Origin of the sequence: Streptomyces sp. NBC_01214, from assembly GCF_026340975.1 — a bacterium.
GTDB lineage: Bacteria > Actinomycetota > Actinomycetes > Streptomycetales > Streptomycetaceae > Streptomyces.
Genome location: NZ_JAPEOS010000003.1, coordinates 57672 through 113192, shown reverse-complemented (window position 1 = coordinate 113192; position 55521 = coordinate 57672). Strand labels below are relative to the sequence as shown.

At 70.8% G+C, this 55521-nt stretch carries 55 protein-coding genes, 1 tRNA gene and 5 pseudogenes (2 of these 61 running past the window's edge); 25 read left to right on the top strand and 36 right to left on the bottom strand.

The features are described 5' to 3' along the window. The 3 genes from OG594_RS36945 to OG594_RS36935 form a co-directional block, all read right to left on the bottom strand. A protein-coding gene (locus tag OG594_RS36945; RefSeq protein ID WP_266608756.1) for an IS5 family transposase occupies window positions 1-639 on the bottom strand; the annotation gives its coding sequence in 2 pieces (ribosomal slippage) (window positions 1-300 and window positions 300-639; 801 coding nt in all) (it extends 161 nt beyond the left edge of the window). Between the two features lie 412 nt (window positions 640-1051). Beyond that, the gene (locus OG594_RS36940) at window positions 1052-2089 is read right to left on the bottom strand and encodes a CU044_5270 family protein (protein WP_266606768.1); all 1038 of its coding nucleotides are present in this window, start codon (window positions 2087-2089) and stop codon (window positions 1052-1054) included. Further along, window positions 2086-2715: an RNA polymerase sigma factor gene (locus OG594_RS36935; RefSeq protein ID WP_266606767.1), complete on the bottom strand. Its 630-nt coding sequence runs from the start codon at window positions 2713-2715 to the stop codon at window positions 2086-2088. Before OG594_RS36935 ends, OG594_RS36940 begins: the two co-directional genes overlap by 4 nt. Window positions 2716-3050: 335 nt before the next feature. Here OG594_RS36935 and OG594_RS36930 point away from each other — a divergent pair, with 335 nt between their 5' ends. After that, complete coding sequence (locus OG594_RS36930; protein ID WP_266606766.1) at window positions 3051-4235, top strand: IS701 family transposase; 1185 nt, start codon at window positions 3051-3053, stop codon at window positions 4233-4235. A gap of 104 nt (window positions 4236-4339) precedes the next feature. On the opposite strand, the pseudogene OG594_RS36925 reads toward OG594_RS36930, so the two are convergent. Beyond that, window positions 4340-4885: pseudogene (locus OG594_RS36925) on the bottom strand (transposase family protein); the annotation flags it as partial. Window positions 4886-5288: 403 nt separating this feature from the next. Between OG594_RS36925 and OG594_RS36920 the strand changes: the two are divergent. Then, complete coding sequence (locus tag OG594_RS36920; protein WP_266606765.1) at window positions 5289-6050, top strand: site-specific integrase; 762 nt, start codon at window positions 5289-5291, stop codon at window positions 6048-6050. Then, window positions 6050-6376: a helix-turn-helix transcriptional regulator gene (locus tag OG594_RS36915; RefSeq protein ID WP_266606764.1), complete on the top strand. Its 327-nt coding sequence runs from the start codon at window positions 6050-6052 to the stop codon at window positions 6374-6376. Before OG594_RS36920 ends, OG594_RS36915 begins: the two co-directional genes overlap by 1 nt. Window positions 6377-7879: 1503 nt before the next feature. Here OG594_RS36915 and OG594_RS36910 read toward each other — a convergent pair. After that, window positions 7880-8107, bottom strand: a complete 228-nt coding sequence (locus OG594_RS36910; protein WP_052877024.1) for a hypothetical protein — start codon at window positions 8105-8107, stop codon at window positions 7880-7882. A gap of 169 nt (window positions 8108-8276) precedes the next feature. Further along, complete coding sequence (locus OG594_RS36905; RefSeq protein WP_266606763.1) at window positions 8277-8906, bottom strand: helix-turn-helix domain-containing protein; 630 nt, start codon at window positions 8904-8906, stop codon at window positions 8277-8279. Between the two features lie 81 nt (window positions 8907-8987). On the opposite strand from OG594_RS36905, the gene OG594_RS36900 reads away from it, so the two are divergent. The 4 genes and pseudogenes from OG594_RS36900 to OG594_RS36885 all read left to right on the top strand — a co-directional run. Continuing rightward, window positions 8988-9740 carry an MBL fold metallo-hydrolase gene (locus OG594_RS36900; protein ID WP_266606762.1) on the top strand — a complete coding sequence of 251 codons (753 nt, stop codon included), beginning with the start codon at window positions 8988-8990 and terminating at the stop codon, window positions 9738-9740. A 23-nt stretch (window positions 9741-9763) separates the two neighbouring features. Then, the gene (locus OG594_RS36895; RefSeq protein ID WP_266606761.1) at window positions 9764-10408 is read left to right on the top strand and encodes an NAD(P)-dependent oxidoreductase; all 645 of its coding nucleotides are present in this window, start codon (window positions 9764-9766) and stop codon (window positions 10406-10408) included. A gap of 3 nt (window positions 10409-10411) precedes the next feature. Then, window positions 10412-11677 (top strand): multidrug effflux MFS transporter, encoded by a 1266-nt coding sequence (locus OG594_RS36890; protein WP_266606760.1) that lies wholly within the window; start codon window positions 10412-10414, stop codon window positions 11675-11677. Between the two features lie 347 nt (window positions 11678-12024). Then, window positions 12025-12170: pseudogene (locus OG594_RS36885) on the top strand (DUF4240 domain-containing protein); the annotation flags it as partial. Between the two features lie 285 nt (window positions 12171-12455). Here the strand turns inward: OG594_RS36885 and OG594_RS36880 are convergent. Continuing rightward, a protein-coding gene (locus tag OG594_RS36880) for an IS5 family transposase (RefSeq protein ID WP_266606759.1) occupies window positions 12456-13276 on the bottom strand; the annotation gives its coding sequence in 2 pieces (ribosomal slippage) (window positions 12456-12928 and window positions 12928-13276; 822 coding nt in all). A gap of 191 nt (window positions 13277-13467) precedes the next feature. Between OG594_RS36880 and OG594_RS36875 the strand changes: the two genes are divergently transcribed. Then, window positions 13468-13764: a hypothetical protein gene (locus OG594_RS36875; protein ID WP_266606758.1), complete on the top strand. Its 297-nt coding sequence runs from the start codon at window positions 13468-13470 to the stop codon at window positions 13762-13764. A gap of 189 nt (window positions 13765-13953) precedes the next feature. Then, window positions 13954-14076, top strand: coding sequence for a hypothetical protein (locus tag OG594_RS36870; protein ID WP_266606757.1), 123 nt, complete (start codon window positions 13954-13956; stop codon window positions 14074-14076). Between the two features lie 111 nt (window positions 14077-14187). On the opposite strand, the gene OG594_RS36865 is transcribed toward OG594_RS36870, so the two are convergent. Continuing rightward, window positions 14188-14261 (bottom strand) — tRNA-Pro (locus OG594_RS36865). Between the two features lie 108 nt (window positions 14262-14369). Here OG594_RS36865 and OG594_RS36860 point away from each other — a divergent pair. After that, a complete protein-coding gene (locus tag OG594_RS36860; RefSeq protein ID WP_266606756.1) occupies window positions 14370-14843 on the top strand; it encodes a DUF309 domain-containing protein in 474 nt (157 codons plus the stop codon). Here OG594_RS36860 and OG594_RS36855 read toward each other — a convergent pair. The 4 genes from OG594_RS36855 to OG594_RS36840 are packed head-to-tail and all read right to left on the bottom strand — an operon-like array spanning window position 14840 to window position 18138. Then, window positions 14840-15232 (bottom strand): VOC family protein, encoded by a 393-nt coding sequence (locus OG594_RS36855; RefSeq protein ID WP_266606755.1) that lies wholly within the window; start codon window positions 15230-15232, stop codon window positions 14840-14842. The two genes, OG594_RS36860 and OG594_RS36855, sit on opposite strands and share 4 nt — an antisense overlap. Window positions 15233-15236: 4 nt before the next feature. Next, on the bottom strand, window positions 15237-15869 hold the full coding sequence (locus OG594_RS36850) for an LUD domain-containing protein (RefSeq protein ID WP_266606754.1): 633 nt from the start codon (window positions 15867-15869) through the stop codon (window positions 15237-15239). After that, complete coding sequence (locus tag OG594_RS36845; RefSeq protein WP_266608754.1) at window positions 15866-17365, bottom strand: lactate utilization protein B; 1500 nt, start codon at window positions 17363-17365, stop codon at window positions 15866-15868. The genes OG594_RS36850 and OG594_RS36845 overlap by 4 nt, the downstream gene beginning before the upstream one ends. A gap of 17 nt (window positions 17366-17382) precedes the next feature. Further along, entirely contained in the window at window positions 17383-18138 is a 756-nt protein-coding gene (locus OG594_RS36840) for a (Fe-S)-binding protein (protein WP_266606753.1), read from the bottom strand. Between the two features lie 18 nt (window positions 18139-18156). Here OG594_RS36840 and cobF point away from each other — a divergent pair, with 18 nt between their 5' ends. Next, on the top strand, window positions 18157-18909 hold the full coding sequence (cobF, locus tag OG594_RS36835; RefSeq protein ID WP_266606752.1) for a precorrin-6A synthase (deacetylating): 753 nt from the start codon (window positions 18157-18159) through the stop codon (window positions 18907-18909). On the opposite strand, the gene OG594_RS36830 is transcribed toward cobF, so the two are convergent. After that, window positions 18896-20056, bottom strand: coding sequence for an aminotransferase class V-fold PLP-dependent enzyme (locus OG594_RS36830; protein WP_266606751.1), 1161 nt, complete (start codon window positions 20054-20056; stop codon window positions 18896-18898). The genes cobF and OG594_RS36830 overlap by 14 nt on opposite strands. Beyond that, window positions 20053-21039 carry a LysR family transcriptional regulator gene (locus OG594_RS36825; protein WP_266606750.1) on the bottom strand — a complete coding sequence of 329 codons (987 nt, stop codon included), beginning with the start codon at window positions 21037-21039 and terminating at the stop codon, window positions 20053-20055. The genes OG594_RS36830 and OG594_RS36825 overlap by 4 nt, the downstream gene beginning before the upstream one ends. 124 nt (window positions 21040-21163) lie before the next feature. Here OG594_RS36825 and OG594_RS36820 point away from each other — a divergent pair, with 124 nt between their 5' ends. Next, entirely contained in the window at window positions 21164-21508 is a 345-nt protein-coding gene (locus tag OG594_RS36820) for a nuclear transport factor 2 family protein (protein ID WP_266608752.1), read from the top strand. Here the strand turns inward: OG594_RS36820 and OG594_RS36815 are convergent. Together OG594_RS36815 and OG594_RS36810 are read right to left on the bottom strand one after the other, a co-directional pair. Beyond that, window positions 21505-22365 carry a hypothetical protein gene (locus OG594_RS36815; RefSeq protein ID WP_266608750.1) on the bottom strand — a complete coding sequence of 287 codons (861 nt, stop codon included), beginning with the start codon at window positions 22363-22365 and terminating at the stop codon, window positions 21505-21507. The two genes, OG594_RS36820 and OG594_RS36815, sit on opposite strands and share 4 nt — an antisense overlap. Window positions 22366-22440: 75 nt before the next feature. Continuing rightward, on the bottom strand, window positions 22441-24108 hold the full coding sequence (locus tag OG594_RS36810) for a glycoside hydrolase family 71 protein (RefSeq protein ID WP_266606749.1): 1668 nt from the start codon (window positions 24106-24108) through the stop codon (window positions 22441-22443). Between the two features lie 445 nt (window positions 24109-24553). On the opposite strand from OG594_RS36810, the gene OG594_RS36805 reads away from it, so the two are divergent. Both OG594_RS36805 and OG594_RS36800 read left to right on the top strand, forming a co-directional pair. Then, window positions 24554-25015, top strand: coding sequence for a hypothetical protein (locus OG594_RS36805; protein ID WP_266606748.1), 462 nt, complete (start codon window positions 24554-24556; stop codon window positions 25013-25015). 49 nt (window positions 25016-25064) lie between these two features. Then, a pseudogene (locus tag OG594_RS36800) lies at window positions 25065-25285 on the top strand (SUMF1/EgtB/PvdO family nonheme iron enzyme); the annotation flags it as partial. Here OG594_RS36800 and OG594_RS36795 read toward each other — a convergent pair. The 7 genes from OG594_RS36795 to OG594_RS36765 form a co-directional block, all read right to left on the bottom strand. Then, a complete protein-coding gene (locus OG594_RS36795) occupies window positions 25266-26042 on the bottom strand; it encodes a hypothetical protein (protein ID WP_266606747.1) in 777 nt (258 codons plus the stop codon). The pseudogene OG594_RS36800 and the gene OG594_RS36795 sit on opposite strands and share 20 nt — an antisense overlap. A 229-nt stretch (window positions 26043-26271) precedes the next feature. Further along, window positions 26272-28491 carry an NADP-dependent isocitrate dehydrogenase gene (locus tag OG594_RS36790; RefSeq protein ID WP_266606746.1) on the bottom strand — a complete coding sequence of 740 codons (2220 nt, stop codon included), beginning with the start codon at window positions 28489-28491 and terminating at the stop codon, window positions 26272-26274. 223 nt (window positions 28492-28714) lie between these two features. Continuing rightward, window positions 28715-29068 carry a DUF805 domain-containing protein gene (locus OG594_RS36785; protein ID WP_266606745.1) on the bottom strand — a complete coding sequence of 118 codons (354 nt, stop codon included), beginning with the start codon at window positions 29066-29068 and terminating at the stop codon, window positions 28715-28717. Window positions 29069-29482: 414 nt separating this feature from the next. Further along, the gene (locus tag OG594_RS36780; protein ID WP_266608748.1) at window positions 29483-30298 is read right to left on the bottom strand and encodes a chitosanase; all 816 of its coding nucleotides are present in this window, start codon (window positions 30296-30298) and stop codon (window positions 29483-29485) included. 130 nt (window positions 30299-30428) lie between these two features. Then, entirely contained in the window at window positions 30429-31511 is a 1083-nt protein-coding gene (gene corA / locus OG594_RS36775) for a magnesium/cobalt transporter CorA (protein WP_266606744.1), read from the bottom strand. 104 nt (window positions 31512-31615) lie between these two features. Continuing rightward, window positions 31616-32008, bottom strand: a complete 393-nt coding sequence (locus OG594_RS36770) for a molybdopterin-binding protein (RefSeq protein WP_266606743.1) — start codon at window positions 32006-32008, stop codon at window positions 31616-31618. A gap of 66 nt (window positions 32009-32074) precedes the next feature. Continuing rightward, on the bottom strand, window positions 32075-32983 hold the full coding sequence (locus OG594_RS36765) for a LysR family transcriptional regulator ArgP (protein ID WP_266608746.1): 909 nt from the start codon (window positions 32981-32983) through the stop codon (window positions 32075-32077). Window positions 32984-33052: 69 nt separating this feature from the next. Here OG594_RS36765 and OG594_RS36760 point away from each other — a divergent pair, with 69 nt between their 5' ends. The 3 genes from OG594_RS36760 (at window position 33053) to OG594_RS36750 (ending at window position 36061) form a co-directional block, all read left to right on the top strand. Next, window positions 33053-33676 carry a LysE/ArgO family amino acid transporter gene (locus OG594_RS36760; RefSeq protein WP_266606742.1) on the top strand — a complete coding sequence of 208 codons (624 nt, stop codon included), beginning with the start codon at window positions 33053-33055 and terminating at the stop codon, window positions 33674-33676. 123 nt (window positions 33677-33799) lie between these two features. Then, the gene (locus tag OG594_RS36755; protein WP_266606741.1) at window positions 33800-34813 is read left to right on the top strand and encodes an NUDIX hydrolase; all 1014 of its coding nucleotides are present in this window, start codon (window positions 33800-33802) and stop codon (window positions 34811-34813) included. 57 nt (window positions 34814-34870) lie between these two features. Beyond that, the gene (locus tag OG594_RS36750) at window positions 34871-36061 is read left to right on the top strand and encodes an MFS transporter (protein ID WP_266606740.1); all 1191 of its coding nucleotides are present in this window, start codon (window positions 34871-34873) and stop codon (window positions 36059-36061) included. Between the two features lie 42 nt (window positions 36062-36103). Here the strand turns inward: OG594_RS36750 and OG594_RS36745 are convergent. Further along, window positions 36104-36214 (bottom strand): annotated as a pseudogene (locus tag OG594_RS36745) (transcriptional regulator); the annotation flags it as partial. Window positions 36215-36268: 54 nt separating this feature from the next. Between OG594_RS36745 and OG594_RS36740 the strand changes: the two are divergent. After that, the gene (locus OG594_RS36740; RefSeq protein WP_266606739.1) at window positions 36269-36574 is read left to right on the top strand and encodes a hypothetical protein; all 306 of its coding nucleotides are present in this window, start codon (window positions 36269-36271) and stop codon (window positions 36572-36574) included. A 15-nt stretch (window positions 36575-36589) separates the two neighbouring features. On the opposite strand, the gene OG594_RS36735 is transcribed toward OG594_RS36740, so the two are convergent. The 4 genes from OG594_RS36735 to OG594_RS36720 form a co-directional block, all read right to left on the bottom strand. Further along, complete coding sequence (locus OG594_RS36735; RefSeq protein WP_266606738.1) at window positions 36590-38035, bottom strand: glyceraldehyde-3-phosphate dehydrogenase; 1446 nt, start codon at window positions 38033-38035, stop codon at window positions 36590-36592. Between the two features lie 143 nt (window positions 38036-38178). Then, on the bottom strand, window positions 38179-39777 hold the full coding sequence (locus tag OG594_RS36730; RefSeq protein WP_266606737.1) for a phospholipase D-like domain-containing protein: 1599 nt from the start codon (window positions 39775-39777) through the stop codon (window positions 38179-38181). 123 nt (window positions 39778-39900) lie between these two features. Continuing rightward, window positions 39901-40836, bottom strand: coding sequence for a hypothetical protein (locus tag OG594_RS36725; RefSeq protein WP_266606736.1), 936 nt, complete (start codon window positions 40834-40836; stop codon window positions 39901-39903). After that, complete coding sequence (locus tag OG594_RS36720; protein WP_266606735.1) at window positions 40833-42248, bottom strand: phenylacetate--CoA ligase family protein; 1416 nt, start codon at window positions 42246-42248, stop codon at window positions 40833-40835. Before OG594_RS36720 ends, OG594_RS36725 begins: the two co-directional genes overlap by 4 nt. Before the next feature lie 449 nt (window positions 42249-42697). Here OG594_RS36720 and OG594_RS36715 point away from each other — a divergent pair, with 449 nt between their 5' ends. From OG594_RS36715 to OG594_RS36695, 5 genes and pseudogenes are all read left to right on the top strand, one after another. After that, window positions 42698-43438: an IclR family transcriptional regulator gene (locus OG594_RS36715; RefSeq protein WP_266606734.1), complete on the top strand. Its 741-nt coding sequence runs from the start codon at window positions 42698-42700 to the stop codon at window positions 43436-43438. A gap of 154 nt (window positions 43439-43592) precedes the next feature. Then, on the top strand, window positions 43593-44039 hold the full coding sequence (locus OG594_RS36710) for a hypothetical protein (RefSeq protein ID WP_266606733.1): 447 nt from the start codon (window positions 43593-43595) through the stop codon (window positions 44037-44039). A gap of 604 nt (window positions 44040-44643) precedes the next feature. Then, the gene (locus tag OG594_RS36705; protein WP_266606732.1) at window positions 44644-45375 is read left to right on the top strand and encodes a hypothetical protein; all 732 of its coding nucleotides are present in this window, start codon (window positions 44644-44646) and stop codon (window positions 45373-45375) included. Between the two features lie 308 nt (window positions 45376-45683). After that, the gene (locus OG594_RS36700) at window positions 45684-46475 is read left to right on the top strand and encodes a hypothetical protein (RefSeq protein WP_266606731.1); all 792 of its coding nucleotides are present in this window, start codon (window positions 45684-45686) and stop codon (window positions 46473-46475) included. A 285-nt stretch (window positions 46476-46760) separates the two neighbouring features. Further along, window positions 46761-46925 (top strand): annotated as a pseudogene (locus OG594_RS36695) (N-acetyltransferase family protein); the annotation flags it as partial. A 143-nt stretch (window positions 46926-47068) separates the two neighbouring features. Here OG594_RS36695 and OG594_RS36690 read toward each other — a convergent pair. The 6 genes from OG594_RS36690 to OG594_RS36665 all read right to left on the bottom strand — a co-directional run bounded on the left by OG594_RS36690 (window position 47069) and on the right by OG594_RS36665 (window position 50887). After that, window positions 47069-47260 carry a hypothetical protein gene (locus tag OG594_RS36690; RefSeq protein ID WP_266606730.1) on the bottom strand — a complete coding sequence of 64 codons (192 nt, stop codon included), beginning with the start codon at window positions 47258-47260 and terminating at the stop codon, window positions 47069-47071. Between the two features lie 118 nt (window positions 47261-47378). Next, window positions 47379-47645 carry a metal-sensitive transcriptional regulator gene (locus OG594_RS36685; RefSeq protein ID WP_266606729.1) on the bottom strand — a complete coding sequence of 89 codons (267 nt, stop codon included), beginning with the start codon at window positions 47643-47645 and terminating at the stop codon, window positions 47379-47381. Between the two features lie 65 nt (window positions 47646-47710). Continuing rightward, window positions 47711-48283: a rhodanese-like domain-containing protein gene (locus OG594_RS36680; RefSeq protein ID WP_266606728.1), complete on the bottom strand. Its 573-nt coding sequence runs from the start codon at window positions 48281-48283 to the stop codon at window positions 47711-47713. Window positions 48284-48377: 94 nt separating this feature from the next. Continuing rightward, on the bottom strand, window positions 48378-49124 hold the full coding sequence (locus OG594_RS36675) for a sulfite exporter TauE/SafE family protein (protein WP_266444692.1): 747 nt from the start codon (window positions 49122-49124) through the stop codon (window positions 48378-48380). Continuing rightward, complete coding sequence (locus tag OG594_RS36670; RefSeq protein ID WP_266444689.1) at window positions 49121-49480, bottom strand: rhodanese-like domain-containing protein; 360 nt, start codon at window positions 49478-49480, stop codon at window positions 49121-49123. The genes OG594_RS36675 and OG594_RS36670 overlap by 4 nt, the downstream gene beginning before the upstream one ends. 39 nt (window positions 49481-49519) lie before the next feature. Continuing rightward, the gene (locus OG594_RS36665) at window positions 49520-50887 is read right to left on the bottom strand and encodes a rhodanese-like domain-containing protein (protein ID WP_266606727.1); all 1368 of its coding nucleotides are present in this window, start codon (window positions 50885-50887) and stop codon (window positions 49520-49522) included. 151 nt (window positions 50888-51038) lie between these two features. Between OG594_RS36665 and OG594_RS36660 the strand changes: the two genes are divergently transcribed. Next, window positions 51039-51434 carry a DUF302 domain-containing protein gene (locus OG594_RS36660; RefSeq protein WP_266444684.1) on the top strand — a complete coding sequence of 132 codons (396 nt, stop codon included), beginning with the start codon at window positions 51039-51041 and terminating at the stop codon, window positions 51432-51434. A gap of 582 nt (window positions 51435-52016) precedes the next feature. Further along, a complete protein-coding gene (locus OG594_RS36655) occupies window positions 52017-52508 on the top strand; it encodes an OsmC family protein (RefSeq protein WP_266444682.1) in 492 nt (163 codons plus the stop codon). Window positions 52509-53654: 1146 nt separating this feature from the next. Here OG594_RS36655 and OG594_RS36650 read toward each other — a convergent pair. Next, a complete protein-coding gene (locus tag OG594_RS36650; RefSeq protein WP_266606726.1) occupies window positions 53655-54545 on the bottom strand; it encodes a glycosyltransferase family 2 protein in 891 nt (296 codons plus the stop codon). Further along, window positions 54542-55521, bottom strand: partial view of a tetratricopeptide repeat protein gene (locus OG594_RS36645; RefSeq protein WP_266606725.1) — the 3' portion only. The gene runs 382 nt beyond the window's last position; 980 of the gene's 1362 nt are visible here — the last part of the coding sequence; its start codon lies off the right edge, out of view — the gene reads right to left on this strand; it ends in the stop codon at window positions 54542-54544. The genes OG594_RS36650 and OG594_RS36645 overlap by 4 nt, the downstream gene beginning before the upstream one ends.

Below are 55521 nucleotides of genomic sequence, written 5' to 3'. Positions count from 1 at the left end.
AGGACTCGATGCCTCTGCGGGCGATGCGGTGCTTGATGCCGCGTTCGCGTAACCATTTCCGCAGGTGGGCGTAGTCGTAGCCCTTGTCCGCATGGAGCTTGCCGGGCTTGCGTCGTCGGCGTCCTCGGCGTGAGCGGATAGGCGGTATGCCGCGAACGAGGGGCTCAAGGGCCTGACTGTCGTGCAGATTCGCGCCCGAGATGCCGACGGACAGGGGCAGCCCCGTCCGCTCGGTGATCAAATGGATCTTCGACCCGAACTTGCCCCGATCGACAGGATTCGGACCCGTCAGGTCCCCCTTTTCAAGGCCCTCATGTTCACCGAGTCGATCGCGCAGCGGGACCAGTCCAGCTCGCCGCGGGCGCCGAGCTCATCGAGGACCAGGCGATGGAGCTTGGCCCACACCCGGGTCTTGCTCCACTCCGAGAAACGACGGTGAGCTGTCGCCCCGGACGGGCCGAACGAGGCGGCGGGCAGCTGCTGCCAGGTACAACCCGACGTGGCCACGAAGACGATCGCGGCAAGCACCTCCCGGTCACCGTGGCGGCGCCGCCCACCGCCCTGAGGCCGCGACGGCGCCTCCGGCACCACTCGCTGGAACAACTCCCACAACTCATCCGGCACCAGCCGTTCAACGATCCCCACCACAACCGACAGCCTACCCGCGAAGCCCAAATGAGATAAATTCTTACAGGGCTAGAGTTCGGAGGTCCAGGCCCCCACGTACCCGGTCGGACGCAGCTACAGCTGAGGCTTTGGATGCCGTTGGCCGCTGCCCCTCAAGGCCGAAGAGGTATCGACGGTTGTGAGGACCGGGGTCAGTGCATGCCTTCTGCCGTCGATGGCGATCGACAGCAGAAGGCATGCCTCGGCCTTGCCGTCGGTCTCCCGCTCGGCCGTCGGTGAGCCCGCTTCGACGAGAATCGGTCGTCTGCGGGTGCATCCGAACGCCGACGTCCTGACGGTCTCCGGACGCTGGATCCGAAAGTCGGGGAGTCGGACACCTACAGGATCGGGACAGCGAGAATGCCCCCGCCCGACCCCTATGGGTTCAGTTCTCCGGTTCGTCGCCAGCGTGGTCGACGATGCCGGCCTTCAGGACGGCCGTGGCGAAGTCGTAGCCCTTGCCGTTCCCAGCGCCCGGGGATGGGTCGCCCGTGGGCGGGAGGCCGTCGGCGCCGATGGGCGGGAGCTCCGCTAGCAGCACTTGCCGCACGCCGAGAAACACGCCGGTCGTCCTGTCGAAGATCAGTGACACCCGCAGGTTGCCGTTCCTGCCAACCACCGCGACGCCGTGCCGCCCCGCCGCGTCGACCTCATCGGCGACCACCCTCGTGCCCGGGATCCTCGCGGCCGTCTCCATGAGCGATCCCGCGACGGTCGGCGGCGCGGTCACGTTCATGAAGATCATCTGGATGTCCCCGAAGGCGAGCTGATGGCGCAGCTCGTCCGTGATCGGCATCCCCACCACCTGCTTGGACCGGTCGGCGGCGAGGAGCTGCTGCAGAAGCCGGTCGGGGTCGGTGGGCAGCGCGGCGACGAACTCGTAGGTCGGGGCGAGGAAGCCGGCCTGCGTGGGGACGTTGCGGCCTGCCCCCAGCGTGGCAGGCCAGGTGACCCGGCCCTTCTCGTCGCCCGGTCCGGACATCGTCGGATCCGCGATCAGGCCCTTGGACCTGCCGTCCACCGCCATCCACATCGTCCGTTCGTGCCTCGACTCGCGAGCCCCGTCCTGGACCATCCGCTGGTAGGTGAACTGGGTGTTCTTCGCGCCCGGGTCCGGGCGGCTCGCGGCGGCCTTGGCGGCCCGGCTCAGCAGACCGGCGGCATCCGTCGGCTCCGACACCGGCGTGGCCGACCCGGTCGGCGCGGCGGGGGCAACGGCCGGGGCGGCGCTGCCGTCGTTTCGGCCCGGGCCGACCAGCGTGACGGCAGCCACCGCGACCACGGCCAGTGGCGACGCGACCCACCACACCAGCTTGCGTCGCGAACCCGTCACCTTCGTCGTCTGTCCGGCGATCTCGCTCATCAAATGCTCCCTCAGCAGCCGGTGGCGGTCGGCAGTGAGCAGCTCGGGTGTGTCGTTCATCGGTTCTCCCCCTGCATCGACCGGGCGGCAACAAGGCCGCCATCCCGTACCTGTCCGGGACCGGTCGCCGGTTCCCGACGGTTCGTCAGTTCTTTTTCAGCGAGCGCGCGCAGCCGGGTGCGGGCCCGGGAGAGGCGGGATCGGACGGTGCCGACCGGAACGCCGAGCGCCTCGGCTGCCGAGGCGTAGTCGAGCCCCACCCAGACGCAGAGCCGGAACACCTCCCGTTCGGAGCGGCGCAGGCTGGGCAGCGCGCGCCGTACCGCCGCCAGCTCGGCGCCCGCGTCGATCCGGGTCACCAACCCCTCGGCGAAGTCCTCCACCGGCTCACGCTCGGCCAGCCGCGCCATCGCGGCCTGGTGCCGCCGGGTGGCCCGTGCGGTGTTGTGCAGCACGTTGGTGGCGATCCCGAACAGCCAGGGCCGCAGGCTCTCGTCCCCCTCGTGGAGTTTCCCGCGCAGCCGCCAGGCCTCCAGAAAGGTCAGCGACACCGCGTCCTCGGCCGCCGCCCAGTCGCCCAGGGTGCGCAGCGCGTAGGCGTAGACGGCCTGCGCGTGCGCGTCGAACAGCTCCCCCAGGGCACTCCGGTCCCCCGCGCGCAGACGCGCCCGTTGTGACAGTTCCATGCCCTTTCCTGTCCGCACCGCCCACCGGGTTCCTGTGAGGCACGTCACATCTCTTGATGGGTGCCGCAGCGCCGGGCTGAGCTTGCTGTTTAACCTCGCCGCGAGATGGGTCGGACGAGCGACTCTGTGAGCCAGCGGAGCCATGCGAGAAGAGGGACCTCGCCCACACCGGCCTGACCATCCAGCCGCCACACCCCACCGAACTTACGAAAAGATCAGTTAAGACGTCATCTCATTTGGCGAGTCTGCGGTAGCAGACTCGCCAAATGAGATGACGTCTAATACTGCAACGGTGCTTGCCGTGACTGGTGGCCAGGTTGCTCGTTGGCCTGGTTATGGGTGGAGATCGTGGCGATGTCGGGTCGTGGGCGGCGGGTCTGGTCGAGTTGCATGAGCGTTTCGTGCATCGGTTTGCCAGGTCGGAGCCGCGGGAGTCGGCTCTTGCCTATATGCGGAGGCTGATAGCTCCGCTGGAGCGCAAGAACGGTTGGACGCTTGCCGAGGAGGCTGGTCACGCGGCTCCCGACCGGATGCACCGGCTGTTGAACCGGTGCGACTGGAACGCGGACGAGGTACTCGACGACGTTCGCGGCTATGCGGTCGAGCATCTCGGCGACCCTGAGGCGGTCCTGATCGTGGACGACACCGGGTTCCTGAAGAAGGGCGTCCGCTCGGCCGGGGTCCAGCGCCAGTACTCGGGAACGGCGGGCCGGACCGAGAACTGCCAGGTCGGTGCCTTCCTCGCCTATGCCCGTGCTCATGGCCGCACATTGATCGACCGCAGGCTGTATCTGCCCACGTCATGGACCGATGACCGAGAACGATGCCGGGCCGCCGGCATCGAGGACACCATCGCGTTCGAGACGAAAGTGGTCATCGCCAAGGCCATGGTCCGCCGGGCGATCGCCGAGAAGATTCCGTTCCGGTGGGTGACCGCGGACGCCGCCTACGGCTTCTCCAAGGGCTGGCGGACCGAGCTCGAGCGGGCGGATGTCTTCCATGTCATGGCCACCACCCGGCACGACACCGTGGTCTCCCGCTGGGCGATGGACCACCCCGTTCACGACCTGTTCAACGGCCTTGCGAGGCAGAAATGGAAGCGCCGTTCCTGCGGGAACGGCGCTCATGGCCTGCGGGTCTACGACTGGGCGAGAGTGGAGGTGAGGCCCTGGCACCGCGAGGACCGCCGGCACTGGGTGATCGCCCGCCGAAGCGTCGGCCGGCCGGACCAGATCTCCTACTACATCGCCTACTGCCCGGCCGAGACCACCCTCGACGAACTCATCCACGTCGCGGGCAGCCGGTGGGCGGTCGAGGAATGCTTCCAGACCGCCAAGCAGGAATGCGGCCTGGACGACTACCAAGTCCGCCGCTACCCCGGCTGGCACCGCCACATCACCCTCGCCATGGCCGCCCACGCCTGCCTCACCGTCCTGAAGGCCCGCGAGGCCGACACGGGGAAAGCAGAAACGGATCCTCCCAGCTCATACCCCTCACCCTCCCCGAACTCCGACGCCTGATCACCCGCCTCACCCACCGCCGACCAGCAACCGTCCAGCACTTCATGCACTGGTCCTACCGGCGCCACCGACGACAACACCAAGCCCGCGTCAGCCACTACAAATCCCGGGTAGCCACCGTCGGCGATCGTGGTGGTCTTGCCGACGGCCGCCTTGGCGCCGGATTCTTCCCACGCCTTGCAGTCGTTGCGGTTCCCGGCGAGCGGCCGGCCGACCACGACGACCAGGCGGGTGTCGGCGTCGATAACAACCTGGTGGTTGGTGGAGTACCGATAGTTCTTCGACCGCTCGGCGATGCTGTGGTCGCGGGTGGGGACCAAAGTGCCGTCCACGATGAGCACGGTGTCCTTGGCGAACCGCTTGCGGGGCTGGAGCGCGAACATCGGCCCGAGGTGGTCGATGATGCGGTCCGCCGCCGACTTGGACACCCCGAACAACGGGGCGATCTGCCGCATGGTCAGGTTCGTACGCCAGTACGCCGCGACCAGTAAGGCCCGATCCTCCAGCGGAAGGCTCCACGGCCGGCCCTTGCGGACCACATCCGCACCCTCACGCCGCAGAACCGTCACCAGCTTCCCGAAGGCGCGCGGGCTCAGCCCGGTGAACAGGGCTATCCAGGACGGCTCCGACGCCGTGATCACACCAGCCACACCAAGATCATCTCACTCGTGACCAGCAGTTACGGACAGCCCTTAGGGACGCTGACCTCGGAACCACGGTAGCGGCCTCCTCGGCGGGCACCTGCGGGTCTCACTCCATCGAGCGATTGAACTACGAAGACGCCCCCGAGTCGCATCTGGTGCGAAATTCTCGCGTCAGATGCGATGGACGGAGGGTGATGGCGGATGGGTAGGGACGGTCCGTTCCAGGGTCTGCTCGGCTGCACCTGATCGACGGTCTGCCGTTGCTGCGGTCGGACGAGCAAGTCTTCAAGGCGATGATCAGAGGCTGGCGCAACCAGCAGCTCGCCCGGAATCTCTCAGTGGGGTACGTCAATGACCAGGAACGCACGGTCCGGGCGTTCACCCGGCACGCCGATGCGATGCCGTGGCAGTGGACGCCGCAGCACGTCGACGAATGGTCAGCCGATCTGCGAGCCGTGCACGGCTGCGCCGCTCCACCCTGCGCAACTACCAGCGCTCAGTGCGGCAGTTCTGCGACTTCCTGACCAACCCAGCCTACGGCTGGAGCGACGAGTGCCTGCGGCACTTTGGTACCCACCCAGTCCAAGTGGTCTACGACTGGAACGCCGCGACGCACGCCGACGAAGCCGAGGGCGAGCCAGAACGACGGGCCTTCACCAAGCCTGAGCTGGAGGCATTCTTCGATCACGCCGACGAGGAGGTCTTGCGCGTTCGCGGCCAGGGCCGCAAGGGCTGGCTGCCGGCCTTCCGGGACTCCGCCTTGTTCAAGGTCGCGTACGCCTACGGCCTGCGACGCAATGAGACCCGAATGCTGGATCTCACCGACTTCGGACGCAATCCGGAGGGCCGGGAGTTCGGTGGGTACGGAACCCTGCTGGTCCGCTATGGCAAGGCCCAGAAGGGGTCGCCGCCCAAGCGCCGCAGCGTGCTGACCGTCTCGCACTGGACGCCCGGCACGATCGAGGAATGGATCAGCGAGGTGCGTCCCGGGATGCGGCACTCGACCAGCCGGGCCCTCTGGCCATCCGAGCGAGGGCCGCGGCTCGGGCTTCAACGCCTGGACTCCCGCTTCGCCGCCTACCGGGATGCCATCGGCCTGGATCCTGCGCTGGAGTTCCACTCGCTGCGCAGGGCCTACATCACCCACCTGATCGAGGGAAGGACCTCCTGATGCCACGACAGATCAGCTACCGGTGGCGCCTGCGCGAGCTGATGGCCGCCCGCGGCACGTTCACCGTCGCCGAACTGTTGCCGCACCTGAGCGAACGCGGCATCACACTGTCCTCCTCCCAGGTCCACCGTCTGGTCTCCGGCATCCCGGAACGACTGTCCCTGCCGGTGTTGGCCACGCTCTGCGACATCCTCGACTGCACGCCCACCGACCTGATCGCCACCTCGGCCCAGAACCTCCCGGCCCTCCGAGCCGCCGGCGAAGAGGCGCCGATTAACCTCGCTGCCCGCCGACCCACACGGGTCCGGCTGACGCCCGAGGGGTGAGCGGTGACGCCGGAGGAGTACGAGCGGTAAATGATCCGCGATTGTGCCCGCTGCGGCCGTCGCGCCTCGAAGTCCGCCGAGTGGTCGGACGGTCCGATCTGTCGAACCTGTTACGACCGCGCGATGCGGGTCCGTGGCCGCTGCCCCTGCTGCGACACCGACCGGCTGCTGCCCGGGCGGGACACCGACGGCGCACCGATCTGCCGTGACTGCGCGGGCATCGTCCGCGACTTCTTCTGCGACCGCTGCGGCTTCGAGGGGCTGCTGCTTGGCGGACGCCTCTGCGAACACTGCACCCTCGCCGATACGCTCGCCCGCCTCCTCGACGATGGCACCGGCCGCGTCGCCCCGGAGTTGCTGCCGTTGGTCAAGATCCTGCTGGAGATGGACCGGCCCAAGAGCCGGCTCATCCGGCTGCGCAACCCCAACGTCGTCCGTCTCCTCCAGGGCCTGGCCACGGGCAGTATCCCGCTCGCCCATGACGGCCTGCACCAGGAAACCCCCTGGCGAACCGTCACTCACCGGCGTGATCTGCTGATGAACAGCACTGTCCTCCCGCGGGTCGACCGGCAGCTCCTGCTCTACCAACGCTGGCTGACCGAACGACTTGCCACCATCGAGGAACCCGAACACCGGCAGCTTCTCCGCCACTTCGCCACCTGGCACCAGATGCGGCGCCTGCGGGCCAAGGCGGAGAAGGGACCGCTGGGACGCTCCCAGAGCAAGCCACACCAAGCAGGAAGTCACCCAGGCCGGCGCCTTCCTCGCGTGGCTCGCCGGCCGAGGACGGGCGATCGGGCAGTGCCAGCAGGCCGACATCGACGCCTGGCACACCGAGTGCGTGGCAACCCGCCGTCCGACCCAGTCGTTTCTGCGGTGGTGCATGAAGAGCGGCCGGATGCCCCGCCTCACGCTGCCGCCCGCGGTCATCACTCAGGATTCGGAACCGCTGCACCAGCACCGCCGGCTCGCGATCCTCCGCCGGGTCCTCAACGACGACTCCTTGCCCCTGCGGGCCCGGGGTCACCGCCGCCCTCGTTCTCCTCTACGCGCAGCCCGTCAGCCGCATCGTCCGCCTCACCGCCGACGACGTCATCGACGACGAGACCGTCGTCACCGTCCGGCTGGGAGACCCGCCGTCCCCGCTGCCGGAGCCCGTCGCCGACCTGATGCGGGCCTACATGCGGTCTCGCCAGCACCTGCCCTACGCCAGCAGTAGGAGTTCACAATGGCTCTTCCCCGGTCGTCAGCCCGGACAGCCGATGAACCCGGTCAGCCTGCAAGTCCATCTGCGTGAGATCGGCGTCCCTCCGCAGCGCGGCAGGACCTCCGCGATCCGTCAGCTCGTCCTCCAAGCCCCGGCCCCCGTCATCGCAAGGGCACTCGGCTATCACGACAAGCCCGCCACCCGCCTGGTCACCGAGGCTGGCGGAACCTGGAGCCGATACGCCTCCGGTGACCACACACGGTGAGTTCTCGTTCCACTCCAGCTGGCATGTCTCGTCACTCGGGGAAAGTGAAGCCCAGTTCGCGCAGGCGGGGCAGGCAGGCTTCGAGGCACTGCTCCACCGACGCAGCATCGGTACGCACGAGGATGTCGTCACGCAACGGGGCGCCACTGGCCACGAACGTCCAGGGCTTCCGCCTCTCTGCCATCCGCTCAGCATCAGCCTTGAACAGCACGGTTATGCCCTGTTCGGCCAGCGCCTCCATGATCGCGACAATGTCCACCGGTGACCCCTCCAGAAGCGGCTCGAACACACCACGGTGAACCTATCCGTCCGAGGACGGACCACGAACACCGGCCTCGCCACCCAGAGTGACCAACCAGAGCCGTCCAAGCTGGAACACGCGACACCTCAACATGCGGGCCTATCGGTCTACCAGTCTCACACCCGGATCAGCGGGGCAGGATGCGCAGTACTGCCTCGCGTTCGCCGCTGAGCCGCAGGCCTTGCTGTACTGCGGCGCTCAGATCGAGGTCGCCGAGCAGGGTCGCGGCCAGCAGGTGCGGCGGTCCGGTCAGTGACGCGGTGGGGTGGTCGACCCGGCCGGCGTGTGTGTGCACCGAGCCGTCCTTGACTTCGATAACCAGGTCCTCGCTGCCGTCGGCGTGCAGTTGCAGGGCGATTGCCGGTTGGTCGGGGCGGTGGTCGGTCAGTGCCCGGGCGGGCATGTCCAGCCAGTGGGTGCGGAAGGTGTCGCTGCCGCCCGGCTCACGCAACAGCGGCATGCCCCACTGGCTCAGCTCCCGCAGCACCGGCTCCAGCTCGCGGCCACGCTCGGTGAGGGAGAACAGGGTGGTGGCCACCGGCGGCGGGGCGGCCTCGCGGTGGATCAGGCCGGCTTCCTCGAGTTCGCGGAGCCGGTCGACCAGCAGGTTGCTGGCGATCCCGGGCAGCCCGTTGCGCAGGTCGGTGTGCCGGCACGGACCCAGGGCGAACAGTTCACGGACGATCAGCAGGGTCCATCGGTCGCCGATGGTGTCCAGTGCTTTTGCGATGCCGCAGTACTGCCCGTAGGTGCGCATGCCACCACCCTACATCGCGGTGTTGAGATTCAAAAGTCTCTTGTTGACTTTCTCAACAAAATCGGTCTAGCGTCGCTGCCCATGACCCCCACCCTTTCCGTGCGTCGGCTGGCCTGGGCCGGCGTCGAGATCCGTCTCGGCGACACCCGCCTGCTGATCGACCCGCTCGAGAACGTCGCTCCGCTGGCGCCGGTGATGGGGCCGCCGCACCGGCCGGTCGACCCGGTCGATACCCCGCCCGGCACCCACGCCCTCATCACCCACCTGCACCCCGACCACTACGACCACGACCTGATCGCCCGGATCGCGGCCACCGGCACGATCGGCTGCCACACCCCGAGCGCGGCGGCGCTGCACGAGGCGGGCATCACCCCCGTTGCCCAGGACCTGGGCCAGTCACGCCGCATCGGAGAGCTGACCGTCACCCCGGTGACCTCGCTGGACTGGCGCGGCAACGACTGTGACCAGGTCGCCTGGGTCGTCGAAGGCGCCGGCCGGCGGGTCATCCACTGCGGCGACACCCAGTGGCACGGCAGCTGGTGGCAGATCGCCCGCGACCACGGCCCGTTCGACGTCGCGTTCGTCCCGGTCAACGGCGTCATCGCCCACTTCGAGGGCTACGCGGCCAACGTCCCGGCGACCATGACCCCCGAGCAGGGCGTCGAGGCCGCCGTCGCACTCGGCGCCGGCACCGTCTGCGCCATGCACTACGGCCTGTTCCACAACCCGCCGTTCTACACCGAACAACCCGACATCGAGCAGCGCTTCCAACACGCCGCCGACGAGCGCGGCATCACCGCGGCCCTCATCGCCGACGGCCAGCCCGTCCTCTGACCATCAGAAACAAGGAGCAACACATGAAGATCGTCCTGTTCGGTGCCAGCGGCAACATCGGCCGGCCCGCCACCGAGGAACTACTGCGTCGCGGCCACACCGTCACCGCGGTCACCCGAGCCGGCCACGTCGACGGACTCGAGCACAAGGCCCTGACCGTGACCACCGGTGACGTCACAGACGCCGCCGCGGTCGCCGGCCTCGCCGCCTCCCACGACGCCGTACTGTCGGCCGTCGGCCCCCGGATCGGCCAGGAGAACGACCGCGCCACGATCGTCGGTGCCGCCCGTGCGCTGATCGACGGACTCCGCCGAGCCGGCGTCACCCGCCTGGTCACCATCGGCGGTGCCGGTAGTCTGCGCACGCCGACCGGAGCCCGGGTCATGGACGACCCGGACTTCCCCGCGCTGTGGAAGGCCAATGCCGAGGCCCAGTCCGAAGCGCTCGACCTCTACCGCGGCGTGCACGACCTCGACTGGACGTACGTGTCGCCCGCCGCAGTCATCGGAGCGGGCGAGCGGACCGGGGCCTACCGCAGCGCCGGGGACACCCTGCTCACCGACGACGACGGCAACAGCCGCATCTCGTACGCCGACTACGCGATCGCCTTGGCCGACACGATCGAGAGCGGCACCGCGATCCGCCGCCGCATCACCGTGGCGTACTGAGCCATGAGCAACGACGCCGCCGGCCGGCACACCCGATTCATCGTCCTGCTCGCAGCGCTCGTGGCCCTGGGACCACTGTCCATCGACGGCTACCTGCCCGGACTGCCGGACCTCGCCGGCGACCTGCGCGCCAGCGCCGCGGCCACCCAGCTCACCATCACCGCCTGCCTGGCCGGGCTGGCCATCGGGCAGCTGATCGCCGGGCCGCTGAGCGACACCTACGGCCGGCGGCGTCCGTTGCTGGCGGGCCTCGCCCTCTACACGATCGCCAGCGCGCTCTGCGCGGTGGCGCCCGACGTCCGGACCCTCGTCGGCCTACGCCTGGTCCAGGGCATCGGCGGGGCGTTCGGCATCGTCATCGCCAACGCCATGGTCCGCGACCGCACCTCCGGAACCCGCACCGCACGTCTCTTCTCCACACTGACCTTGATCACCGGCCTGGCGCCGGTGTTCGCGCCGGTCCTCGGTGGCCAGCTACTGCGCGTCACGGCCTGGCCGGGGATCTTCGTGAGCCTGGCCGTACTCGGCGCCGTGATGCTGGCGGCCTCCGCCGCAGGACTGCCGGAGACCCGGTCCTCCGCGTCACGCCAGCCGCTGCTGGCTGTCGTCGGGCAGCTGCTCAGCGACCGGGTCTTCACCGGGTACGTCCTGGCCAACGGCCTGGTCTTCGCGGCGATGTTCGCCTACATCTCCGGCTCGCCGTTCGTCCTGCAGGAAATCCACGGCCTGTCACCGCAGCAGTACAGCGCCGTGTTCGCCGTCAACGCCGCCGGACTCATTGCGGCCGCCCAGATCAGCGGCCGGCTGGTGGCCCGGGCCGGCGCCCGCGTGCTGCTGCTCGCCGGTCTGCTGGGCGCAACAGCCGGTGGCACCACGGTCCTGGGCGCGGTGCTGACACGGGCACCCCTGCCCGTGCTCCTGATCGGCCTGTTCGTCCTGGTCTCCAGCGTGGGCCTGGTCATGCCGAACGCCGCGGCCCAGGCCCTGGCCGACCACGGCGGACACGCCGGGTCGGCAGCCGCTCTGCTCGGCTTCAGCCAGTTCATGTTCGGCGGGGCACTTGCTCCGCTGGCCGGCGCGGGTGGCGCCACCGACGCCTTGCCGATGGGAATCATCGTCGCCGTGCTGCCGGCGCTCGCTCTGCTCACACTCGGCGTCCTCACCCGGTCGATGCCCGGTGAGCGCACTCGCAGGCCGGCTCGCCAAGGACCTGCCGGGCACCGGCGACCGCGCCGGCACATCGATCGCAAACGAGCCGGCATCCAATGAATCGGGCCAGCGTCTGGCGAACAGGGTGATTCCGCGATCAGCGTCACAGACGTACGACGACGGTCGGGTGCAGCGACGCGTGGAACGCGAAAGATCGGCGTCCCGCCGCAACGAGGCAGGACCTCCGCGATCCGCCAGCTCGTCCTCCAAGCCCCGGCACCCATCATCGCGAAGGCACTCGGCTACCACGACAAGACCGCCACCCCCCTGGTCACCGAAGCCGGAGGAACCTGGAGTCGATATGCACATGGCGACCACACACGCTGACAGGAGCGACGTGGCTGCTCTGGTGAGCCAAGCTCCCGCGACCGGCCCGATGGCAGTACCAGGTGACAGGCTCTGCCTCCATGAACAAGCAGCAGTTCTGGCAGCTCATTGAGGCAGCCCGCAATCAGGCGATCCTTTCTGGGCCGCTGCTTACCTTGCCAACGGTGGGTGCTCTGACGACGGCTTCGACTACTTCCGCGGCTGGCTGATCGCTCAGGGCTGTGAACGTCACAAGACGAGGTCCAACAGCGGAGAACGAGACTCCCGGATCACTGTCGGTCATCTCATCGGGCCATGCACACACCTCGGCTGACGAATGCGCGACACCTCAACATGCGCGCCTACCAGTCAACCGCCGTCACTCGATCAACCGAACGGCCGGGCAACCACTCCTCGATCGTCATGTGTCGGCCAGGAGGCGCGCCGCTGCTTCAGCGAAGCGGTCAACAGCGCCTTCTAGCTTGGCAAAGAGGTTTCGAACGGTATGCCCCGGGCGGTCTTAGACCGTGTCCTATGTGGTGAGGCGGACGAGTCGCCTGTAGCAGCAGATGGCCGCGGCGAGACCGAGGAAGGCCAGGTAGTTGCGGGGATGGCGTTCGTAGCGGTGGTTGAGTCTGTGGTAGCCGGTCAGCCAGGACATGGTCCGTTTGATGACCCACCGGCGGCGCCCGAGCCGTTCTGATGACTCGATGCCTTTGCGGGCGGCGACGCGGACGCCGACCCGCTTCCCACAGAGCCATTTCCGCAGTTCAGGTATGTCGTATGCCTTGTCGGCATGGAGGCGCTGGGGCTTGAAGTGGCGGCCGCGGTGGGGGTCGTGTCTCGTTGGGTGACCGAGCACCAGGGACTTCAGTGCCTGGCTGTCGTGGGTGCTGGCGGCCGAGACGCCGGCGACCGGGGGCAGTCCGGCCGCGTCCGACAAGACGTGCAATTTGGAGCCCGGCTTGCCCTGCTCCACGGGACTCGGGCCTGTGAGTTCGCCCCTTGTTTGGCCCGTACGTGGGCGGAGTCGAGGACGGCGCGGGACAGGTCGAGCAGGCCGGCGTCGTCGAGTCGGTGCAGGATCTCCTCGTGCAGTCGGCCCCAGACTCCGGCCCGTGACCAGATCAGGAACCGGCGATGGGCTGTCGACTTCGATATCCCGAAACACGGCGGCAGTGCCCGCCAGGCACAGCCGGAGACCAGCACGTAGATGATCGCCGCGAACAGCGTCTCATCAGGCGTGTCCTGCGTTCCACCGCCCTGCGGTCGAACCTTCGACGGCGGGATCAGCGGCTCCGCGATCTCCCACAACCCGTCCGGAACAATCCAACTCCACGTACCCCGCCCCATACCGAGGTCAACGACACCTCACCACAAGGACACGGTCTTAGTGCGCATTTCAACGGTTCGAGTTTCAGGAACGCCATCGCCGAGATGTGTGTTCGGTGCCGCCGTGTAAGCCTGGAAGTGACGCGTTGCAACTTCGCGGGGTGCCCTAAAGCCAGCGTGATGACCGCTACTAGTGGCACTGGAGGATCGCAATGCTGAACAGCACCGACAGCAAGGCAATTCAAACCACTCGGGCCTGGGCCGGCCTCCTCGTCGTGCTCTTCGGCGATGTCGGCATCGCGCTAGCCGCGATTCTGGTTGCGCTCCATCTCAAGGAAGGCCCCGAGGCGGCAGTAGCCATTCTCACCAGCGCATTTACCGCAATAACTGCGATGACTTCGGCGTACTTTGGGATTAGAGCGGCCGCAAATACAGCTCAATCCGCTGTAGCTGGAATTCAGTCTGGCGGCGGGCAGGGCACTCAAGGCAAACAACTGGGTGGACAATAGTTGACCTCTCGGGGATGTACGTCCCGCGCACTCGACTCCGCCACCGGCTGGGGGCCGGATGAGGGCGGATGGCCCTCGGAGGGCATATGGGCCGGCCGAACCCCAATGACCGCGCGTGTCGCGCTCTGGCTCTCCCCGCGCGCCTGTCGTGGGCGGCGAACAGCGGAATATCGACACCGTCGTCTGCGCGTGGGCGGGGCACGGCGACCCGTCGTTCACCAAGCGGTCTCCGTCCACCCCGACCCCCAGAGCCTCGAGGTCGAATCGGACGAGCTGGGCGAGCTGGGCGAGCTGATGGCCGGCGCGGCGTGATCGTCAGCGTCCGGGACGAAAAGTGACACGACAGCCCCAGATAACGCACAAGAGCCCTGCCTCACCGAAGTGAGACAGGGCTCCGAGATGCGACTCGAGGCGAACCTCTCGTCGGGACGACAGGATTTGAACCTGCGACCCCTTGACCCCCAGTCAAGTGCGCTACCAAGCTGCGCCACGTCCCGTTGTGCCTGCGACCTGGGGTTTCCCCCTGCTCGGCGGCACATGCAGAACATTACCCCACGGCGAGGGGTGTGCATGCACGGGTAATCGGTGCGGGGGAGGATGGGGTGGTGAACGCACGGGATCGAGACGTCGACGGGCGGGCGCGCAGTGCGCGTCCCAGGGATGGGCTGGGGCGACCCCTCGCCTACGGGGTGGCCGGCGTGGAACGGCAGCCCGAGGGGGTGGTGCGCTCCCCCGCGGAGACCGTGCGGGAGGCGCAGCGGCTGTTGGACGCCGGGATGCCGTTCCATGCGCACGAGGTGTTCGAGGACGCCTGGAAGTCCGGCCCCGAGGCCGCGGCCCCGCTGTGGCGGGGGCTCGCGCAGCTCGCCGTCGGGTTGACGCACGCCGCGCGCGGCAACGCCGTGGGCGGGTCCCGGCTGCTGCGGCGCGGGGCCGCCGGGATCGAGGGGCTGGACGGGCGGCCGTACGGGGTCGACGTGCCGGGCCTGGTCCGGTGGGCCGGGGAGCTGGCCGGCCGGGTGGCGGACGGTGGCCCGGCCGTCGATGCCGCGCGCGAGGCGCCGAGGCTGGGAAGCTAGGCGGCGGGCTGGAGGAGGTCCCAGCGGTTGCCGTACAGGTCTTCGAAGACGGCGACGGAGCCGTACGGCTCGTGGCGCGGCTCCTCCAGGAAGCGGACGCCCTCGGCGGTCATCCGGGCGTGGTCGCGGGCGAAGTCGTCGGTGTACAGGAAGTGGCCGACGCGGCCGCCCGTCTGGTCGCCGACCCGGGAGCGCTGGGCCTCGTCCTTGGCCCGGGCCAGCAGGAGCGCGGATTCGGTGGCGCCGGGCGGGCGGACCACGACCCAGCGGGAGCCGTCCGGGCGGGCGGTGTCCTCGGCGAGGTCGAAGCCGAGGGCACGGGTGTAGAAGTCGATGGCCTCGTCGTAGTCGTTGACGAGGAGGGCCGTGAGGGCGATGTGCGAGGGCATGCCCTCATTGTGTGCCCACGAGGACCACTTCCAGGGTGCGGGGGCCGTGGACGCCCTCCACCCGGTCGAGTTCGATGTCGCTGGTGGCGGAGGGGCCGGAGATCCACGTCAGCGGGCGGGCCGGGTCGAGGAGCGGCAGGGCCTGCGGGACGGAGTCCACCACCTGGTCCGGGACCCGGACCACGCAGATGTGGTGGTCCGGGATCAGGGTGATGCGCCGCCGGCCCTGGCCGGGGCCGCCGTCGAGGACGATCGTGCCGGTCTCGGCGACGGCCAGGGCGCAGCCGGTGACCACGCTGTCGACCCGGTCCAGCTCGTACGGGGTGGAGGCCGCCCGGTCGGGTACGCGGGTGGGGCCCCCGGCCGGGAGCCAGTGCGGGGGCAGGCCGGGCGGGACGAGCACCGACCGGGCGCCCCGCGCGCCCAGGAGCCGCGCCAGCAGCGCGGGCAGCGCCTCCGCATCCGTGCGGTGGACCAGGGCCCGGTACTCGGCGAGGTGGGCGGCGAGCAGGTCCACCCGCTCCGCCGGGGTCCGGTCGCCGTGGACGGGGAGGTAGTCGCGGGGGATCGCCACCGCGGGCGCGTCGTCGCGCAGCGCCCGGCGGATCCGGCCCAGGATGCGGTCCTTGCTGCTCATCGCGGGTCGCTCCGTTCCCGGTCCCACCAGTCGCGGAAGGACTGCGCCGCCACGGTGGGCAGTTCGCGGCTGTCGGTCCAGGCCCGCCCGGCTCCGGGGAGCCGGCGGGGCGCCAGCCGTCGCGCCCTGGCCAGCAGGCGCTCCCCCGCGCGCAGGGCCCCCGGGTGGTCCAGGAGCAGCCGGGCGGCACGCATGGCGGCCCGTTCGGCGGTGTGGCCGTCGGCGGGGCGGAGCGTGACGCGGATGCCGGCGCGGGTCACCGGGCCGCCCTGGGCGACCCGTTCGCGGAGGTGGACGAGGACCTCGGGGATGTCGATGGCGACCGGGCAGACCTCGTAGCAGGCTCCGCACAGGGTGGACGCGTAGGGCAGCGAGGCGTCGACCGCACTGCCGGTGCCGCGGAGTTGGGGGCTGAGGATCGCGCCGATGGGGCCCGGGTAGACGGAGCCGTAGGCGTGTCCGCCGGCACGCTCGTAGACCGGGCAGACGTTGAGGCAGGCGGAGCAGCGGATGCAGCGCAGGGCCTGGCGGCCGGTCGCGTCGGCGAGGGTGTCGGTGCGGCCGTTGTCGAGGAGGACGAGGTGGAAGGCGGCGGGCCCGTCGCCTTCCGCCCCTCTTGAAGGGCCCAGACCGGTCCACATCGTCGTGTACGGGTTCATCCGCTCGGCCGTCGAGGAGCGCGGCAGCGTCTGGAGGAAGATCTCCAGGTCGCGGAAGGTCGGGACGACCTTCTCGATGCCGACGACGGAGATCAGCGTCTCGGGCAGGGTCAGGCACATCCGGCCGTTCCCCTCGGACTCCAGGACGACCATCGTGCCGGTCTCGGCGACCATGAAGTTGGCCCCGGACACGCCGACCTTGGCGCGCAGGAACTTCTCGCGCAGGTGCAGGCGCGCCGCCTCGGCGAGTTCCCGCGGGTCGTCGCCGAGCGGTTCGGGCGCCGGCCGGCCCCAGGCGGCCATCTCGGCGCGGAAGACGTCGCGGATCTCGGCCCGGTTGCGGTGGATGGCCGGGACCAGGATGTGGGAGGGGCGGTCGTGGCCGAGCTGCACGATGAGTTCGGCGAGGTCGGTCTCGTACGCGGCGATCCCGGCGGCCTCCAGGGCCTCGTTGAGCCCGATCTCCTGGGTGGCCATGGACTTGACCTTGACGACCTCGCGCTCGCCGGTCGCGCGGACCAGCTCCGTGACGATCCGGTTGGCCTCGGCCGCGTCGGCGGCCCAGTGGACGGTGCCGCCGGCCGCCGTGACCGCTTCCTCCAACTGCAGCAGGTAGCGGTCGAGATGGCGGAGGGTGTGGTCCTTGACGGCCTTGCCCGCGGCGCGCAGCCGGTCCCAGTCCGCGAGTTCGGCGACGGCCCGCGCCCGTTTGTCGCGGATGGTGTGCGTGGCGTGCCGGAGGTTGGCGCGCAGCACCTCGTCCCGTACGGCCTCCCGCGCGGCGGCGGGGAAGGTCTGGAAGTCGGGAGAGTCGGGGAAGTCGGGGAAGCTGGGCATGCCCAGGTACGTACCGGTCACGACAGCGGTTCCTCCTCGGTCGCGGCCAGGATCTCGGCGAGGTGCAGGGTCCGCAGCGGGCTGTCCGCGCGGCGCAGCAGGCCGTCCAGGTGGGCGAGGCAGGAGTTGTCGGCGCCGCACAGCACCTGGGCGCCGGTGCCGGCCACTGCCGTGATCTTGTCGGTGCCCATGGCGGTCGAGACGTCCGGGTTCTTGACGGCGAAGGTGCCGCCGAAGCCGCAGCACTCCTCGGCGCCCGGCAGCTCGACCAGGTCCAGGCCCTTGACCGCGGCCAGCAGCCGTCGCGGCCGGTCCCCGAGCCCCAGGGAGCGCAGGCCGTGGCAGGAGGGGTGGTAGGTGACGGTGTGCGGGAAGTACGCGCCGACGTCGGTCACCCCGAGCACGTCGACCAGGAATTCGGTCAGCTCGTACACGCGCGGCGCGAGCGCGGCGGCCGCCTCGGCGAGCTCGCTGCCGCGGCCCTCGGCCGCCGCCTTGCGGCCGATGCGGGGGTAGTGCTCGCGGATCATCGCGGCGCAGGATCCGGAGGGGGTGACGACGTACTCGTGTTCCGCGAAGGCCCGCGCGGTGCGCCGCACCAGTGGTTCGGTCTCGTAGCGGTAGCCGGTGTTGTACTGCGGCTGCCCGCAGCAACTCTGGGCTTCCGGGAAGTCCACGCCGACCCCGAGCCGCTCCAGGAGGCGTACGACGGCGATCCCGGTTCCCGGGTAGAGCGCGTCGTTGACGCAGGTGACGAACAGCGCGGCTCGCATGATGGGCACAATAGCCCGGTGAAGAAGTTCTCAGTGATCGGCATAGGCGCGGGCGACCCGGACCATCTGACCCTCCAGGCGGTCAGGGCGATCGGCGCGGCGGACGCATTCCTCATCCTGGAGAAGGGCGAGGAGAAGGCGGATCTGACCGGGCTGCGGCGCGCGATGCTCGACGCGCACGCCCGCCCCGGCCACCGGCTGGTGGAGGGCCGCGACCCGGACCGGGACCGGACGCCCGCCGACTACGCCCCGACGGTGGACGGCTGGCGCAGCGCGCGGGCCGAGCTCTTCGAGCGCTTCATCGCCGAGGACCTGGCGGACGGCGAGACCGGGGCGTTCCTGGTCTGGGGCGATCCCTCCCTCTACGACTCCACGCTCGCGATCCTCGACGAGGTGCTGGAGCGCGGCCGGGTGGCCTTCGAGCACGAGGTCGTGCCCGGCATCAGCAGCATCTCGGCGCTGCTGGCACGGCACCGGACCAACCTGAACCGGGTCGGGCGCCCGGTCCAGATCACCACCGGCCGCCGGCTGGCGGCGGGCTGGCCGGACGACGTGGACGACGTGGTGGTGATGCTCGACGCGCGGCACGCCTTCACCGCCCATCTGGACCAGGACCTCTTCATCTATTGGGGGGCCTACGTGGGCACCCCGGACGAGATCCTGGTCTCGGGCAAGCTCGCGGAGGTCGCCGGACGGATCGAGGAGCTGCGCACCGAGGCCCGTGCCCGCAAGGGTTGGATCATGGACACGTACCTGCTCAGGCGCGGCTGAGGTAGGTCGGGAGGACGGCGGCGAGGCGTTCGTACTCCTCGGGCCGGTTGTAGATCTGGCCGCAGACGCGGATGCCGCCGCCGCCCGGCCAGGGCCAGATCAGCACCCGGATGCCCTGCTCGGCCGCGATCCGTTCGCGCAGCTCGCGGGCCCGCTCCGGGGTGTCGGCGACCCCGGGCGGCAGGCGCAGGGTGCGCATGGCGAGGGCCTCGCCGTGCGGGAGCGGGGTGAGCCCGGGGAGCTCGGCGAGCAGGGCCGCTCCGTGGGCGGCCAGCGCGCTGTTGTGGGCCCGGACCTTGGCCGCGTCGAGGCGTTCGAGCAGGTCCAGCCCCTCGGGGGCGGCGAGCCAGCCGGTGTAGTCGGCGGTGGCGCGGTTCTCGACGGAACGCGGGAATCCGTGCTGGTCCTCCCAGGACGGTACGAGCGCCCTGATCCGGGGGCGGTGCTGCGGGGCGACGGCCAGGACCGCGCTGCCGGAGGGCGCGTAGCCCCATTTGTGGAGGTTGCCGAACCAGAAGTCGGCGCCGCCCGCGAGGGGGTCGGCGAGCATGCCCAGGGCGTGGGCGCCGTCGACGACGGTGGTGATCCCGCGTTCGCGCAGGTCGGCGAGGAGCCGGGGGGAGGCGATGATGCGGGCGGTGGGCGAGCTGACGTGGTCGAGCACGGCCACCCTCGTACGGGGGGTCAGCGCGGCCAGCACGGTCTCGCGCACGGCGTCCTCGTCGGGCAGGTGGGGATCCAGGGCGACGGTGGTGACCGGGGCGCGGCGGGCGGCGGCCGCGACGACGGTGCCGTAGCCGTGGTCGGTGACCAGGATCTCGTCGCCTTCGGCGAGGGGGACGGCGTCCAGGGCGAGGTTGGCGCCCTCGGTGGCGTTGGCGATGAAGGCGATGCCGTCGGGGTCGGCGCCGAGGTGTGCGGCGATCCGGGTACGGGCCTCGGCGAGGCGGTCCGGGACGGCGATGAAGAAGGCGTCGGGGTCGGCGTGGACCTCGGTGCGGAACGCGGCCTGGGCCTCCTGGACGGGGAGGGGCACCGCGCCGAAGGAGCCGTGGTTCAGGTGGGCGACGCGGGGGTCGAGGCGGAACAGGGCGGGCCCGCCGGGGAACTCCTGGGCGGACCCGGCGGGACGTATCGGCTCGGTCACTGCTCCTCCGGGGATGCGGCGCGGCTGTCCTCCGGATCATCTCCCGGCGCCGCCGGCTCCGGTAGACCGCCGTCGTGCGTCGCGTCAGCGTGGGCACCGCCATGGGTACCACCGAAGGCGCGGCGTCCGTACGCGAGCAGCTCGCGCGCGGCGGGGCCGGGCGCGGTGCGCCAGACCAGGCAGAGCAGGGCGGGGATGTCGATGTCGTCGATGACGCGGGCGGTGAGCCGGTCGCGGTAGGCCTCGGCCATGGATGCACTGAGGACGGCGACGCCCAGCCCGCGCGCGGCGAGGTCGGCCATCGCGTCGGCGGCCCCCGCCTGCAGGGCGACGGTGGGCTCGAGGCCCTGAGCGGCGCAGGCCTGGTCGAAGACCGCGCGCAGGCCGGTACCGGTGGGCATGCAGATCACCGGATGGTCGCCCAGGTCGCGCAGGGTGACGCGGGGCCGGTGCACCAGCGGGTGTCCGGGCGGGACGGCGATGACGAGCCGCTCACTGACGATCGTCAGGGCCTCCAGCCCGGCCGGGGCGGCGGTCGCCGCCCCGATGAGCGCCACATCGACCGTACCGGCGCGGACCCCCTCGGCGAGCCGGTCGGAGTCGTCCTCCAGCAGGGCGATCTCCACGCCGGGATGGGCCCGGTGGAAGGCGGCGAGGGCATCGAACAACGGGGTGACGGTGCAACCGACGACCATGCCGACCGTGAGCCGGCCCCGGATGACGCCCGCCACGTCCCCCACCGCCTGGCCGACCGCCTCCGCGGCGGCGAGCGCGGCCCGGGCGGGTGCGAGCGCGGCCGCTCCGGCGGGGGTGAGGGTGGCGGTGCGGGCCGAGCGGTCGAACAGTTCGGCGCCCAGTTCCCGCTCCAGCCGGCGGATCTGGGCGCTGACCCCGGACTGGCTGATGTGCACGCGCTCGGCCGCCCGGGTGAAGTTCTGTTCTTCGGCGACGGCGACGAAGTAGGCGAGCTGCCTCAGTTCCATGACGGGAGATTCTAGTTGCCAGAAGATCCATCTGTTGGACTTCTGGTACGGGATGGGGCCAGCCTGGAGGTACGAAGCGCAGCGGAGGGAACGACCCGTGGAGGAAGTCGTGTACGAGAAGGCCATGCACCCCGAGGACATCACCCGCCTGTTCGTCGAGCGTTCCAACGCCGGCGACGCGGCTGGGGTCGCCGCGCTCTACGAGGAGGACGCGGTGATGGCGTACCCGCCCGGGGAGCGGACCGTGGGCCGCAAGGCGATCCGGGCCCTGTGGGAGCAGGTGCTGGCCCACCGCCCGGTCTTCGAACCCGAGGAGCCGCTGCCGACGCTGGTCAGCGGTGACGTCGCACTCACCTCGACCCCGCCGAAGGACGGCTCCGGCGCCCGCGCGCAGGTCGTCCGGCGCCAGCCCGACGGCAGCTGGCTGCGCCTGCTCGACCAGCCCGAATTCGCCCCTCCGGCCGGCTAGGCCGACCGGGCCCCGCGGGCCCCGCGTGCCGACCGGGCCGACCGGGCCGAGCGGGGTTGCGCGCGCAGGTCCGGCAGTCGGGCGCAGTCTCCGGATTCGGCCAGGCCCTCGCCCAGGGCCAGGAGCGAGAGGAGCTGCACGGGTCGGCCGGCCGTGGCCGCGGCCTCCAGTTTGTGGTGGCCGTCGAGGAGGAAGTGCGTCAGGCCCCAGTGCCGGTAGTGGTCGCTCCCCGGCCCGATCGCGGGCTCGCACACGTCGAGCGTCGAGACCGCCACGGCCGTCGGGACCGTTCCCCGCGCCATCAGATCGACGTACTCCGCGACGCGCTCCCGGTCGTTCCACGTCGGGGGCACCATGGGGACGACGAACTCGTAGAGGTGGGCGGAGGCGTCGACCGCGGTATCGAAGGTGCGGTAGTACGGCGTGTGCGGGTACTCCGGGAGGCCCCAGAACTGGTCGAGCCCCCAGGTGGCCACCTGCTCGCCGCCGAAGTAGTCGCCGTCCCCGCCGGGGACGACCCGGCGGGGTTCCACGCGGAGCAGCAGCGGGAGGTACTCGCCCTCCGGCAGCAGCGCACCGAACGCGGCGATCACACCGCCGTCATCGAGATCGGCCAGGGGGCCGGTGAGGTGTTCCCCGATTCCCTTCAGCGACAGCGTCTGCTGGGCGGTCGGCAACCGGCGGAACAGGAACGGGCAGGTTCCGCACCAGAAGCTGAGTTCGAAGGCGGGTTCCCCGTCGACCGTCAGCAACCTGCGCCCGGGCCCGCCCCCGGTCTCCCTCCGTTCCGCCTCGAACCGCAGCCGCGCATCGGGGGCCGGTACGCCGAGCCTGCGCGGTCTGCCCGCTTCGATCATCACGGGCCGACCGTACGGGACGGATCGGCGCCACCTGCTGCCGGGTGCGGCAGGAGCACCGGTCGTCAACTCTCCCTAGGAGTCGCGTCCGCTGGTGGCCGCGTAGTACTGGAGGTCCTGCACCTCAACCTTGTGGTCCACCCGGTACGGCAGGTCGACCTTCACGCCGGCCTTCCCGTCCCGGACGACCTGCGCCGAGCTGGTGCCCGCCTTCAGCGGCAGCAGCTGCGAGTGGATCCCGGCGGGGGCCTCGTGACTGCCGTCTACGGTGCCGACGGCAGTCCGGACGGCTGCGGCCCCGGTGAGGAAGCTGAGCACCTCCACCTTGTCCCGGGGCGGGGCGCTCCCCTTGCGGAGCGACATCACCAGCGACTGGTCGCCCGTCGGGTCGGCGTCCGCGAATTGCGTGCGCGCGGAGAGGTAGAGGGTGTCCCGGACGATCTCCGGCCAGCTGCCCGTCTTGAACCTGGTCAGGTAGTACGAGGTCAGGTCCAGGTACGCGTAACCGTTGTGCAGGGAGGGGGCGAACTGACTGCCCTCCGAGTAGTCGTTCCAGGTGGTGAGCTGCACCCAGTCGGCGCCGTCCTCGATGGCGTGCGTCCAGGTCGAGCGCAGGGTCGCGGTGTTGCCCGCCTCGTCGTAGATGCCCTGGTTGGGGCGCGCGTCCTGGACCGACACCGGCTGCATCCAGATCTTGCCCATGTCGTGGGCCCGCTGGACGTCGCGCGTGGAGCTCTCCTGGCCGACGTAGCTGCGACTGCCCCACTCGGAGAAGCCGTGGCTGATCGGGGCGAACTCGCCGCTGTGGGCGCCGAAGTCCAAGAAGAGCGGGACGAAGGCGGTGCGGATGCCGTGCGCGGACTTCAGTCGGGCGATGACCTCGTTCCACCAGGCCACGCTCTTCTCCTCCGCCTTGAAGGGGGAGACCACGAGGCGGCCGTCGGGGAGCCGGTGCGCGGCGGAGGCGTCGGCGAGCGTGGCGATCGCCTCGGCGAGCACCGCCGGGTCGTCGGTCTTCAGCGAGGTCATGTCCGGCATCAGCATGATCTTGAAGCCCGGGTCCACCGAACGGGCCGCCGCCATCAGCAGGTTGCAGCGGTCCCAGTTCTTGCCGGAGAGGGAGAGCAGGTCGAGGGTGAAGCCGTCGATGCCCGCCGCGCGGGCCGTGCGCACCTCCTGCTGGAGGTTGGCGTACTCCCAGTCGCCGCTCTTCGGGGTCACGGGCAGCGGCCGGTCGCGCAGCAGGCCGCCGTACCGGTCGTGCTTCCCGTTCTCGCCATCGGGGTTCAGGTAGTTGCGGGTGTAGTAGTCCCGGTCCGCGGCCGCGTTGTCGAGGGAGAGCGGGTAGGGGGTGAAGTAGTGGGCGAACACCAGCTTCTTGCCCGCCGCGCCGGAGCGCAGGGCGGCCGGCTGGGGCATGTCGAAGGGCAGGGCTCCGGTGGGGCGTTCGGCCCCGGAGTCCACCGCTTCCTTGGGGTTGCCCTTGGCGGCCGCGCCCTCGGTGGGCGCCGGGGGCCCGGTGGGCGAGGGGGTGGCCGCGCCGGGTGTGACGGGAGCGCTGCTGGTCGCGGTGGCCGCCGGCAGGCCCGCGCCGGGGGCCGAGGCGTCCTGCACGGAACCCGCGTCGCGGGGGTCCCAGGCGATTCCGGTGGCCGCGCAGACACCGACGAGGAGGAAGCCGGAGAGCAGCGCGGCGAGGAGCGACCTGCGGCCCCGGAAGGCCGGCCGGCGCCGGTGCGACACCGGTCCGGACGCCTGGCCCGCGCCCGATGCCCGCCTGCCGGCACGATGCTGTGCTCGCCGGTCCGTTCGCCGGTCCGCTGTCATTCTGGTTCCTCCCGCGCATACGCCCCTACGAGGGGCTGCACAGCAGTAGAGCCCAATCCCGGCTTCCGGACAACCGTTCCCAGGAGCCGGAGTTCGGTGCGTACGTCACACGGACCACGGGAACTACGCCGCCCGTCCCGCCGCCCGTCCCGCCGCCCGTCCGGTGGCCCGGACGAAGTCCCCACCTGGGGCGCAGCGAACGCGTTCTTCGGAATGCGACATTCCCCTAGCCTTACGGCGCAAGTGGCGCATAATCATCGTCACGCGGCTCGAAAAAACCCTCTTGCCGCACTTGGTCACGCATGCAATGGGGGGCATCGTGCCGATGGGGGAATCCGGGGCCATGGGGGAAGCCGGGTCGATGAGGGAAAAAGGGTCGACCGGAACGCTGCCGGCGACGTCCGCCGAAATGTCCCGGCTGCTCACCGCCGTGCGGCGGGGGCGCGTCCTGACCGTGGCGGGAGCCTTCCGCGAGCCGCGGAGCCTGCTGGTACGGGAGATCGCGCGGCGGATCGCGTCCAACTTCTACGACGGGGTGGCCGTCGTCGCCATGAACCCGCAGCACGGCGGCTACGGAGTCCGTGAGTTGACGGCCGAACTGGGCTGCGTACCCGGTATGCCCGCACCGGCCTGCGGGACGGCGAACACCGCCTCGTGGCTGGCCGAACGGGACATGCTGCTCGTTCTGGACGGCGCGGAGCAGCTCGGCCCGGACGCGCTGGCCTGGCTGCGGAACTTACTGACCGTGGCGCCGGGGCTGCGGATCCTGGCGGCCGGGCGGTCCCCGCTGGCCTTCGAGCAGGAGCGGATCCACCGGCTCTGATCCACCGGCTCCGGTGCGAGGGCTCCCTCGCGAGGGCCCCGATCCGCCGGCTCCGGCCAAGGCCTTCCAGCCCGACGGATACGGCCCCTACCAGACGGTCGGCAACGTGTGGGAGTGGTCCGCCGACCGCTTCTCGCCCGCCGACCCCAGCGGACCGTGCGCGGCGGCTCCCACATGTGCCACGACTCGTACGGCAACCGCTACCGGGTCGCGGCGCGCACCCGCAACACCCCGGACGGTTCCGCCGGGATCAGCCGAGCTGCCGGCTGAGCTGGCGCCACACCGGGGCCGGGCAGCGCCCCTGCGGCCGGGACTTGAGGAACATCCCGTATTCGACCCGGCGCGGCGGACGGCCGAACTCCACCCAGTGCGCACGGCCGGAGGCCCTGTCCCAGCCGTCGTTGGGCATCCGGATGTGGTCGGTGCGCCCGTCCTTGTCCTTGGTGGTGATCTGGGCGACCTCCACGTGGCCGGGATGGACGGCCAGCACCACGCAGTAGTGCCGCAGCTGCCGCGCCGGGTCCTCCCGCAGCGGGACCATGGCCAGCCAGATCTCCCCCGGCGCCGGCCGGTGGGTGCCGACGGCGACGCGGGGGCCGCCGCGTGAGGCGTCCCACCGGCGGACCGCCACGACGAAGGCGAGCGCCACCAGTCCGGCGGCCGTGCTCTCGGCCGTGGCCCGGACGTTCCACACCGGGTACTCCCCGACCTTGCTCTGCGTCCACCACAGCGCCGCGGCGACGAGCGCCAGCAGGGCCGCCGCCCGGGCCGGGACCAGCCACCAGGCGCCACTCCGGCGGCGCGACGCGAACAGGGCCAGCAGCAGGGCCACGACGACCGGAACGGCGTAGACGATGAGGTACTGCCCGAAGCCCTGCAGCTGCTGCGGCGGTGACTGCTCGGCCAGCAGATCGGGCAGCGCCAGCGGCACGGCCAGCAGATAGCCGACGGTGGGCAGGACGAACAGCACGAGCAGGACCGCCAGGCAGCCGGTACCACCGCAGGACGTGTCGGAACGACGTGCCACAGAACCCCCAGAGCGATTTCGGTGAAGCCCCCCGGCGGCACCGACCCCGAACGCTAGCGCAGGGCCCACGCCTCGGCCAGGAGTCCCCTGACGGCCTCGTCCGCGAAGGCGCCCGACACCCGGGGCCGAGCGGCGCGGCCCCGGACACGGCTCCGCCCCGGCCGGGCACGGGGCCGACCGGGGCGGAGCGGATCACGTCGTCAGGGACGCGCGGGTACGGCTGTCGGCGTCAGCCCAGGAGGGCGAGCGCCTCGTTGAGGGTCGCGGACGGGCGCATGATCGCCGCGGCCTTCGTGGCGTCGGGCTGGTAGTAGCCGCCGATGTCGGCCGGGGAGCCCTGCACCGCGACGAGCTCGGCGACGATGGTCTCCTCCTGCTCCGACAGGGTCTTGGCGACCGGCTCGAAGGCCTTGGCCAGCTCGGCGTCGTCGGTCTGCTTGGCCAGCTCCTGCGCCCAGTAGGTGGCGAGGTAGAAGTGGCTGCCGCGGTTGTCGATGCCGCCCAGCTTGCGGCTCGGCGACTTGTCCTCGTTGAGGAAGGTACCGGTCGCGCGGTCCAGGGTGTCGGCCAGCACCTGGGCGCGGGCGTTGCCGGTGGTGGTCGCGAGATGCTCGAAGCTGGCGGCCAGCGCGAAGAACTCGCCCAGGCTGTCCCAGCGCAGGTAGTTCTCCTTGACCAGCTGCTGGACGTGCTTCGGGGCGGAGCCGCCGGCGCCCGTCTCGAAGAGGCCGCCGCCGTTCATCAGCGGGACGACCGACAGCATCTTGGCGCTGGTGCCCAGCTCCAGGATGGGGAAGAGGTCGGTCAGGTAGTCGCGCAGCACGTTGCCGGTCACCGAGATGGTGTCCTCGCCGCGGCGGATGCGCTCCAGGGAAAAGGCGGTGGCCTCGACCGGGGAGAGGATCTTGATGGTCAGGCCCTCGGTGTCGTGCTCGGCGAGGTACGTCTTGACCTTGGCGATCAGCTGCGCGTCGTGGGCGCGGTTCTCGTCCAGCCAGAAGACGGCCGGGACGCCGGTGGCGCGGGCGCGGGTGACGGCGAGCTTGACCCAGTCCTGGATCGGCAGGTCCTTGGTCTGGCAGGCGCGGAAGATGTCACCGGCGGCGACCTCCTGCTCCAGGACCGTGTTGCCCGCGGCGTCGACCAGGCGGACGGTGCCCGCGGCGGCGATCTCGAAGGTCTTGTCGTGGCTGCCGTACTCCTCGGCCTTCTGCGCCATGAGACCGACGTTCGGGACCGAGCCCATGGTGGACGGGTCGAAGGCGCCGTGGGTGCGGCAGTCGTCGACGACGACCTGGTAGACGCCGGCGTAGCTGCTGTCCGGGAGGACGGCGAGGGTGTCGGCCTCGGCGCCGTCCGGGCCCCACATGTGGCCGGAGGTGCGGATCATGGCCGGCATCGAGGCGTCGACGATGACGTCGGACGGCACGTGCAGGTTGGTGATGCCCTTGTCGGAGTCGACCATCGCGAGGGCCGGGCCCCCGGCGATCTCGGCGTCGATCGAGGCCTTGATCGCGTCGCCGTCGGGCAGCGCGCCCAGGCCGTTCAGGATGGCGCCCAGGCCGTCGTTGGGAGACAGGCCGGCGGCGGCCAGGGTCTCGCCGTAGCGGGCGAAGGTCTTCGGGAGGAAGGCGCGGACCACGTGGCCGAAGATGATCGGGTCGGAGACCTTCATCATCGTGGCCTTGAGGTGCACGGAGAACAGCACGTCCTCGGCCTTGGCACGCTCGATCTGGTCGTTCAGGAAGGTACGCAGCGCGTCGACGTGCAGGACGGACGCGTCCACGACCTCACCGGCGAGGACCGGTACGGACTCGCGCAGCACGGTGGTGGCGCCGTCGGCGGCGACGTGCTCGATGCGCAGGGTGCCGGCCTCGGCGATGACGGTGGACTTCTCGGTGGAGCGGAAGTCGTTCTCGCCCATGGTGGCGACGTTCGTCTTCGACTCGGTGGTCCAGGCGCCCATGCGGTGAGGGTGCGTCTTGGCGTAGTTCTTGACCGAGGCGGGGGCGCGGCGGTCGGAGTTGCCCTCGCGCAGGACCGGGTTGACGGCGCTGCCCTTGACCTTGTCGTAGCGGGCGCGGATGTCGCGCTCTTCGTCGGTCTTCGGGTCGTCCGGGTAGTCCGGGAGGGCGTATCCCTGGCCCTGGAGCTCGGCGACCGCGGCCTTCAGCTGCGGGATCGAGGCCGAGATGTTCGGAAGCTTGATGATGTTGGCTTCCGGGGTCTTCGCGAGCTCGCCGAGCTCGGCGAGGGCGTCGGCGATCCGCTGGCTCTCCTGGAGGTACTCCGGGAAGACGGCGATGATCCGACCGGCCAGGGAGATGTCACGGGTCTCGACATTCACACCGGCCGTCGACGCGTACGCCTGAATCACAGGCAGGAAGGAATACGTCGCGAGGGCCGGGGCCTCGTCAGTGTGCGTGTAGATGATGGTCGAGTCAGTCACCGGATGCTCCGCTCCACAGTCTGCGTCTCTCGTCTGCAACATTGCTCGACATCAAGATATCTCGTGATCGGGCCGCTCTGGACAGCCCCCTGCCGCCAGTCCGGGAGACGCGTGTCACGCGGGCTCCGGCGGGCCCCGGAAACGGCGAGAGCGCCGCCCCCGGCTGTTCCCGGCCAGGGGCGGCGCTCAGGCATTCAGGCCTTGATCAGGCCCGTGCGGCAGATCAGGCGGCGTAGGCCTTCGGGTCCGGGCCGTACTGGTTCTGCTGCGTCTGGCCCGCGGTGGCCAGCAGGACGATGAACCAGATGAAACCGACGACGGGCACCAGGATGATGAAGATCCACCAGCCGGACTTGCCGGTGTCGTGCAGGCGGCGGATGGTGAGGCCCAGGGCCGGCAGGAGGATGGCGAGCACGTAGAGGCTGTAGAGCAGCGGGTAGGTGCCCAGCACGCCGTCGAGGACCAGCAGGATGATGGCGGCGGCCAGGTTGAAGAGGAAGAACATCCAGTACTCCTGGCGGCGCGCGCGGCCGGAGAAGACGGCGTACTTCTTCAGGACATCGGTGTAGTGGTTCATGAGGGTCCCCCCAGAGGACGGTGTGTTCGGCCCGTCCTGCTGGAGCAAGCCGGGGCAGAACTTATGCCCCCCTTACGTCGCGGTCAAGCCACTTCGCAACCGGCCGGAATGGGAACTTTCCTTCGCTTCTCAGGTCAAACACGATGGAATCTGGCGCTACTTGAGCCCCACGGATCGTCTTTGACCACAAGGCGTGGCGAAATGGGCCGCGTTCAGGAGGAAAAGAGGCCCCGCTCGGGGGCGCGGGGTCGCCTGGGGGCGGCGAAAAGCCCTCAATGCCTGACATGTTCATGCATCCGACCCGCGGAATTTGGCTTGATCCACTCACGGATCGTTACCTCACCGCAGCCTGAGCCGTCGCGGCCCGGGACAGAACGCGATATTCCGACCCGGGTCGCAACGGCGGATCGGCCGTCAGCCGATGTGGAAGGAGTCCCCGTAGACCTTCCAGGCGAGCGGCGTATTGAGGTTCAGATTGCCCTTCTTCAGGAAGACCCGCTGCGCGGTGTCGACCCGGCTGGTGTCGCTGTGCGCCTCCTCCTGCTTCATCGCCCAGACCCGGGCGTCGAGGAAGGCGTTGAGGTAAGCGGTCTCGTTGCCGCCCTGGGACGGGGGCTTGGCCTTGGACAGGGCGCGCTTGCGGATGTTGCGGAAGCTGGTGGAGTCGCCGCCGTCGCCGTGCATGACGATGGCGTCGTAGTAGATGAACTGGCCCAGTACGCCGACGCCGTCGGCCTTGCCCTGGTTCACGGACGGGTTGAAGTAAACCCGGTCGCGCTCGTGGTCCTGGGCCTTGCGGAAGTCGGCGTCCTGGGCCGCCTTCGCCCAGTCCTTGGTGAAGTTCGGATCGAGGCCGGCGTGCGAGTCGCTGCCGTCGACCTTGCGCAGGGCGGGGAGGTACTTGGCGAGGACGTTGCCCGGCTTGATCTGCGTGTAGTGCTCGACGAGGTCGAGCATGTCGCCGGTGCCGGAACAGAATCCGATGATGCCGGCCGTGTAACCGCGGCCGTCGTCTATGTCCTCGATGTACTTGTACTGAGCCTTCCAGTCCAGCGAGGAGTTCTCCGCACTGGAGACGATCTTCATGGCGATCTCCTTCTTCGCCGGATCGTCGAGTCCTACGGCCGCTGCCGCCGCGGTCTCCGCCGTGGGGGCGGGAGCCGTGGTGGCGTGGGCGGCGACGGGGGCGGCGATCAGTGCACTGCCGAGCAGTGCTCCGATCGCCAGCATCTTGCGGCGGGGGGTGAACACAAGGCCTCCATCTGGTAGTTGAGGCATCCCAGCTTCGTTAGGAAACTTTACTACCAGAGCTGACGGCAGCTCAATACCCGGGCGCGCCCCAAGGAATGGACCCGTCCGGTCAGAGCCAGCCGTTACGCCTGAAGCCCCGGTGGATGACGAAGCAGGCGAGCACCATGACGCCGAGGACCAGCGGGTAGCCGTAGGTCCAGTGCAGTTCGGGCATGTGGTCGAAGTTCATGCCGTACACCCCGCAGACCATGGTCGGGACGGCGACGATCGCCGCCCACGCCGTGATCTTGCGCATGTCCTCGTTCTGGGCGACGGTCACCTGCGCCAAGTGGGCCTGAAGGATGGAGTCGAGGAGGTTGTCGTAGGCGCCGATCTGTTCCGTGGCCCGGGTCAGGTGGTCCGCCACGTTCCGGAAGTACGCGCGGGTCTCGGGCGGGATGACCGGTATCGGCTGCGTGGCTAGCTGCTGGAGCGGGCGGCTCAGCGGCGCCACCGCCCGCCGCAGTTCCAGGAGTTCGCGCTTGAGCTGGTAGATCCGCCCCGCGTCGCCGCGGCCGCCGTCCTCGCTGAACACCGCGGTCTCGACGGCGTCGATGTCGTTCTGCACCGCGTCCGTCACGGCCGCGTAGTCGTCGACCACGTGGTCGGCCATCGCATGCAGAACGGCCGCGGGCCCGTTGGCCAGTTGGTCCGGGGCGCGCTCGAGCTCCTCGCGGACCGGGCCCAACGTGCCACGGCCGCCGTGCCGGATGGTGACGATGAAGTCCTGGCCGGTGAAGGCCATCAGCTCGCCGGTCTCCACCACCTCGCTGGTCGCGGTCAGCTCCTCGTGCTCCACGTAGCGCACGGTCTTGAAGACGGAGAACAGCGTGTCGTCGTAGCGCTCCACCTTGGGACGCTGGTGCGCGTTGACGGCGTCCTCGACGGCGAGGGGGTGCAGTCCGAACAGCTCGGCCAGCCCGGCCAGCTCCGACCGCGTCGGCTCGTGCAGGCCGATCCAGACGAAGCCGTCACCCGTCTTGCGGACCCGGCGCAGCGCCTCCTCGACCTCGGCGCAGTCGTCCTGCCGTACGCCGTCCCGGTAGACCACGCAGTTGACCACCGCGCTGCCGAGCGGGGAGCGGGCCGGGTGGCTGAGGTCGACGGCCCGCCGGTAGCTGCGCCGCACGACCCGGCGCAGGTTGCTGAACATGGACAACGGCGTACTCCCCTTCGGCGGATCAACGGCCAGTCTGCCATCGCCACCGGAACGCCTGCGTCCGGGCTCACCGCCCCGGCGGAACTCCGCCGCCCGCGTCAGATCCGGTCGATGAACACGCTGGTCGACTTCACCCGTGCCGTGGCCCGCGCGCCCACCTCCAGTCCGAGCTCCTCCACCGCCTCCCGCGTCAGCAGCGACACGATCCGGTGCGGCCCGGCCTGGATCTCCACCTGCGCGTCGACCGTGCCCAGCTTCACCCCAGTGACGATGCCGGGGAAGGCGTTGCGGGCCGAGGTGTACGGGGCCTCCTCGCCCTCGGCGCCCTCCTGCGCGGCCTCGACGCAGAAGGCGGCCAGGTCGGGCCCGTCCACCATCCGCCGCGTGCCCTCGCGGCGGGTGGGGAACCGGTCGGCATCCGCCCAGCGCCGGGCCGTGTCGACGCTGACGCCGAGCAACCGGGCCGCCTGGCCGATCGTGTAGGACTCCATGGGGCGCAGCTTAGGGGGTGTCGTGTCGGTCGAACCGGATCGGGGAGCCCGGCCCGGCCGGACCGGTCAGGGCGCCGGGTGCCGGAGCGACTCCCGGGCGGCCGCCGCGATCACTTCCGCGACCATCGACAGCGCGGGCGAGTCGAGCCTCCACTGCTGCCAGTACAGGGGGACGTCCATCGGCCGCAACGGCTCCAGCAGCACCAGCTGCCCCGTCCGCACCAGCGATCTCGACTGCTGCTCCGGCACCAGACCCCACCCCAGCCCCGCGACCACCGCGTCACGGAACCCCTCCGACGTCGGTATGTAGTGCCGTACCGGCCCCGCACCGGCCGCCGGGTCCCCCGTCAGCGCGCGGACGAAGGCGTCCTGGAGGTCGTCCTTCCGGTCGAAGACGATCGTCGGTGCCTCGCGCAGGTCCCGCTCCGGCTCCCCCGTCAGGTACCGGGCCGCGAACGCCGGGCTCGCCGTCGGCAGGTACCGGACCAGTCCCAGCATCCGTACGCTGCACCCGGCCACCGGGTCGGGCGAGGAGGTCACCGCCGCCATCACCTGCCCCTCCCGCAACAGCGCCGTCGTATGGGACTCGTCCTCGCGGTGGAGCTCGATGCAGACCGGTGGGTCCTGCGGCACCCGTGCGAGCGCGGGCAGGAACCAGGTCGCGAGGGAGTCCGCGTTCACCGCGATCGGCAGCCGCACGAGGCCCATCCCGTCGGCCATGCCCAGCTCGGCCCGCGCGTCGCGCTCCAGGCGGGCCAGCTGCCGGGCAAAGCGGACCACCACCTCCCCGGATTCGGTCGCCCGCACCGGCTTCGTCCGCATCAGCAGCACCCGCCCGGTCCGCTGCTCCAGCGCCTTGACCCGTTGGCTGACCGCGGAGGGGGTCACGTGCAGGGCGGCCGCCGCCGCGTCGAAGGTGCCCTCGTCCACCACGGCGAGCAGCGTGCGTACCTGGTCCAGCGGAAGCTCGTCCATCACAAGTGCTAATGGTACGTAAAAATCTTTAGCTGTACTGAACTGACCGCGCTGCCTACCGTCAACGTCATGAACTACGGCATCGTCACCGCCGCCCTGGCCGGCTTCGGCAGCGGACTCTCCCTCATCGTCGCCATCGGCGCGCAGAACGCCTTCGTCCTGCGCCAGGGCGCGCGCCGCCACGCGGTCCTCGCCGTGGTCGCCATCTGCGCCGTCTCCGACGCGGTCCTCATCACCCTCGGCGTCGCCGGCGTCGGCGCCTTCGTCACCGCCTGGCCGGCCGCCCTGACGATCGTCGGGCTGGCCGGGGGCGGGTTCCTGATCTGCTACGGGGTCCTGGCCGCCCGCCGGGTGCTGCGGCCCGCCCCCGGCGCCGCCCTCACCACGGACGGGGCGACGAGCAGGTCCGCCCGCGGAGCCGTGCTGACCGCCCTGGCCATGACCTGGCTCAACCCGCACGTCTACCTGGACACCGTGCTGCTCCTCGGCTCCCTCGCCGCCGACCGCGGCGACCTGCGCTGGGCCTTCGCCATCGGGGCCGTGCTGGCCAGCCTGACCTGGTTCGCCGGTCTGGGCTACGGAGCCCGGCTGCTGAGCGGCCTGCTCGCCCGCCCGGCCGCCTGGCGGGTCCTGGACGGGCTCGTCGCTGCGACCATGGTCACCATGGGCGGCCTGCTGCTGGCCCGCGCCTAGGGGTGTCGTGCCGGTCAGCCCGGCCTGGCGGACAAGACGCCTGGGCCGCATGGCCGCGCCGGGCGCCCGCCGTGGCCGGGGCACAGTGCTGGTGGCCGCCGACCCGATCCACAGGAGCCCGCCGTGCCCGACCGTCCCTCCCCCCTCGTGACCGTCACCGGGGTCGTCCTCGACGCGCGCGGGCGGGTCCTCGTACTGACCACCCCGGGCCGAACGGACCCGCAGCTGCCGGGCGGCGCGGTCCGTCCCACCGAGACCCCGGAGGAAGGGCTCGCCCGGGCGCTGCGGGAAGGGCTGAACCTCGCGCGGCCGGCCGGTCGGCTGCTGGCGGTGGACTCCCGGCCGCCGGGCCCGCCCGGCCCGCCCGGCAGGCCCGGCCGCTCCCTGGTCGTGCACGTCCACCTCGTCGGCCCGCTCCCGGCGTCGCAGGCCGCGGCGATCTCCTTCCCCGTCGGGGAGAGGGCCGAGGCGCGCTGGCTCCCGCCGGAGGCGGCCTGCGCGCTGCTGCCCGCCCGTGTCGCGCCCCGGCTGCGCGCCGCGCTGGCCGCCCTGCACACCGGCTCCTTCGCCCACCTCGTCGACGGGGTGCCGCAGCCGGGCTCCCCGGCCGGTCTGGATCCGGCCCGGCGCGTGGCCCTGGAGCACTCGGGCGCCCTCGACCCGGCCAGCCACCGGGCCAGCCGCCCCAAGGCGGTGACCGCGGCGAGCGTGCTGTTCACCGGCTCCGACGGCCGGGTCCTGCTGGTGCAGCCCGCGTACGGCAGGTCCGACCGCTGGAACCTGCCCGGCGGCGGCATCGACAGCGACCTCGGCGAGATCCCGCGCGCCGCCGCCCGGCGGGAGGTCCACGAGGAACTCGGCCTCGACCTCGCCCCGGGCCGGCTGCTCGCCGTCAACTGGTCCCACAAGCCCGGCCGTCCGGCCCGCATCCGCTTCCTCTACGACGGCGGCGTCCTCGACGCCCCCGCCCTCGCCCGGATCCGGCTGGACCGCGCCGAGCTGCTCCAGTGGCGCACCGTCACCCCCGAGGAACTCCCCGGCCTGGTCAAGCCCTCCCTGCGGCGCCAGATCACCGCCTGCCTGACCGCCCGCGCCACCGGCGCCGGCCCGCTGGAACTCCACGCGGGCCGCCCCTGACCGGGGGGCCCGGCCGCCGCCGCGCCGGGCCGCGGCAGCAGGGTTACCGTCGGCGGCATGGACGGTGATCGCCGACGGTGGCGCCAGTGCTTGCTCGGCGGGGCGGTGTTCGCCGTGTGCATGGCGGGCACCACGCTGCCCACCCCCCTGTACGGGCTCTACCAGGAGAAGTTCGGGTTCTCCGAGCTGGTGGTGACCGTCGTGTACGCCGTGTACGCCTTCGGGGTGATCGGCGTGCTGCTGCTGGCGGGCAACGCCTCGGACACCGTCGGCAGGCGGCCGGTGCTGCTGGCCGGCCTCGCCTTCTCGGCGGCCAGCGCCGTCTGTTTCCTGTCCGCCACCGGCATGGGCTGGCTGTACGCGGGCCGGCTGCTGTCGGGACTGTCCGCCGGGCTGTTCACCGGGGCCGCCACGGCCTACGTGATGGAACTGGCGCCGAGCGGCGGCGCCACGCGGGCCACGTTCGTGGCGACGGCCGCCAACATGGGCGGGCTGGGCTGCGGCCCGCTGCTCGCCGGAGTGCTCGCGCAGTACGCCGCCTGGCCGCTGTACCTGCCGTTCGCCGTGCACCTCGTGCTGGTGGCCGTCTCGGCCGCGGTCCTGGCGCGGCTCCCCGAGACCGTGCGCGACCGGCAGCCGCTGCGGACCGTACGGCCGCAGCGGCCCGGCCTGCCGCCGCAGGTGCGGTCGGTGTTCGTGCCCGCGGCGATCGCCTCCTTCGTGGGCTTCGCGCTGTTCGGGGTGTTCACCTCGGTCAGCCCCGCCTTCCTCGCACAGTCCCTGGACGTGCACAACCACGCGGTGAGCGGGCTGATCGTCGCCCTGGCCTTCTTCGCCTCGACCGCCGGGCAATTGGCCGTCGGGCGGGTCGGGGTGGGCCGGTCGCTGCCCCTGGGCTGCGCCGGGCTGCTCGCCGGGCTGGCGCTGCTCGCGGGCGCGCTGTGGTGGGACCTGTTGGCCCTGGTGGTGGCGAGCGCCGTCGTCGGCGGGGCCGGGCAGGGCCTGGCGTTCCGCGGGGCGCTGGCCGCGGTGGCCGCGGCCTCGCCGCCGGACCGGCGCGCGGCGGTGATCTCGATGCTGTTCGTGGTGGCGTACACGGGCATCTCGCTGCCGGTGATCGGGGTGGGGTTGCTGGCGGGCCCGATCGGTCTGGAGGGTGCCGGGCTGGTGTTCATCACCTGCATGGCCGTCCTGGTCACGGCCGCGGCCGGCTACCTGCTGCGCCGGCCCGTGCGGGCGCGCGCCTGAGCGCGCACGCGCGTCGGCGGGGCCCCGTACGGCGGCCGCGGGTCACTCCGGCCGGCCCCGGCCGCTCAGCTCGTCGCCGAGCGGGCTGCGGCGGTAGAGGACCTGCCGTCCGTCGCGCGCCCGGGAGAGGAGGCCGGTGGCGTAGAGCACGCTGCTCGACGTCTCGATGCAGTCCGGCACGGTCGCCAACCTGGCCCGGGTGTAGCCGTGCGGCCCGATGCCCGCAGCCGGCTCAACACCGCGTACATGACCTGCGCCTACCTGGGCGGCAGCGGCGGGTCCTGGCTGGGCGTACGGATCTACGGCCGGGCCGGCTGGCAGGGCGTGTGCGCGCTCGTGGTCCTGTGCGCCGTGATCGCCCTGGGCCGGCACCGCCTGGCGCCGCACGAGCACGGGCGCGGGCGCGACGCACGACAGGCGGGGGGCGATGGGCGGGGCGTCCCGGTGCCGGTCGGCATCGGTGGCCCGCCCACCGCCGCCCCGCCTGTCGGTTCAGCCGGTCGAACGGTGTGACGGTGGTGCGACGGATCAGACCGCCGGAACCGGGTAGGTCGGGTACTCGACGCCGGACACGTGCTGGACCACACGGATGACCTGGCAGGAGTAGCCGAACTCGTTGTCGTACCAGAGGTAGAGGATGGCGTTGTCGCCGTCCACCTTGGTGGCGCCCGCGTCGACGATCGAGGCGTGGCGCGAGCCGACGAAGTCCATGGAGACCGCGTCGGGCGCCGTGGTGAAGTCGATCTGGCGCTTGAGCGGCGAGTGCAGCGAGACGTCGCGGAGGTAGTCGAGGACCTCGTCGCGGGTGGTCTCACGGCCCAGGCGCAGGCTCAGGATGGCGATCGAGACGTCCGGGACGGGGACGCGGATCGAGCTGCCGGTGATCGGCGCCTTGAGGTCGGGCAGCGCCTTGGCGACGGCGGAGGCGGCGCCGGTCTCGGTGATGACCATGTTCAGCGGCGCGGAGCGGCCACGACGGTCGGCCTTGTGGTAGTTGTCCAGCAGGTTCTGGTCGTTCGTGAACGAGTGGACGGTCTCCACGTGACCGCGCAGGACACCGTACTCGTCGTCCATGGCCTTGAGCGGCGGGACGATCGCGTTGGTGGTGCAGGAGGCGCAGGACAGGATCTGCTCGTCCGGCTTGATGGTGTCGTGGTTGACGCCGTGGACGATGTTCGGGACGTCGCCCTTGCCCGGGGCGGTCAGCACGACCTTGTCGATGCCGGGGCGCAGGTGCTTGGACAGACCCTCGCGGTCGCGCCACTTGCCCGTGTTGTCGATGAGGATGGCGTCCTTGATGCCGTGCTCGGTGTAGTCCACCTCGGACGGGTCGTTCGCGTAGATCACCTTGATGGCGTTGCCGTTGGCGATGATCGTGCTGCTCGCCTCGTCGACGGTGATCGTGCCCTGGAACTGGCCGTGGATCGAGTCGCGGCGCAGCAGCGAGGCGCGCTTGACGATGTCCTGGTCACCGCCCTGACGGACGACGATGGCGCGCAGGCGCAGGCCGTTGCCGGAGCCGGCCTTCTCGATGAGCAGGCGGGCGACGAGGCGGCCGATGCGGCCGAAGCCGTACAGGACGACGTCGCGGCCCTCGCTGCGCTCGATCTTGTTCGTGCCGGTGGCCCCGGCGACGGCCTCGGCGGTGAACTCGGCGACCGAGAGGCCGCGGTCGTCGCTCTTGTAGTCCGCGGCGAGCATGCCGATGTCGATCTGGGACGGACCGAGATCGAGCGTGGTGAGCACCTGCAGGAACGGCAGCGTCTCGGTGACCGAGAGCTCCTCACCATCGATCTGCCGGGCGAATCGGTGGGTCTTGAGGATGCTGACCACCGACTTGTTCACCAGGGAGCGGCTGTGGAGCAGGATCGTGACGTCCCGCTCCCTGTGCAGCTTCCCGATGATCGGGATCATCGACTCCGCGATCTCCTCGCGGTTCTTCCAGCTGGTGAACGAGTCCTCATTGACAGTCACAGGATTATCTTTCGAGCTAGGCGGTGCTCATATGCTAACCCGCCGCCATTTTGGTCACTTAAGCGGTACCCACCGTGTCGGGAACGGGCACTATGTGACATCAATTTGTACGTTTTTTCAATGGTTTGCCGCGAGAACGCGTCTCAGAACCTGCGGCGGAGCCGCATCCCGAGCGGGCGGCCGTCCGGGTCGACGAGCAGGTGGTGCAGCGGGGCGGCGAGGATCCGCTGCGTCACGGACAGGTCCGGGGACGCGTACCGGCGCAGCCGGCCGGGCGGCCGGGGACCGGGGCGGCCGCTCTCGTACCAGGCGTCCAGGGCCCGCGCGCTCGCGGCGAAGGCGGCGAAGGCGGACACCGGGTCGCACAGCCCGTCCGCCGCCCCGGCCCCGGTGTGCTCGCGCATGAGTTCCAGCCGCAGCTCCCGGGCGAAAGCGCGTGCGCCGTCCCCGAGACCTCCCGGGTCGGCCGGCCGCCTTCGGTCCGGGCGCTCGTCGTACACGGCGCAGCCGAGCTCCGAATCGTGCGTCCACGAACGGAGGTTGATGTTGTCGGAGCCGACCGAGGCCCACACGTCGTCGATCACGCACACCTTGGCGTGGACGTAGACCGGTGTTCCCGCCCGGTTCTCCAGCCCGTACACCGCGACCCGGTCGCCGCCGGCCCGGCGCAGTTCCTCCAGGGCGTTGATCCGTCCGATCAGGTTCATGGGCAGCGTGAGCCGGCCGGCCTGCTCCGGCACGGTGGGGACGACCCCGATCAGCCGGAGCCCCGAGTGCCCGGCCAACGCCCGGGCGAAGCCGTCCACCACCCGGGGGGACCACAGGTACTGGTCCTCCAGGTAGATCAGCGCCCGGGCCCGGCGCAGCGCCTTGGTGTACCCGCGGGCGATGCTGCGCTCGCCGTCGGGGGCGAAGGGGTAGCCGTACAGCAGGCGGTTCGGATAGGTCCGCAGCAGTTGGACGGTGTGCGTGCCGCAGGGCTGCGGATCGGGGGTCTGCGGTGGCAGCCGGTCGGCACTGACGTCCTCCCGGTGCATCCGCTCCCGCAGGCGGGTGAGCGGGCTCCGGCTGAGCGGAGCCGGGTCCTCCCACCGCTCGCGGAAGACGGCCTCGACGTCACCGACGACCGGTCCGCGCAGGGCGAGCTGGACGTCGTGCCAGGGCGGGTGCGGCCCGTAGGCGGCGGCCAGGGGCAGCGACTGGCGGTCGCCTCGGTGCGAGGCGTCGTCGTTGCGGTTGCGACAGAGGTCGATCCCGCCGACGTAGGCGACGTCCAGCTCCGGGCGGTCGCGGTGGCGCAGCACCACCAGCTTCTGGTGGTGGGAGCCGCCGGGCCGCACCCTCATGTCGAGCAGGCACTCACCGCCGGCCCGCGCGATCTCCTGGCCGAAGCGGAGGTTCTCTTCTTGGCTGAAGTGAAGACCGTCCAGGTGGGAGCGCCACAGCAGGCCCTTGACGAGGACGCCGCGCTCGGCCGCCCGGCACAGGACGGAGCCGACCTCCGTGCCGGGTCCGTCGAGCCGCTCGTCGGGATCGCCCCGCCAGTCGGTGAACAGCAGCAGATCGCCCGGACCCATCGCGCGGACGGCCGCCAGGAGCTCCGCGAAGTAGACGGCTCCGTGGACCAGGGGCCGTACGTGGTTGCCCGTGGACCAGGCCGCGCCGTCGGGGCGGCGCCGGTCCAGGCGCGTCGCCCGGTTGCCCCGTTCAGCGGGGAGCAGGAGCCAGTCGGCGGGTGTCACGGCAGCGGCCGGCTCTACCGGCTCCGCGGCCGCGCGCTACCAGGAGTGACGGCGGTCATCTGGTCCTCCGATCGCGCCGGTGCACCGCAGTTCCAGGCTAGCCCCCGGGACGGCGCGGCGCCCTCATGCCACGGGTTCGACGGACGCACCGCGGCCGGCCGGCGGCTGCGGGACGGCTCCCCCGCGCACCCCGCGCACCCCGCGCGTCCCGCGGAAGACCACATCGGCCATCCGTCGCTCCGGACCGCTGCGGCGCAGGTAGCGGTAGCCGAGGAAGGCCGCCGGGCCGAAGAACACCTGGGCCGGGATGAGGGTCGGCGCCTGATCGGTGGCCGCGGCGAGGACGTGCAGCGTGGCGACCGGGGCCACCGCACCGAAGAGGGTGACCAGCACGGTCCCTGTCCGCAACCCCCGCTTTCCGTACGCCTTGTAGGCGGTGGTGGTGAACAGGGCGTACGCCAGCAGGTCGCCCATGCCGACCACCGCCCCCAGCTCCTCGCCGATGCGCAGGCCCGCGGCGGGGGCGTACGGATACCCCTGGACCGCGTCGGACAGCTGCTGGGTCAGCGGTACGACCCAGGCGAAGAAGGCGTCGTACGCGGCGAGCGCGAGCAGGAACCACGCGACGTTCTTCAGCCGCATGCCGCCCTGCACGTTGAGGTTCGTGGCGGAAACGACGATCAGCGCGACGACGGCGCTGTTCGCCACCCAGTACGGCGGCGCGGTCTCGCCGAAGGCCAGGTGGCAGCCGAGCACGCTCGCGATCAGGACGGCGATCAGCGCCCAGCGCAGCCGGCCGTTGCCGATCAGGGGCTGGTAGCCGACCGACAGCCCGCCCGCGAAGACGAGGGCGAGCACCACCGGAAGGACCGCTCCGGGCAGCGCCAGGTAGATGTACGGCAGCGCCAGGACGAAGCCCATCATCATGAAGATGTCGCTGCCGTTGAAGACGCCGACGGGCGGCCTCGGCGTGCGGACGGCACGGAAGTAGGCGATCGCCCCGGCGCACACCCCGACCGCCAGGACGACGGTGACCGCGAGCTGGAAGAAGACGCTCATGCGTGGCTCCGGGTGAAGGTGTGCTCCGACAGGTCGCAGCGGAGGGGGAAGAGGCGCGCGGCCTCCTCCTCGTCCACCGGGAGGACCGTGACGCGGGCGTCGACGCCTTGGGCCCGCAGCCGCTCGGCCACCTCCGCCTCGGTGACCTCCTTGGAGGCGACCTCCACGTGGAGCCGGCCGTCGACCCCGACCTCCGCCCGGTGGCGCAGCGGGAACGGCAGGCCGGGCGTGCCGTCCAGCGCCTCCAGGACGTCGCGCGGGGTCACGATGCCGTCGATGGTGCGGTGCAGTGTGCCCGCCTTGCCGAGGATGTGGGAGACGGCGGGCACGGCCGCCAGTTCGCAGTCCGCTGCGCCCTCCAGGGTGCGGACCACGTCACCGGTGTTGTAGCGCAGGACCGGCATGCACTCCCGGTAGGGGAAGTAGGGGGTGACCGTCAGTTCGCCGAGCCGGCCGGGGGCGGCGGGCTCGCCGGTCGTCAGGTCGAGCACCTCGGTGTAGCCCATGTTGGGGTCGATGTGGAGGTGCCGTGCGCTACAGGTGCGGCCGCTGACCGGCAGCAGTTCGGTCATGCCGAAGGCGTCGCCGACGGTCGGGGCGCCGAAGGTCTCGCGCAGGGCGTCCGACAGGCGCCGCGAGAGCATCTCCCCGCCGGCGTAGATCGCGCGCAGCGCGAAGTCCTCGGGTCCGTAGCCGCGTCGCCGGGCGGCGGTGACCATCTGGCCGAGGTAGCTGGGGTTGCCGGTGAGGATGGTGGGCCGGGCGCCACCGCCCGGGCCGAGCAGGTGCTCGACGGACTCCTCCGGCGGGATCTGTCCCACGACGTGGCACGCGGCGTTGGCGAGCCGGCACACCTCTACGTCCTCCTGCACCGCGGCCGTCGCCCGGGAGCTGAGGTTGATCTGCATCCGGTCGCCGGGCCCGAGGTCGCCGCGCAGCACCAGGGACAGCGCGATCAACGCGGGCCACAGTTCCATCTCGTAGCGGGAGAGCCAGATCTGCACGGGGCGGCCGGTGGTTCCGGTCGTCTGGGTCGCCAGGTAGGGGGTCCCGCACAGGAAGTCGGCGGGGCGTTCGATGAGGTCGGCCTTGCGGGTCACCGGGATCGCGGTGAGCGTCGCGGCGCTCACGCCGTCGAGGTCGATGCCGGCGAGCCGCTCCCGGTAGAAGGGGGAGCGCCCGGCGAGTCTGCGTACGGTCCGCCGGAGCGCGCGGTCCTGGAGGTCCCGGCGTTCGTCGGGATCGGCGAACGGTCCGTCGGCCAGTTCGTCGACGTCGTCGCCCAGCGAGCCGAACTCCTCCAAGGTGAGGAGGGCGTCGGCGACCAGTCGCTCGACGGCCCGTACGTTCAGCCGCCGGCCGAACACCATCGCCATGGCCACCCGTACCTGACGGACACCGGTCTCGAGCACTCGTACCTCCCTGGGGTGTGGCGGAGGGGTGGGAGCGACGCGCCGCCCCCACCCCTCACTCCTTCGTCAGCTGGCGGAACAGTTGGCGAAGAAGACCGCCGTCATGGCGCCCATGACGTACTTGAACTGCTTGGCGCTCGTCTTGATCGCGCTCATCGGATCCTCCTTGATCGTTCCGGGCGGACGGTCCCTCAGGCTCCTCCGAAGTCGCCGTAACGTTCCGTCACTTGGACGAGAAGACAATGGCGCGATCGGACCTCACGGACAATGATCTGGTCCATTCAACGGACCGGTGAACGGGGGAAGGCACCACCGACACCTCCAACGATCCGGTACGAACGGGGAGTTCTGGTTCCGTCCGACCGATGGAGCCAGGCGTGGAAGGGGGACCGCCCATGGCCAGATCCGGCACAGAGGGGCGGGGCGTACTGGAAGGGGCGTTCGCGTTAATGGAGGTGCTAGCGGAGGGCGAGGAAGTCGGGCTGACCCGCCTGGCGGCGGATGCGGAACTACCGAAGGCCACCGCCCACCGGCTGCTGGGGCAGCTGGTGGCACTGGGTGCGGTACAGAGCCGCTCCGGCCGCTACCGGCTCGGGGCGAGGGCCTTCCGCTTGGGGCAGGCATGGCACCCGGCGCGGATGCTGCGCGCGGCATCGGCCCGGCCGCTGCGTGAGCTCGCCTCGGCGAACGGCGGGCTGACCCTCAGCCTGTCGGTCGCGGAGGCGGGACAGACGATCGTCGTCGCGGGTCTGCGCGGCGAGACGGACGACGTCTTCCCGCTGAGACCCGGCGTCGTACTGCCGCCCGGGAGCGCGGCCGAGCTGATCCTGGCGACCTCCGCCCCCGAGGCGGAGCCGCCCGAGGGGCGGACGGCGGCCTCCTGGGCCCGTGGGGTCGCGCAGGCCAGGGAGCGGGGACTGGCCTTCCAGTACGGGGAGTGCGTGAGCTCGCTCTCGTGCGTGGCGGCGCCGGTACTCTCCGCGTCCGGACAGGTGGTCGCCGCCGTGGCGGCGACCAGCCCGGACGCCAAGCAGATCGCCCCGCTGGGCGAGTCCGTGGCCCGGGCGGCGGCGATGATCAGCGCCAACCTGTCCCGACGGCCGGCCACCGGGGCCCGGGCGCACCGCGAGTGGCCCGCCCACCCTGCGGGTCCCCGGGCCCCGCACCCCGTCCTCGCCGGTCCGCACTAGCGCTCGCCCCGGCGGGCCGGGGGGCCGTTCCGGATCCTTCCGGAACGGCCCCCTCCTGCGGCCGGAGTGCCGACGGAGGGTGACCGTGCCACGCTGAATCGGGGGAACGCCGACTCCGGCGCGCCGGGTCGGCTCTGCCACCGAGGAGACCGACATGGCCAGTGACGCCGGCAGCGCCCGGACCAGCCAATCGCAGCCCAGCGCCTGGACTGCACCCACATCGGGTACGACCATCACAGCAGGCGCCCTGATGGTCTTCGCGGGTGCCATGGCGATCTTCGAAGGGATCGCGGCCCTCGCCAGGGACGACCTGATCGTCGTAACGCGGCACTACGTGTTCGAGTGGAGCGTGACGGGCTGGGGCTGGGTCCACCTGATCCTGGGCATCGCCCTCGTCCTCGCCGGCTGCGCCGTGTTCACCGGAGCCCTGTGGGCGCGCTTCTTCGGCGTGGCCATCGCCGGCCTCGGCGCGATCGCCAACTTCCTGTGGCTGCCGTACTACCCGTGGTGGGCCGTGATCCTGATCGCCGTCAACCTGTTCGTGGTCTGGGCGCTGTGCGCGGGCATGCAACGGGAGGCCGATGCGAGCATGACCACCTGACCGCACGACCGCCTGACCTCGGCAGGAACAACCCCGGGGAGGTCGAAAAACGATCGAAGGGCCGCTTCGGATTGCTCCGAAGCGGCCCTTCGACCTACGACTCTCACGAGTCGGGACGACAGGATTTGAACCTGCGACCCCTTGACCCCCAGATCGATGGGCCGGAGAAAAAATCCGGACATACAGCACAATCTCAGGGTGCACAGCGTGCGCATACGTACATGCTGTGCGCCCATCGACGTGGGCGCTGGTCCCCAACTGGTCCCCAGGGGACGCCACCTGGCCCTCGGGCCCGCTTCAGTTCGGCTCGACGCCGCAGGTCGCTGCCGATCTCACGCCAACGCCAGGAGTCGCCCCAGGCGCTCGATGGTCGCCAGGCCCTCCGCCTCAACTGACGGGAGTGCCCTCCGCCGACCCGGCCGTTCGCTCGGGAACCGGACTGGGCCAGGGCGTTGACCGCCAAGTCGGCCTCTTTCTCGTTGCCGGTCTTCTGCGCGGCGAGGCTCTGGGTTCGCCAGCCCGGTGCTGCTGGTCCATGGGTGGTGGCAGGATGCCCGGTCATGGCAACGAGAGATGGCAGCGATGAAGCGTACGTCGTTGGGTTGTGCGAGCGGATCCTCGGGGAGAACGCCCTGCCGCAGCACAGGTTCGACTGGCTGCTCGGAGATCCCGGATCAGGCGGCCGACGAGTCCAACTGCCGGTCGACGCCTACTGGCCGGGCCATCAGCTGGTGGTCGAGTACCGCGAACTGCAGCACGACCAGCCGATGCCCACTTTGACAAGCCGAACCGCCTCACCGTCAGCGGTGTCCACCGCGGCGAGCAGCGCGCCCTGTACGACGCCCGGCGCGATGAGCAGATCCCCGCGCACGGGCTGCGCCTGGTCCTCATCCGCCCCGCCGACCTGAATGCGGACGGCCGCGGACGACTGCGCCGCAACGAAGCGGCCGACCTGGCGGCACTGAAGAAGATCCTGGCCCGCTCCAGCGACGAGGACCGGGTCACCGACACCTTCCGCACCTGGCTACTGGCCGAAGGCTGGACACCCATCGATCCCACGGACCGGTGGACCGACCTCGAAGCCGTACGCGGCTCGGAACGGCTGATCTGCGAGGCCAAGGGCCGCACCAGTGAGAAAGGCATCGACGCCGACATCGCCTATGGCCAACTGCTGCGCCGCATGGCGAGCCAGGACCCGCACACGCGCTACGCCCTCGTCGTGCCGTCCTCCTCCCTCAAGGCCGCCGCACGCGTCCCGGCCCACATCCGACAGCTCCTGCACATCGACGTCTACGAGGTGACGGATGACGACCGGGTGTGCCGGCTGACCGACTGATCGGTGCCGGGTACCGCGGCGGTTTCCGCTTCGCCACCAAGGTGTCCTCCGAAGCCCACGCGCCATACGCTGCCACCTCGTTGCACGAACCGGACACCAGGCGTTGCGGCGCGGAGTTGCCCTCCAGGCCAGTGAAGTCGAGATCCGCCGGCATGCCGGAGACCGCACCCCGCCTGCCCTGTCTGAATGCGAGAATGCGGCTCTTGGCCGGAGAGCGCATTGGCGCGAAGTGAGGCACAAGCACCGACGAAGCGGGGGTTGCCATGACATTGGCCATGTGTCCACTGTGCAGCGACGATGAGGACATCGTGGTGGTCCGCACGTTCGACGGCGGACGTCGGCTCGTGAAGCACCGGTGCGGTTACGAATGGGAGCACAGGGAGCCCACCGTCCCGCATAGGGACCCGCTCCGCTCCTTCCAAGACCTCAAGACCCGTTTCCCGAACGCCGAGGATGTCGATCGTGAGCAGTTGGAGCGCGTGACCCGGCTGAAGGAGCAGTACCTCGCTGTCAAACCGGCCCTCGACCCCGACGTGGCGGCCTACTGGTCGAAGTACCAGCAGATCTTCTCCCCCGACGGGCTGTGGACCTGCGACCCCAGAACCCTCAAGGACTTCGCCAACTCCGAAGTCGGAGCCCGCCCCGGCAATCAGGCCACCTTCAACTCCGCGTGGAACGACATGGGCGACACCGCGGCTGGGGAGGCGACCCGCCAGACGATCGAGTACCTCCTGCACGGACCTTCCGACCTGCCGCTCGAAGACCGGCTCGAGCACCTGCTGTCCGGCACCAAGCCGTTCGCCATGACCGGCTTCAAGGAAGCCCTCCTCACGAGGGTCCTCTGCGTGACGTACCCCGACCGCTTCCTGACGATCCTGAAATACACGACCGAGGCCGGCGGCAAACGCGAGATCGCGCGGATGGTCTACGGCCTGGAGCTGCCGTCCCCCGAGTCGGTGAACTGGACCCGCGGCCGGCTCATCCTGTGGAGCAACGACCTCCTTCTCGACCTCGCCGGCGAGGGCTTCGCCAACCGACAGCACGCCGCCGCATTCCTGTGGTGGGCCAAAGATCAGCCCGGAGGGCGACGGGCAGCTTGACCAGGGTTCCGTCGACCTTGACCACGCACGGCCTCCCCCTGGCCACCTTCCACGCCTTCGAAGCTGGGCCGGCCTCCGCGGGGGCTATAGGTCTGCATGTCATCGGCGTAGGTGAACGGCGAGAGCACCAGGTCACCACGCACAATGCCGGACCTTAGGCCAGTGTCCTCAACCGCGCCAAGGAACTCGTAGCCCGTCCGGCAGCCCTGGACGCCAGCTCGTGCTGCCGGTGTACCGCGGGTGACGGTTCACGACCTGAGGCACCTGGCCGCCACGATCACCATGATCTGGACCGTCCAGTCCGTCATCTTCCCCGAGAACACCGCCAGCCACGCCCTCCACGCCCGGGCCGGCTTCCGGATCGTCGGCACTCGAGAGAGCATCGGTTGCCACCAGGGCCAGTGGCGGGACGTCGTCCTCGCGGAGCGCCACATCCCTACCGTCACCTGACTGGCGCCCCTACAACTCGCTCTCGTCCTCGCCGGGCGACGGCTACAGCAACAGTCGGCGCCCGGCCGCAGTCGGTCGGCCGAGCCGCCGAACCGGTACTGGGATCACCTCGCGCCCTCGCTTCCAGCGGGCATTTGTGCGCTCTACATGCGGGAGGCCGCGAAGCCGATGAGGACGACGGCGGTGACCACGATGCCGATCAGTCCGGCCCAGCCACCCAGCAGGGCGAGCGCCCCTACGACGGCAAGGGCGCCCAGCATGAGCGCGGTGAACGCCCGCACCGACAATCCGCGGTCATCACTGTCTTCGGCCTGCGTCTTCGTCTTTCTGGTCACCGTGCGCACAGTACCGAGTCTGGCGTGGGCGTCTCACCGCGGGGGCTCATGGCGCCGGCCGGTGCGGGTATGCGGACGGCCCGGCTCCTGATGGGGGCCGGGCCGTTCTGCGTGGGCGTCAGGCGAGTGCGAGGAAGAGCTTTTCGAGTTCTGCCTCGGTCATGGGGGCCTGACCCTGGTCGGCTTCGGTCATGCACTGGCGCATGCCGCTGGCGACGATTTTGAAGCCGGCGCGGTCCAGGGCCTTGGAGACTGCGGCAAGCTGCGTGACAACGTCCTTGCAGTCGCGGCCGGCTTCGATCATGGCGATGACGCCGGCGAGCTGTCCTTGGGCGCGGCGCAGGCGGTTGAGGACTGAGTTGACTGCGTCGTCGTCGACTTTCACCGGTTGCCTCCTGGCTTTGTGCGCTCTCAAACCATGGTACCCCAGGGGGTATCGGGCGGGGGTGGTCAGCCGGCCCGGAGGGCGGCGAGGGTTGCGTCGAGGTCGCCCTGGTGGGGACGGTTGTGGGGGAGTTTGGCGAGGAGGGAGGCCATGCCGCAGGTGTTGGTGAGGGCGGCGTAGACCAGGCCGCCGGCGACGCCCGCGGAAGCGAGGCGGAAGGCGGGGTGCAGGCGGCCCAGCGCGAGGCCGGTCAGGACGACGGCGCCGGCGGTGAGTCGGACTTGGCGTTCCATGTTCCAGGCGGTGCGTCGGGCGCTGTCGGGGTGGTGGAGGGTGTGGCCGTCCGCTGCCCAGGCTGTTGTGCCGCCGGTGAGGGTGGCGGTGGTGATGCCGTGGGCGGCGAGGGTGTGGCAAGCGTTCTCGGAGCGTGCGCCGGAGGCGCAGACGACGAGGAGGTTGCCGCGCTGGGCTGCGTGGCGGATGTCGGGGAGGGCATGGTCGAGGTGGTCGAGGGGGATGTTGAGGGCGCCGGGAAGGTGGCCGGTGGCGTATTCGCCGGGGGTGCGGACGTCCAGGACGATCAGTTCGTGCAGGCGGGTGCGGGCCTGGTCGGTGTTGAGGGCGCGGGGGGTGGTCATGAGCGGTGTTCCATCCTTTTTGTCTGGTGCCCGGTTACGGACACCTCGTTATCGACTGGCGGTGGGGCGCCGTTGCGGGTCGCGGGCGGGAGGGTCAGCGGAGGGCGTCGATGAGCATGAGGGCGGCGACGGCCAGGAGCACGAGCGCGAAGATCCGCTGAAGGGTGGGACCGGAGATTTTGGAGGCGAGGCGTTTGCCGTCCCACGCTCCGAGGATCGCGGCTCCGGCGAAGGGAGCGATGACCGCCCAGTGCAGGGGCGTGTTGGTGCCGGCGCGGGCGGCGAGCGCGGCGAGGGAGTTGACGGTGATGACCAGCAGGCTGGTGCCGACCGCGGCGCGCATGTGCAGTCCGAGGACGGAGACGAGGGCGGGGACGGCGAGGAAGCCTCCGCCGACCCCGAGGAGGCCGGTGACCGCGCCGAGTCCGGCACCCGCACCGGCGGCCCGGGTGGGCCTGACGGGCCTGGCCTGCTGGTGGGGGTCGGCGAGCTTGAACATCCTGAGGGCTGCGAGGGCCGCGATCGCGGCGAACGCGGCGGTCAGCACCTCCTCGGGCAGGCGTGCGGCCAGGGTGCCCGCAGCGATCGCGGGCACGATTCCGGCGGCCGCGAACAGCGCGCCGGTCTTCCAGCGGACGTTGCCCGAGGTGGCGTGGGTGTAGAGGGCGGTCGCGGAGGTGGCGGTGACGATGATCAGCGAGGCGGTGGTGGCGGCGGCCGGGGTGAAGCCGAGGAGGTAAATCAGGGCGGGGACGGCCAGGACACTGCCGCCGCCCCCGAGCGCCCCGAGGGCCAGGCCGATGACGGCCCCAGCGATGAGGGCGAGGATGAGGGCGCTCACGCTATCCGGCCGCTGCTTCCTTCTGCGTCGACGACCGGTAGCCCGGCTGATGCCCAGGCCTGCATACCGCCCTTGACGTCGACGGCCTCGGCTCCGCGCCCGGCCAAGAGTCTGGCGGCCTGCTGGGAGCGGTGCCCGGAGCGGCAGATCACCAACAGCGGCCGGCCCTGGGCCGTGGCGGGCAGGCCGGTGCCGGTGACCAGCCGGGAGAGCGGCACATGCACGGCGCCGGGGGCGTGGCCGGCATTCCACTCGGCCTGCTCGCGCACGTCGAGGAGGACGGCGTCACCGTCGGTGGTGCGCTGGTGGGCCTGGTCGGGGGTGACGCGAGCGGTGCCGCGGCGGAGGAGAGGCATCTGGTTTCCTTCCGAGTCTCGGGTGGCGGGGGCAGCGGTTCAGCTGCCGGTGCCGGTGGTGAGGGGCAGCCCGGCGTCGGTTGTGGCGTCGAAGGAGTCGTCGACGGCGACGACGTCGCGGCCTGCGGCATCCAGCAGGGAGGCGGCAATGCCCGCGCGCATTCCGCCCGCGCAGTGCACCCACACCGTCCCGGCCGGTACGTCGGCCAGGCGGCGGTGGAGGTGGTGGATCGGGATGTGTACGGAGCCTTCGATCCAGCCCGTGGCGCGTTCGGAGTCCCGCCTCACATCGAGGACCACATCCGGGCGGGGGTCCTGGGCGGCGAGGTCGGCGAAGGTGGCTCGGGGAAAGGAGCGCAGGGCGTGGCCGTCGGGTACCCAGTCGCGGACGGTGCCGGTGGCGGCCGCGGCCGGGCGGTCGATGCCGACGCGGACCAGTTCGCGCCGGGCGGCGGCGAGCTGGGCGGGTGACTCCGCGAGGAGGGTGACGGGCTTGCCCCAGGGGATCATCCAGGCCAGGTAGGTGGCGATCTTGCCTTCCGCCTCGAAGTTGAACGAGCCGGCGATGTGGCCTTCGGCGAAAGCGATCCGGTTGCGCAGGTCCACCACCCACTCCCCGGCGGCCAGGCGCTCGGCGATGTCGGCGGCGTCGGCCAGCGGGGGTGCGGTCAGGTCCACCGGGGTGGGGCCTTCGGAGTTGGCCGGGCCCATGTGGGCGTAGTAGGCGGGCACGTCCTCCAGGCCTGCCAGCAGGGCGGCGACGAAGGAGTCGACGTCCTTGACCAGGGCGTCGTTGCCCTCCTTCTCCTTGCCGATCGTGGTGGCGTCGCCCTCGGGCTGGGAGGAGGAGCAGAAGCTGCCGAACCCGTGGGTGGGCAGCACCGGCGTCTCGTCGGGGAGCTCGGCGGCCAGCCGGTGCGCGGATGCGTGCTGGGCGCGGGCCAGCTGTTCGGTCAGCCTCGGCTCGACCAGGTCAGGGCGACCGACCGAGCCGATCAGCAGCGACCCGCCGGTGAACACCGCGGCCGCCGTCCCCCGTTCGTCCAGGACGTAGGAGGTGTGGTGCGGGGTGTGTCCGGGTGTGGCCATCGCCCGCAGGGTGATGCCCTCGTCCACACTCACCGTGTTGCCGTCGGCGACCGGTGTGCGGGCGAAGGAGACGCGGGCGGCAGCGGGCACGAGGTAGGCGGCGCCGGTGATGCGGGCCAGGTCCAGGCCGCCGGTGACGTAGTCGTTGTGGACATGGGTCTCCGCCACGTGCGAGATGCGCACGCCCCGCGCGGCAGCCGCCGCCAGGACACGGTCGATGTCGCGGGGAGGGTCCACCACCACTGCGGTGTCCGCGCCGCCCGCCAGGTAGCTGCGGTTTCCCAGGCCCTCGGTCTCGATGGTGTCGATGAAGAACACGTGGTTGCTCCTTTCGGCTGGCATTTACCCCCGGGGGTATATTTCGAGCCTAGCACGGGTACCCCTGGGGGTATTTTTGGCGGCCTAGGGAACCCGCTCGCACCGGACGGCTACCCGCCGCCCGCCACACACCCCGGACAGGGATGACGCCATGCGCTACGACCGGACCGTCCACCTCGATGCCGACTTCACCACGACCGTTTCCGCAGTCCGCGAGGCCCTTGCCGTGCAGGGCTTCGGCATCCTTACTGAGATCGACGTCACCGCCACCCTGAAGGCCAAGCTCGGGCACGACATGGAGGACTACCTGATCCTCGGTGCCTGCAACCCGCCGCTCGCCCGCCAGGCCCTGGATGCCGACCGCACCATCGGCCTCCTCCTGCCCTGCAACGTCGTGGTTCGCACCGACGGCGAACGCACCGCCGTCCAGGCCCTGGACCCCGGCGTCATGGTCACTCTCACCGGCCTGCCCGCCCTCCAGCCCGTCGCCGAGGAGGCCACCCGCCGTCTCGACGCCGCCCTCAGCACCCTGGAAACCACCGGATGACCGCGGTCAGGCAACGAGTACCACTTCTGCAGTGTCAGTCGTCATGGCTGCCATCGCCCGCCTCTTGTGCCGCGCACCGCATCGATCCGGAGCAGCGGGGCCGGACTCTCGCCGACCCGGCCTTCGTGAGCGACCGAAAGACTGGGAACGGGAGGTTCCGGAAGAGCCGGTGACGCGCGTCTTCGCTGCATGCTTCTTCTCGGTTGCTCACGCACGTGTCCCGGAGGCGCGGGCCCTTTCGTCGGTGTGCGGGTCCGCTCGACGAACGCGCGCAGGGCCTCCATGACGTCGACGACGCCGGTGTGCCGGGCGGCTGGCTCAGCCTGACTCGGGTCGCCGGCGCCTGATCACCTTTCGTGATGAGGCGTGGCGTCTGGCAGCCCCACAGCGGGCCGCCGGACGCCGACGAGTCGATCCGGCCGATCTCGCATCCGGCGCCTGCGAGGCTGACCCGGAGTGCTCCGAACTCGCCGAGTCGGCCCTCAGAGGCCGAGAGGTCCCCGGAAGGGCCCGAAAGGCCCATGCCCGAGGACCGCCGGCCGATCAGAGTGGCAGTAGCCCACCCGAAACGGAGGCCCCGCCATGACGGACACCACAGCGGCACGGCCGTCGGAGGACCTGCAACGGCTCGACGTCACCCATGTCGAGGGTGACGTGTACGCGGTCGACGTGCGCGGACACCGGCTTCGCGTGGACCAGCCCCTGGGAGCGGGCGGGACGGACACCGCACCCACGCCGACTGAACTGTTCGCCGCCTCCCTGGCCACGTGCGTCGCCTTCTACGCGGGGCGCTACCTGCTGCGCCATGGCCTGCCTCGGGCGGGCCTGGGCGTACGGGCGGAGTTCGCGATGGCCGCCGGCCCGCCCGCCCGCGTGGGCGCGGTGCGCGTCGTGGTCACCCCGCCTCCGGAGCTGCCCGAGGAGCGGCGCGCCGGCCTCCTCGCTGTCGCCTCGCACTGCACCGTCCACAACACGCTCCGGCAGCCGCCGGAGACCACTGTCGAACTCGAACACTCCGCCCGCGGCCGGCGCACGGACGAGTCGGCCCCGGGTCGAGCGCCTACCCGGCCCTGAGCAGTGCCAGCGCCGCGGCGGAAGGCGGCCACCGCAAGCTCGGCCGCAGCCTGCACCTCGCCCTGGGTCCAGTGCATGTCCTCATCCGGCTCCGCATAGGCCTGCAGCTGATGGAGCAGTCCCGATCCGCCGAGCGCCCTCATGAAGATGCCCAGCCCCGATGTCGGCCGCGACGTCGGACCCCAGTCCGCACAGCCCGAACAGAACCTGTCCACCACGTTCCCGTTCAACGGGACCTCGATCGTGGCCACATGGGGCGTCCGGAGCTGACCACACTCTCTGCGCGTATGCAGTCTGGCGTTCTTGCCCTTCGCCGAGTGCACAGTGATCTTGGCGCCTTCGAACGGTCCGAGTGGTACGTCGGCTGTGAGCATGCGATCGCGCACGAACTCCCCCTTCTCCTGCCTTGCGAGCTTAGGGCCGAGCAGTGACACGCGCTGCCGGACGCTGGATGAATGCCCCTGATGACACCGACTGCGTCCGCAAGTTGCTCGCGGCCAAGCACCCGACCGACTCCAGCAGGACCATCCGACCTGCGAGATCGAGTTGTCCGGCCTGAGCGTCCCTATCGGGCCGGTCCAGCGCACCCTGCCCATCGACGCACAGAGGGTGGCCGGAACGTCGCGTTGGAAGCCGATGCGCAGCCAGTAGGCAGCCCAGCGGCCGCGTGGCATACCGGCTGACCAGCCGTCCGCCATGGCGTTCGGACCTCCTTACTCCATTGCCCAGATGCGTGTACTCGGCACTGGTCCCCAGATCTGGTCCCCAGATCCGGGGCCGCCGGACATCGTCCTGGCTTCACCCGCGCACAGGCGCCGCAGCCAAGCTCTCGCGTGAAGAAGCCATGGCTCCGTTCTCTCGTCATGGGCCGGGATCATGGTTGCCGGCCCGTTGCCAGGCGTGGAAAGCAGCGATCGCTGTCGGCTGGGTCGGGTAAATCCGGTTCACCCCGACCGCCGCCGTGAGGCCGTAGGCGTCGAGGGATTCGCGAAGTTCCTGCTTGACACGGGCGAGGGCGAACACGACGCGGGCCGCCCCAACGACACCGAAGCCCCTGGCGACAGCTGACCTTCGCGGTGAGATGACGGGGTGCACGCGGCCAGCGCCATGCTCCCCGTCACCTCACAGATCAGAAACCGGGGAAGGTCAGATCACCGGTGGTCGGCCGAGTCGGGTCATGCGCCACACGGTCCGCCACCGCATCGGACGCCGTGGCGGGCACGGCACCCGCACCCCCTCGAAGAACCCGGCCCACCACGACCTCAGTCCGGACAGTGGGGGCCGTTGGGCAAGCGTGTACGCCGCCCAGGTGGCGAGGTAGACCGGGACGAGGATGGCGGGCAGGTGCCGCTTCGCGAGCCAGACCCGGTTGCGGCCGGTGTGGTGGTAGTAGACCGCGTGCCGCGAGGCCGGGGTCCGGGGGTGGGTCAGGACCAGGTCGGCCCGGTAGTCGATCTCCCACCCAGCATCCAGGGCCCGCCAGGCGAAGTCGGTCTCCTCATGGGCGTAGAAGAACTTGTCGGGGAAGTCGCCGACCTGGTCGATGACGTCCATGCGGATGGCGTGGGCGCCGCCCAGGAACGTCGTGACCGGCCCAGAGATGAGCGGGTCAGCGCCCCCGAGGCGGGGGACGTGCCTGCGCTGGGAGACGCCGTTCTCGTCGGCGATGCGGAAGCCGACGATCCCCAGCTTCGGATTCGCTGTGAACGCTTCCCGGACCAGGTGGAGGGTGTCGGTTCGAGGGAGGAGGCCGTCGTCGTCGAGGACAAGGACGATGTCAGCGCCGCCGTGTTCGCGCAGCCACCGCACCCCGGCGTTCCGGCCGCCGGGGATTCCCAGGTTCTCCGGCAGTTCGACGGCCGCCACCGGGTCCGGCAGAGCGGGGAGCTTCGCTCCCTGCCCGAGCACGATGACCTTGGCGGGCTCGCCTTCCTGGACTGCCACCGACTTGAGGAGAGCACAGAGTTCAGCCTCCCGGTCTCCCATGGTGATGATCACGACGCCGACCGTCAGCGGACCGGTCCGGGCGCGGTTCATGCCTGGGCTCGCAGCAGGTCGACGGCGCGTTCGTGCAAGGCCCCAGCTCCGGGGATTTGGCGCTTGCGGTAGCTGGCAGCCGTGGACTGGATCGCCCTGATCTCCTTCACGGTCCGGTCCGAGACCAGGCCATCCATGAAATCCAGCGACCGACCCCACACGGCCACGGCCTCCTCGTGCCGCTGCTGCGCAGCGACCGACCGCCCGATGTTGACCATGGTCAGGCCGTGAACCCGCTGATAGGTCCCCGGCGTCCGTCCCTTGAGCGCCGCCCGGTAGTGCTTCTCGGCAGCCCGGTGTTCGCGCATCTCGGTCAGGGTCTTGCCGGTGTGCGAAGCAACGGTGGCCGCGACCGGACCCGACGCGGCAGCGTAGACAGGGACCGGGTCACCTGCGGTGAGCATCGCGTCCTCGGCCGACAGCAGGGCCGCCGCCGCCTTCCCGCTCTGCCCATCAGCCCCGTACGCCCTGGCGCAGGTGACCAGCAGTAGGGCCTCAGTCTGCCGGTCGACATTGCCCGTCGCACGCCGCAGCGCCTCCTCCGCCAGGCCGATGCACGCCTGCGGGTGACCGAGGTCGAGTGCCTGGTGGGTCAGAGCCCGCATCATCCACGCGGCGTGCCCGTACGGGTCTGACTCGCAGGCCAACTGGAAGCCGAGGAGGTAGTAGCGCTGGGCGGCGCCCTCGCGGCCCAAGTCGTGGTGCTTCCAGCCCACCAGGCACGCCAGAGTCGCCGCCGCCCCGAACGCGCTGCGCCGTACCGGCTCCGAGGGGAAGCGGCCCTCCAGCATGGGGACCACGGTGTCGGTGAGGTAGGCGGTCACCATCGTCAGGCCGTGGCCTCCGCCCAAGCGTTCATCCATGCTCCGGAACGTCTCCGTGAGCTCCCGCACGATGGCGACTTCCTCAGTGCCGACGGCGCCGCCGCGTTCGGCTGCCCGCAGGGTCGCGGCGACGGCCTGGTGGTCGTAAACGA

Bases quoted from the DNA above. Each gene is read 5' to 3' on its own strand.
- OG594_RS36940 (WP_266606768.1), bottom strand. From the start codon at position 2,089: ATGAACGACACACCCGAGCTGCTCACTGCCGACCGCCACCGGCTGCTG.
- OG594_RS36935 (WP_266606767.1), bottom strand. From the start codon at position 2,715: ATGGAACTGTCACAACGGGCGCGTCTGCGCGCGGGGGACCGGAGTGCC.
- OG594_RS36930 (WP_266606766.1), top strand. From the start codon at position 3,051: ATGGGTGGAGATCGTGGCGATGTCGGGTCGTGGGCGGCGGGTCTGGTC.
- OG594_RS36915 (WP_266606764.1), top strand. From the start codon at position 6,050: ATGCCACGACAGATCAGCTACCGGTGGCGCCTGCGCGAGCTGATGGCC.
- OG594_RS36905 (WP_266606763.1), bottom strand. From the start codon at position 8,906: ATGCGCACCTACGGGCAGTACTGCGGCATCGCAAAAGCACTGGACACC.
- OG594_RS36900 (WP_266606762.1), top strand. From the start codon at position 8,988: ATGACCCCCACCCTTTCCGTGCGTCGGCTGGCCTGGGCCGGCGTCGAG.
- OG594_RS36895 (WP_266606761.1), top strand. From the start codon at position 9,764: ATGAAGATCGTCCTGTTCGGTGCCAGCGGCAACATCGGCCGGCCCGCC.
- OG594_RS36890 (WP_266606760.1), top strand. From the start codon at position 10,412: ATGAGCAACGACGCCGCCGGCCGGCACACCCGATTCATCGTCCTGCTC.
- OG594_RS36875 (WP_266606758.1), top strand. From the start codon at position 13,468: ATGCTGAACAGCACCGACAGCAAGGCAATTCAAACCACTCGGGCCTGG.
- OG594_RS36855 (WP_266606755.1), bottom strand. From the start codon at position 15,232: ATGCCCTCGCACATCGCCCTCACGGCCCTCCTCGTCAACGACTACGAC.
- OG594_RS36850 (WP_266606754.1), bottom strand. From the start codon at position 15,869: ATGAGCAGCAAGGACCGCATCCTGGGCCGGATCCGCCGGGCGCTGCGC.
- OG594_RS36845 (WP_266608754.1), bottom strand. From the start codon at position 17,365: ATGCCCAGCTTCCCCGACTTCCCCGACTCTCCCGACTTCCAGACCTTC.
- OG594_RS36840 (WP_266606753.1), bottom strand. From the start codon at position 18,138: ATGCGAGCCGCGCTGTTCGTCACCTGCGTCAACGACGCGCTCTACCCG.
- OG594_RS36825 (WP_266606750.1), bottom strand. From the start codon at position 21,039: ATGGAACTGAGGCAGCTCGCCTACTTCGTCGCCGTCGCCGAAGAACAG.
- OG594_RS36820 (WP_266608752.1), top strand. From the start codon at position 21,164: ATGCACCCCGAGGACATCACCCGCCTGTTCGTCGAGCGTTCCAACGCC.
- OG594_RS36815 (WP_266608750.1), bottom strand. From the start codon at position 22,365: ATGATCGAAGCGGGCAGACCGCGCAGGCTCGGCGTACCGGCCCCCGAT.
- OG594_RS36805 (WP_266606748.1), top strand. From the start codon at position 24,554: ATGAGGGAAAAAGGGTCGACCGGAACGCTGCCGGCGACGTCCGCCGAA.
- OG594_RS36785 (WP_266606745.1), bottom strand. From the start codon at position 29,068: ATGAACCACTACACCGATGTCCTGAAGAAGTACGCCGTCTTCTCCGGC.
- OG594_RS36780 (WP_266608748.1), bottom strand. From the start codon at position 30,298: ATGCTGGCGATCGGAGCACTGCTCGGCAGTGCACTGATCGCCGCCCCC.
- corA (WP_266606744.1), bottom strand. From the start codon at position 31,511: ATGTTCAGCAACCTGCGCCGGGTCGTGCGGCGCAGCTACCGGCGGGCC.
- OG594_RS36770 (WP_266606743.1), bottom strand. From the start codon at position 32,008: ATGGAGTCCTACACGATCGGCCAGGCGGCCCGGTTGCTCGGCGTCAGC.
- OG594_RS36765 (WP_266608746.1), bottom strand. From the start codon at position 32,983: ATGGACGAGCTTCCGCTGGACCAGGTACGCACGCTGCTCGCCGTGGTG.
- OG594_RS36760 (WP_266606742.1), top strand. From the start codon at position 33,053: ATGAACTACGGCATCGTCACCGCCGCCCTGGCCGGCTTCGGCAGCGGA.
- OG594_RS36750 (WP_266606740.1), top strand. From the start codon at position 34,871: ATGGACGGTGATCGCCGACGGTGGCGCCAGTGCTTGCTCGGCGGGGCG.
- OG594_RS36725 (WP_266606736.1), bottom strand. From the start codon at position 40,836: ATGAGCGTCTTCTTCCAGCTCGCGGTCACCGTCGTCCTGGCGGTCGGG.
- OG594_RS36715 (WP_266606734.1), top strand. From the start codon at position 42,698: ATGGAGGTGCTAGCGGAGGGCGAGGAAGTCGGGCTGACCCGCCTGGCG.
- OG594_RS36710 (WP_266606733.1), top strand. From the start codon at position 43,593: ATGGCCAGTGACGCCGGCAGCGCCCGGACCAGCCAATCGCAGCCCAGC.
- OG594_RS36680 (WP_266606728.1), bottom strand. From the start codon at position 48,283: ATGACCACCCCCCGCGCCCTCAACACCGACCAGGCCCGCACCCGCCTG.
- OG594_RS36670 (WP_266444689.1), bottom strand. From the start codon at position 49,480: ATGCCTCTCCTCCGCCGCGGCACCGCTCGCGTCACCCCCGACCAGGCC.
- OG594_RS36660 (WP_266444684.1), top strand. From the start codon at position 51,039: ATGCGCTACGACCGGACCGTCCACCTCGATGCCGACTTCACCACGACC.
- OG594_RS36655 (WP_266444682.1), top strand. From the start codon at position 52,017: ATGACGGACACCACAGCGGCACGGCCGTCGGAGGACCTGCAACGGCTC.
- OG594_RS36650 (WP_266606726.1), bottom strand. From the start codon at position 54,545: ATGAACCGCGCCCGGACCGGTCCGCTGACGGTCGGCGTCGTGATCATC.